This window comes from Hydrocarboniphaga effusa AP103, from assembly GCF_000271305.1.
Taxonomy (GTDB): domain Bacteria; phylum Pseudomonadota; class Gammaproteobacteria; order Nevskiales; family Nevskiaceae; genus Hydrocarboniphaga; species Hydrocarboniphaga effusa.
This window is the reverse complement of record NZ_AKGD01000001.1, coordinates 1,707,987-1,763,311: the sequence shown is the minus strand read 5'-3', so window position 1 is coordinate 1,763,311 and position 55,325 is coordinate 1,707,987. Positions and strand designations below refer to the sequence as shown.

Here is a 55,325-nt window from a genome sequence, read left to right as displayed (position 1 = left end):
CACGCCGCGCTTGTCTCCGAGCGCCTTGTCGAGCGCCTGGCCGAGCGTGATGCCGACGTCCTCGACCGTGTGGTGCGCATCGATATGCAGATCGCCGACCGCCTTGATGCTCAGGTCGATGAGCCCGTGGCGGGCGACCTGGTCGAGCATGTGGTCGAAGAACGGAACGCCGGTGTCGAGTTCCGAGCGGCCGCTGCCGTCGAGATTGATCGACACCTGGATCTGCGTTTCGCGGGTGTCGCGACTGATGCTGGCGGTGCGGGCTGGCATTCCCAACGGCTGTCCGATGACGAGCGGGTACGAAAAGGGCGCACAGGATACTCCGCGCCGGGCCGACTTCAAATGCCGCTGTTTTTCGTGACCGGCTTCTCGCTTTTGCGCCGGTTCAGGTTTCGAGCCAGAACGTCACCGGGCCGTCGTTGGTCAGGCTCACCTGCATATGAGCCCCGAAGCGCCCGGTGGCGACGACCGGATGCGCCTGTCGGGCGAGGCCGACGAGGTGATCGAATAGCTCGCGCGCGGGGCCTGGCTGGGCTGCCGTGCTGAAGCCCGGGCGCGTGCCCTTGCCGGTGTCGGCCGCGAGCGTGAATTGCGAAACCAGCAGCAGTCCGCCTCCGACGTCCTTGAGCGAGCGGTTCATGCGGCCTTCGCCGTCGGTGAAGACGCGATAGCCGAGCAGGCGCTCGAGCAGGCGGGCGGCGCTCGCTGCGTCGTCGTGGCGCTGTACGCCGACGAGCACCAGCAGGCCGGCCTCGATGGCGCCGGTGACCTCGCCGTCGACGAGGACACGCGCCGAACTCACGCGCTGCAACAGGCCGATCATGTTTCGTGGAACTCCTGAGTACTGATTGGTGGTGTGGGCGCCGATGATGGCGAGCGGCCTCGCGAAGAAAAGGCGAGTGACCAGCGACAACTCGGGAACTGGCACTAGAATGACGGCAATGTCCTCCATTCTGCGCGCCCTTTTCATCCTCCTGGGCCATCTGCCCTTGCCCCTGCTGCACGGGCTCGGCGTGCTGGTCGGACGGCTGGCCTGGTATGTCCCGAACGATCTCAAGCGCGTGACGCTGTTGCACCTGGACTTGTGCCTGGCCGAGCTGCCCGAAGCCGACCGCGAGACCATCGCCAAGACCAGTTTGATCCACATGGCCAAGGCCGTGGCCGAGGCACCGGCGATCTGGTTCGGCCCGAAGGCGCGGCTGCTGTCCTGGCTCGACGACGCCGACGCGCGCCGGCAGCTGCTCGGAATACTGGCCGACAACAAGGGCGCGATCATCCTGTGTCCGCACATCGGCAGCTGGGAACTCGCGGGCATGTTCTGCGCCTCGGTCGGACGCATCACCTCGCTGTACAAGCCGCAGGGCGGCTCGGTCGACCCGGTGATTTTCGAAGGCCGCTCGCGCCTCGGCGCCCAGCTCGTGCCGACCACCGGCGGCGGCGTGAAATCGCTGCTGCAGGCGCTCAAGGCCGGGCAGATGGTCGGCATCCTGCCGGACCAGGATCCGCCCTGGGGTGCCGGGGCCTTCGCCCCGCTGTTCGGACTGCCGGCGCACACGCCCGAACTTGTCACGCGACTGGCTTCACGCACCGGCGCACCGGTGTGGTTCTGCTATGCCGAGCGCCTCGGCCACGGTAGTGGCTACCGCTTCCACATGACGCCGGCCCCGAGCCAGGTCGACGATCCGGTGCGCGGTGTCGCGGCCCTCAATCAGGGCATCGAATCGGTGCTGACCCACCTGCCTGAGCAGTATTGGTGGAGTTACAAGCGCTATCGCCGGCAACCGGCCGGATCCAAGAATCCTTACGAGCGCCTCAAACGCTGATTCCGTCTTTGGTCGAGCGGGCGCTTGCCCGCTTTTGGATGTCACAAGCCCCATTTTGGGCTCATATGTTCTTTGTTGGTGCGCAACGCACCATCTGTTTGCAGCGCGCCTCCGATGGAGGTTTCATTCCATTGGCATATTCCATGCTTTAGAGCATTGCCGCAGGCTTGGGAGCTAGGGGCCTCCGGTGTGTGCCTTCACACCAAAAATCGCAGCTTGTTCAAGGAGTTCAGTCAATGAAATTAATTGCTGCCATCATCAAGCCTTTCAAGCTGGATGAGGTGCGGGAAGCGCTGTCGGAAATCGGCGTCGCCGGCATCACCGTGACCGAAGTCAAGGGTTTCGGCCGCCAGAAGGGTCATACCGAGCTCTATCGCGGAGCGGAGTACGTGGTCGATTTCCTGCCCAAGGTCAAGATCGAAGTCGCGGTTGACGACGACAAGACCGATGCGGCGATCGACGCCATCAGCAAGGCCGCCCACACCGGAAAGATCGGTGACGGCAAGGTCTTCGTCTTTGGTCTCGAGCAGGCGGTGCGCATCCGCACCGGCGAGACCGGCAAAGACGCGCTCTAAACTTCATCATCCAGGGGAGATGTCCAACATGATTCGTAAATTTGTACTGGCCTTGATGCTGGCCGCGTCCTGCGGCTCGGCCACGGTCTGGGCTCAGGACGAAGCACCCGCCGCCGCTACCGAGGCGCCCGCCGCCGAAGCTGCCGCTCCGGCCGAAACGCCTGCCGCCGAGGCCGCCCCGGCTGCCGAAGAGGCCGCTCCGGCCGAAGCCGCCGCTGAAGAAGCCGCTCCGACGCTCGATAGCGGTGATACCGCCTGGATGCTCACCGCGACCGCCATCGTGCTGCTGATGACGATCCCGGGCTTGGCCCTGTTCTACTCGGGCCTGGTGCGTTCCAAGAACGTGCTCTCGGTGATGATGCAGTGCTTCGCCATCTGCTCGGTGATCACGGTGTTGTGGACCGTCTACGGCTACAGCCTGGTGTTCGACACCACCGGCATGGAGAAGGGCGTTATCAACTTCGCCAGCTTCTTCGGTGGTTTCAGCAAGGCCTTCCTGGCCGGCGTCGGCACCGACTCGCTGACGCTGACGATTCCGGAAGCCGTGTTCTTCACCTTCCAGTGCACGTTCGCGATCATCACCCCCGCCCTCATCGTCGGCGCTTTCGCCGAGCGCATGAAGTTCTCGGCGATGCTGGTGTTCATGGTTCTCTGGTTCACCTTCTGCTACGCCCCGATGGCCCACATGGTCTGGAGCGGCGACGGTGGTCTGGCCTGGGATTGGGGCGTGCTCGACTTCGCGGGCGGCACCGTGGTGCACATCAACGCCGGTATCGCCGGTCTGGTGGCTGCCCTGGTGCTCGGCAAGCGCAAGGGCTACGGCACCGTCGCCATGCCGCCGCACAACGTCGGCTATGCACTGGTCGGCGCTTCGCTGCTGTGGGTGGGCTGGTTCGGCTTCAACGCCGGTTCGGCTGTTGCCGCCAACGGCACCGCCGGCATGGCCATGGCCGTGACGCAGATCGCCACCGCCACCGCCGCCGTGGGCTGGATGCTGGTCGAGTGGATCGTCCACAAGAAGCCGTCGGTTCTCGGCATCATCTCGGGCGCCGTCGCCGGTCTGGTCGCCATCACCCCGGCTGCCGGCACCTGCGGTCCGAAGGGCGCGCTGGTCATCGGCCTGGCCGCTGGCGTGATCTGCTTCTTCGCCGCGACCTCGCTCAAGAAGGCGCTCGGCTATGACGACTCGCTCGACGTGTTCGGCGTCCACGGCGTCGGCGGCATCATCGGTGCGATCCTGACCGGTGTGTTCGCGGCTCCGTCGCTCGGTGGCTTCGGCACCGTCGGCACCGCCGAAGGCGTGTCGATCGGCGCTCAGGTTCTGATCCAGATCAAGGGCGTGCTGCTCACGGTGGTCTGGACCGGCATCGGCAGCTTCATCCTGCTCAAGATCGTCGGCATGATCTTCGGCCTGCGCGTCACGCCGGACTCCGAAGAAGAAGGCCTCGACATCACGCAGCACGGTGAGCGCGGCTACATCCTGTAAGCCTCACTTGGATCGGGAGGCTTTCTCGGCTCCCGATTCGAGCGCAGTGAAAATGCAGTAAAAAGGCGTGCGCCGGTGGATGAAAGTCCATCGGCGCATGCCTTTTTGTTATCTGAAACTTCTTATCTGAAATCAGTTCGGGAGTGGGTTCTCATGCCGAATCGCCTGCTGTCGCTTCTTGCGTTGATCCTGTGTCTGGCCTCGGGCCTGTCGTTTGCGCAGGAGCCGGCGAGCAGCCCGTCTCCAGCGGCTGCTGCCGAAGTTCCGGCGGCCGCGGCAACTCCGGCGATCGAAACTCCTGCCGCTCCGGCAACTGCGGTCACCGAGCCTTCGGCCGAAGAAGCGGCCGCCACGGCGCCGACTTTCAACGAAGGCAACATCGCCTGGATGCTCACATCGACGGCCTTCGTGCTGCTGATGTCGCTGCCCGGCCTGGCCTTGTTCTACGGCGGCATGGTGCGCAGCAAGAACATGCTGTCGACGATGACGCAAACCTTCGCGATCTTCTGCCTGATCGGCGTGCTCTGGGTGGTCTACGGCTACTCGGTCGCGTTCAGCGGCACCGACGCTTTCGTCGGCACGCTCGACAAGATGTTCCTCAAGGGCGTGGTCTACGACGCCAATAATTTCTTCGCTGCGACCGGCACGTTCTCGAAAGGCGTGGTGCTGCCCGAACTGCTGTTCGCGGTGTTCCAGATGACCTTCGCCTGCATCACCGTGGCGCTCATCGCCGGTGCCTACGCCGAGCGCATGAAGTTCCCGGCGGTGCTGATCTTCTCGGTGATCTGGTTCACATTCTCGTACCTGCCGATGGCGCACATGGTCTGGTGGTGGCCGGGTCCGGACGCTTATACGAGCCTCGAAAAAGTCGACAGCCTCAACGAAACCGCCGGCTATCTGTGGAAGATGGGCGCGCTCGATTTCGCCGGCGGCACGGTGGTGCACATCAACGCGGGCGTCGCCGGCCTGGTCGCCGCGATCATCCTCGGCAAGCGCCGCGGCTACGGCAAAGTGCAGATGGCTCCGCACAGCCTGGTCATGAGCATGATCGGCGCCTCGCTGCTGTGGTTCGGCTGGTTCGGCTTCAACGCCGGCTCCAATCTCGAGGCCAACGGCTACGCGGTGCTGGCGTTTGCGAACACCGCGTTCGCGACTGCCGCGGCCGGTGTGTCGTGGTTCTTCGCCGAGTGGCTGTTCAAGGGCAAGCCGTCGCTGCTCGGCATCATCTCGGGCGCCATCGCCGGGCTCGTCGGCATCACGCCGGCCTGCGGTTTCGTCGGCGTCAACGGCGCGCTGGTGATCGGCCTGCTCTGCGGCGCGGTCTGTTTCTTCGCGGTCGCCTACATCAAGAAATGGCTCGGCTACGACGACGCGCTCGATGCCTTCGGCGTGCACGCGGTCGGCGGCATCATCGGCGCTGTGCTGACCGGCGTTTACGTCGATCCGGACAAGGGCGGCGTCGGTGTCTACAACAACTGGGTCGAGATGGTGGCGGGCTATTCGTCGTCGCAGATCCTGATCCAGATCAAGGCCGTGCTGGTCGCCATCGTGCTGAGCGCGGTGGTCACCGCGGTCACGCTGCTGCTGCTCAAATTCACCATCGGCATTCGCGTGAGCGAAGAAGCCGAGAGCGAAGGCCTCGACGTCGCCGAGCATGGCGAAAAGGCCTACAACCCCTGAGCTTCGAATTTCGCCCCTCGCGGTCGCCGATGTTGGTAAGCCTTTTGCAGAACCAGTCTCGGATCGCGGTCCGCGCACCCTTCGGTTGCGGATCGCTCATCTCCTAGGGGTGTTGTATTCAGGGCGGGTCCGAAAGACCCGCCCTTCTTTTATTCCCGTCTCGCAGAACGCAGTTCAACCGCCGGCCGACAGCACCACGCGCGGCGGCGTGTCGAGCACCTTGCGCAGCGACCACCAGCCGAGCGCGACCACCAGCAGCGCGCCGCCGACGGCCCCGACTATCCACAGCAGCGGGCTCCAGGTGTACGGCAGCTCGAAGATTTCGCGCGCCAGCACCCAGGCAATGATCTGCGCCGCCGCTGCCGCGACGAGCCCGGCGAGCAGGCCGAGCACCAGGTATTCGGTGACCAGGCCGATCGCGATCGTGCGCCGCGCTGCACCGAGCGTGCGCAGCAGGGCGGTTTCGCGCACCCGTTCGGCGCGCGTGCTCTCGATCGCGGCCAGCAGCACGCAGGCGCCCGCCGCGAGCGCGAACGCGAACAGGAACTGCACGGCCTGCACCACGCGGTCGACGATGCCGCGCACCTGGTTCATGGTCGCCTCGATGTCGAAGGCGGTGACGTTCGGGAAGGCCTTGATCAGGTCGCGCAGCAGCCCGCGCTGGTCCGCGCCGACGTGCACCGCGGTCAGGTACTGCGCCATGCCGGCGGCCGAATCGAGCGTGCCGGGCGGCGTCACGAGGAAGAAGTTCGGCTTGAAGCTCTCCCACTTCACCTCGCGCACGTTGACGACTTCGAGCTCGATCTCGCGGTCCGCGATCGCGAGCGTGAGCTTGTCGCCGATCTTCGCGTGCAGGCGCTCGACCACGTAATCGTCGACCGACAGCCAGGGCTTGCCGGCCGCGGACGCATCCCACCACTGGCCTTCGACCAGGCGATTGTCGTCGCCGAAGCGCTCGGTCCACGACAGGTTGAATTCGCGATTGATCCAGCGCCGCGTTTCGGGATCGTCGAAGGAATCGGCCGTCACCGGCTTGCCGTTGAACGCGGTCAGGCGTCCGCGCGCCATCGGCCAGAGCTCGATGCCCGGATAGCCGCGCCCGGCGAAAAACTGCTTGAGCGGCTCGACCTGCTCGGGCTGGATGTTGATCAGGAACTGGTTCGGCGCATCGGCCGGCACGCGGTTGCGCCAGGCCTCGAGCAGATCGCGCTGGACCACCGCGAGCAGCAGCAGCGACAGCAGCGCGGCGCCCAGCGCGACCACCTGGCCGACGCTCGCGCCGCGCCGGCGCGCGACGTTGCCGAGGCCGAAGCGCAGCGCCGTGCGGCCGGCGCGCCTCAAGGGCGTGAGCGCCCACACCAGGCCCCAGGCCATCGCCCCGAGCACGAGCGCGGTGCCGACCGCGCCGCCGAGCACCGAAACCGCGAGCTTGGTATCGCCGGCCTGCCACCACAGCAGGCCGATCGCGCTCGCCAGCGCGAGCAGGCCGACGACGAGGCTGCGGTCTTCGCCCAGATTGCGCTGGAACACGCGCACCGGCGGAACGCTGCGCGCACGCAGCACCGGCGGCAGCGCAAAGCCCAGCAGCAGCACCAGTTCGAGCGCCCAGGCCGTCAGCAGCGGCGCGATCGCGGGCGCCGGCAGCGGCGTGTCGACGAGCGCGGCGAGCAAGCCGGCGAGCACGGCCTGGCCCGCGAAGCCGATCATCGCGCCGACCAGGCCCGCGATCGCGCCGAGCAGGAACAACTGCGAAACCAGCACCGCGCCGACATAGGCCGAGCTCGCGCCCAGGCATTTGAGCAGCGCGACTTCATCGCGCTGGCGCTGGCCATGCTGGCGCGCCGACAGCGCGACCGCCGCGGCCGACAGCAGAATCGCAGCGAGCACCGCGATGTCGAGAAACTGGCCCGCGGCGCCGAGCGCGCGACCCACTTCGGGCCGCGCCTGGTCCGGGCGCATGAAGCGCACGCCTTGCGGCAGTTCGAGCTTCTCGGCCGCGTCGAGCTGCGCGGCTTCGCCGGCGAGCAGCACCGCGTTCTGCGTGCGGCTGCCGACGCCGACGAGCTGCGTCGCAGGCAGTGCCTGCGCATTGATCAGCGCGCGCGGCGCCAGATCGGTGAAGCCGGCCCCGCGATCGGGCTCGTACTCGATCACGCCGGTGACGCGGAAGGTCGATTCGCCGAGTTGCAGGCTCGCGCCGGGCTGCAATTGCAGCGTCTGCCAGGCGCGCGCATCGACCCAGACTTCATCGAGGCCCGGAACCTCGCGCGTCTCGTGCGCGGGCGCGAACGGCTGCGCGGCGATGCGCAGGGCACCGCGCAACGGATAGCCCGGCTCGGCCGCCTTCACCGCGACCAGCAGCGTGTCGTCGCCGGACAGGATCACGGACTGCAATTCGGTGATGCGCGCGGTGCGCAGGCCGAGCGCGCGCAGTTCGTCGAGCGTGGAATCGGGCAATGCGCTGCGGCTGCTGATGATCGCGTCGGCGCCGATCGCGTCGCCGCTCTGCTGCGTCACCGCGCGACGCACGCGATCGCTGAACAGCCCGACCGCCGATGCCGACGCCACCGAGACCACGAGCGCCAGCGTGAGGATCAGCAGCTCGCCGCTGCGCCAGCCGCGTCGCAGACGCCGCGCCGAGAAGCGCAGCGCTGCGAGCCAGCCGGCGTTGGCGGAAGTCGAAGCGCTCATTCGACGAGCCGCCCGTGGCTCAAGGTGAGCTGGCGATCGCAGCGCGCCGCGAGCGCGCGGTCATGCGTGACGAGCACGAGCGTGGTGCCCGAAACGCGATTGAGCTCGAACAGCTGCTGGACGATGCGCTCGCCGGTGTCGTGGTCGAGATTGCCGGTCGGCTCGTCCGCGAACAGGATGCGCGGCTCGCTGCAGTAGGCGCGGGCGATGGCGACGCGCTGCTGCTCGCCGCCCGACAGCTGATACGGATAGTGATTCAGGCGCGCCGACAGGCCGACGCGATCGAGCGCCGCCTTGGCGCGATCGCCCGCATCGGGCAGGCCGGCGAGTTCGGCCGGCAGCATCACGTTTTCGATCGCGGTGAAGCCGCCGAGCAGCTGGAACGACTGGAACACGAAGCCGACGCGCCCGGCACGCAAGGCGGCGCGCGCGTCCTCGTCGAGGCCCGACAGCGACTGGCCGTCGAGCCTGATCTCGCCGTGCGTCGGCAGGTCGAGCCCGGCGAGCAGGGACAGCAGCGTGGTCTTGCCCGAGCCGCTGCTGCCGACGATGGCGACGCTCTGGCCTTCAGCGATGCGCAAGTCCACCGCCTCCAGTATCGTCAGCTCGGTCTGCCCGCTGCGCACGCGCTTGCTCACGTCGACCGCTTCCACCACCGCCCGCCCGGACCCTTTCATGCCCGCCTGGTCTCGCGCCGTCTCCGCTGTAGGTTCCAGCTTAGGTTCCAGCTCCCGTTTGCTCATCCTGATCCTTGCCGTGTGGTGTGGTGCTGCGTTCGCTGCGCTGCCGATGCGGGCCGTCGCCGCCGAAAAGACGCCGGCGAATCAGCCGACGATCCTGGTGCTCGGCGACAGCCTGTCCGCCGGTTACGGGCTCGATGCTCAAGTGGGTTGGGTCAGCTTGCTGCAAAGCAAGCTCAAGGCCGAAGGGTTTCCGCACAGGGTCGCCAACGCGAGCATCTCCGGAGATACCACTTCGGGCGGCCTGGCCCGACTGCCTGCGGCCTTGGACCGGAACCAGCCGCAGATCGTTCTGATCGAGCTCGGCGGCAACGACGGCCTGCGCGGCCTGCCGCTCAAGGCCATGCGCGAGAACCTCTCGACGCTCGTCGACAAGGCGCGCGCGGGCGGGGCGCAGGTGCTGTTGTTCGAAATCATGATTCCGCCGAACTACGGTGCCGCCTACACCAAGGGCTTCTCCGACAGCTTCAAGCAGGTGGCCGAGGCCAAGCAGGTGCCGCTCGTGCCGTTCTTCCTGCTCCCGCTGGTCGGCAAGGACGGGGCCTTCCAGGACGACGGCATCCATCCGTCGGCGGCCTCGCAGCCGCTCATGCTCGAAGCGGTCTGGCCCCGCCTCGAGCCGCTGCTGAAAACCTTGAATCCGTAAGTTTTCATCGGGTCCAGGCGCGCCGCTGCATCCTCTGGACGCGGCGCCGCGTAGACAGCAGGACGGATCGCGAGGCGATCCGTCGTTGTGGTTTGTGAGTCACAATGAAAATAATATACGACACAAAATCACATGAAGATCGCAGTCATCGGCAGTGGAATCTCCGGACTCGGTGCGGCGCACTATCTGTCCCGGCGGCACGAGGTGTCGCTGTTCGAGGCCAGCGCCCGCATCGGCGGGCACACCAACACCGTCGAGGTCGATGACGGCCGCGGCGGCAAGCTGGCCATCGATACCGGCTTCATCGTCTGCAACCCGGTCAACTACCCGAACTTCTATCCGTTTCTCGACGAACTCGGCGTCGCGCGTCAGGACACCGACATGTCGCTCGGCGTCAGCGTCGACAACGGGCGCGTCGAATGGGCCGGCGACGAAAACCTGGCCAAGATCTTCGCCCAGCCCTCGCTGATGTTCTCGCCCGAGCACATCCGCATGCTGCTCGCGGTGCTGCGCTTCAACAAGGAAGTGAAGCAGCTCATCACCGAGGACCGGCTGCCCGACATCACGCTCGGCGAGTTCCTCGAGCGCGGCCACTACCCGATGAGCCTGCGCGTGCGCTACGTCGCCGCGATGGCCGGGCCGATCTGGAGCACTTCGACGCGCGGTGTGATGGCGTTTCCGTTTCCGTTCTTCGCGCGCTTCTTCGACAGCCACGGCCTGCTCAACGTCTACGAACGCCCGCAATGGCAGACGATCATGGGCGGCTCGCGCGTCTACGTCGACAAGCTGATTGCGGGCTTTCGCGGCCAGCTGCGCGCGAATACGCCGGTGCAGGCGCTGGAGCGCGATCACGAGGGTGTGAGCGTCTTCACCGCCGGCGGCGAGACCCGTTTCGACGCGGTCATCTGCGCGACGCACGGCGACCAGTCGCTGCGCCTGCTGCGCGATGCCGACGACGACGAACGCGATGTCCTGCGGTGCATCCGCTACGCCGACAACCACGCCTGGCTGCACACCGATGCCTCGCTGATGCCGCGTCGTCGCCTGGCTTGGTCGGCCTGGAACGCCTTGCTCGCGCGCGATACGCTCAGCGACGAGCCCATCGGCGTGAGCTACTGGATGAACCGGTTGCAGAACCTGCCCGGCCGCACGCCCTACATCGTCTCGCTGAATCCGCCGCACGAGCCGCGCGCGGCCACCGTGCTGTACCACGCGCGTTACGAACATCCGCTCTACGACACGCAGACCGTCGCCGCGCAGCAGCGCCTGCCGGCGATCCAGGGTCGTCGCCGCACCTGGTGGGCGGGCGCCTGGACGCGCTACGGCTTCCACGAAGACGGTTTCACGTCGGGCTTGCGCGCCGTCGCCGGCATCGATCGCGACTGCCTGCCGGGCTGGGCGCGCCTGTGAGTCCGCCCGTGCATGGCGAAGCTGCGGGCTGCCTGTATTCCGCGCAGCTCATGCACCGGCGCCGCGTCGCGCCGATCTATCGCTTCACGTATCGGCTGTTCTACCTGCTCGTCGACGTCGACCGCATCGACGAACTCGCAGCGGAACTGCGCGGCTTTTCGCGCAACCGATTCAATCTGCTCGCGCTGCACGACGCCGACTACGGTGATCGCAAGCGCGGGGTGTCCTTGCGCGGCTGGGCCGAGCGCCATCTCGCGCAGGCCGGGATCGATCTGCAAGGCGGGCGCGTTCGCCTGCTGACCTTGCCGCGCCTGCTCGGCTTCGCGTTCAACCCGATCAATCTCTGGTATTGCGAGCACGCGGGCGGCGAGCTGCGCGCGGTGATCGCCGAGGTCAACAACACCTTCGGCGAGACGCACGCCTACCTGCTGCCGGTTGCATCCGTGGCCGACGCGGCCGCGTATTCGTTGCGGCAGGGCAAGGACAAGTGCTTCCACGTGTCGCCGTTCTTCGATCTGGCCGGGCGCTACGAGTTCGAGATCGACGAACCGGCCGAGCGCTTGCGCGTGGTGATCCACGAGTCGCGCGAGGGCACGCCGATCCTCGATGCGACGTTGTCGGGTTCGCGCATCGCGCTGAGCGATCGCAATTTGCTGCTGCAAGTGCTGCGCATGCCGTGGATGACGCTCAAAGTCGTGGCGGGCATCCATTGGCAGGCACTCAAGATCTGGCTACGCGGCGGCCGCTATCACCGCAAGCCGCCGCCACCTTCCGCGGAGATGACGTGAACGAAAACGAAGCGACCGAAGAGCTGAGCCTGAGCCTGCCCAAGAAAGCGCGTTCGCTTGCGATCAGCCTGCGCGTACTGCTGTACATGCTGCGTGGCCTGCGCATCGGCAGCCTCGACGTGCGCCTGCCCAACGGCGAGCAGCGCTCGTTTCGCGGCAGCGAGCCGGGGCCGCACGGGCAGCTCGTCATCCACGATGCGGCGCTCGTCAGGCACGTGCTGCAAGGCGGCGAAGTGGGCTTCGGCGACGCCTATCTGGCCGGCTGCTGGGATTCGCCCGACCTGACGCGTTTGCTGATGGTGCTCTATCGCAACGAGCCGTATTACAAGGGCCCGTTCGAGTTCAACGCGCTCGGCCGTCTGTACGGCTGGATCCAGCACCAGCGGCGCGCGAACACCAGGCGTGGGTCCAAGGCCAACATCGAATATCACTACGATCTCGGCAACGCGTTCTACGAACTCTGGCTCGACGAGACGATGGCGTATTCGAGTGCGGTGTTCGAGTCGCCCGAGCAAAGTTTGCGTGACGCTTCGCTCAACAAATTCCGCCTGATGGCCGAGCGACTGCAGCTCGAACGCGGGCATCATCTGCTCGAAATCGGTTCGGGCTGGGGCGGCTTCGCGATCTATGCGGCCCAGCATTACGGCTGCACGGTGCATTCGATCACCTTATCGAACGAGCAGCTCGCCGAAGCGCAGCGCCGCGCGCAGGCGGCCGGCGTGGCCGATCGCGTGCGCTTCGAGATTCGCGACTATCGCGACGTGCATGAGCAATACGATCGAGTGGTTTCGATCGAAATGTACGAGGCAGTCGGCGAACGCTACTGGCCGGGCTATTTCAAGGCCATCGAGCAGGCGCTCAAGCCGGGCGGTCGCGCGGCGATCCAGGGCATCACCATCGATGAAGCGATCTTCGATCAATACCGAAACAAGCGCGATTTCATCCAGAAATACATCTTCCCGGGCGGCATGCTGTGCACGCCGACGCTGTTCCAGCAGCTCGCGAGCCGCGCCGGGCTGGTGCCCGAGAACACGCGCTTCCATGCGCTCGATTACGCCGAGACGCTTGCGCACTGGCATCGCAACGTACTCGCGGTGCGTGAGCAGGTGGTGCAGCAGTTCGACGAGCGCTTCCTGCGCATGTGGCGCTATTACCTGGCGTACTGCGAATGCGGTTTTCGCACCGGCAGCTGCGATCTGATGCAGATCGATCTCGTGAAGCCGCGCTGACGTGCAGGCCAGGGTTGAGCCCGAAGTCCCGCGCACGAACCTGTGGCGACGCGCCCAGGCGCTCGTGCTCGCCCAGCTGCGACAGGGCGCCACGCCGCACAGGCTCGCGCTGTCGGTCGCCATCGCCTCGGCGCTGGCCTTGTTCCCCGTGCTCGGCACGACGACCGTGCTGTGCCTGGCCCTCGGGTCGGCGCTCAAGCTCAATCACCCGCTCATGCAGTTCGTGAACTACCTGCTCTCGGGCTTGCAGCTGCTGGCGTTGGTTCCGCTGCTCAAGGCCGGCGAATGGCTCGGTGCTCCGCATCTGAGCCTGTCGCTGCCCGAACTGCAGGCGCGTTTCAGCGAGGCGCCGTGGGCGAGCCTGCGCGAATTCGGCGTCATCGCGCTCGGCGGCATCGGCGCCTGGGCGGTGGCGGCCCCGCTCTGGGCGCTGCTCGTCTATGCGCTGCTGCGGCCCTTGCTGGAGCGCGGGGCGAACCGGCGCGCGACCGACGGCTGAGCCCTCGCGATCCGGTACGGCGCTAAGCTTGCGGCGATCCCCATCCTTCATTCGGAGCGCCCATGTCCGCCTATCCCGTCGCCACCCAGGACACCTTGCTCGCCGCCCTCGGCATCGAGCTGACCGAGACCACGCCGCAGCGCGTCGCCGGCCGCATGCCGGTCGACCGCCGCACGCACCAGCCGTTCGGGCTGCTGCACGGCGGCGCCTCGGTGGCCCTGGCCGAGACGCTGGCCTCGCTTGCCGGCCAGCTCAACGTCGGCGAGGGCGAGATGGTGGTCGGGCTCGAAATCAACGCCAACCACCTGCGCGGCGTGCGCTCGGGCCACGTGATCGGGGTCGCCACGCCGGTGCACGTCGGCCGCCGCACCCAGGTCTGGGCCATCGACATCCGCGACGAGGCTGGCAAGCCGGTCTGCATCTCGCGCTGCACTTTGGCCGTCGTTCCGGCCGGTTGAGCTCAAATAAATCGCCCGAAGCCTGTTCGTGCCAGCAATTTCCTACAGAGAAGCATGATGACTGGAGGATAAGATGCTGGTAAGCAATGATTAAGTAATTTTTCTGTCCATTGCTTTCGGTTTTCAGGGTTCGGCTTTGCGGCCGATTCAGTTTTTTGGGGGACGGTTCCGCTGCGCGGGGCCGAAAATCGGGCCGCGCTGGGGCGGGCCGAGACACTTGGGGAATGCGATGAAGGGAATCAAAGGGTGGGTGGGCGCCTGCATGGCGCTTGTATTGACGGCTTGCGGAAGCGGTAGCGTCCAAAGCCCGGCATTCACGCCCGAGCTTCAATCTCTGCAGGTCACGCCGACGAGCTTCACGCTGGCGACCGGCGAAGATCGGCAGCTGACCGCGACTGCCACCTTCTCCACGCCGCCCGGCAGCAGCAGCCCGACGTCCGTCGAGGACGTGACCAAAAAGGTCAACTGGTCCAGCAGCGCGGCCGACGTCGCCACCGTCACCGGTGAGGGCCTGGTCGCCGGAGTCGGGGCGGGCACCGCCACGATCAGCGCCAGCTTCCATGGCAAGACCGCCACGTCGACGGTGAACGGTCTCGGCGTCGTGCTGCGCCAAGTGGTCATCACGCCGCAGACCGGCGTGACGACGCCGAACGGCAGCGTGAGCTATGCGGCGCAGGGAATCTTCAGCGACAGCCCGACCCCGCGCGCGCTGCCCGCCGACCGGACGATCACCTGGGCCATCGACAGCCTCGGCACGCTCAGCAACTCCACCGGTACCCCGGTCACGGTCACCGCCGGTACGGAGGAGGGTATCGCCACGCTGACCGCGACGGTGGATATCGGCACCGAAGGCAGCCCGCAGAACGTGACCGGCACCGCCCGGTTCGTCGTTGGCCAGGTTTCGGCCCTGAAAGTCGATCCGGCTACCCTCAGTCGCCCGGTCGGCGTCGGGGCTTCCTTCACCGCCATCGCCTCGTTCCGCACGCCCAGCGGCGGCACCGCGATCCCGGATCAGGCCGTTCCCGCCGTCTGGACCGCGACGCTGGTCGATGGCACCACCGATCCGACCGTCGACAGCAGCTGCAGCACCGGCATCTCCAGCTGCACCGTTACCGGGAAATCGGCCGGCAAGGTCAAGGTCACGGCCTCGTATCTGACGTTCAGCGCCGACGCCAACCTCGACGTCACCGAGGCGATTCTGAGCAGCATTGCGGTCAAGTCGCTCGATCCGAGCGTGCCGATCAGCGCAACGCGCGTCGCCAAGATCCCGTTGGGCGCCGGTCCGAGCTTCGCTGTCGACTACACCTACACCGACGGCATCACCGGCGGCGCGCGCAGCGATGCCGACAAGGTCAACTGGTCGATCCCTGCCTCCAGCACCATCATTTCGCTCGCGGTGGATAGCGGGACCAACCAGGCTCAGGTGGTTTCCAGCGCCAAGGGCACTTCGTCACTGACCGCCACCACCGGCAACGTCTGCGCCGATCCCGAAGATCCGGCCGTGCGCAAGTCTTGCACCGACACCATCAGCATCGAGGTGACGGATGCTGCCGTGCAGTCGCTGCTGGCGCTGCGCCCGAGCAAGGCCTACGTGGCCCTGAATCGCCAGAAGCAGTTCATTCCGGTCGGCAAGTTCAGCGACGGCACCGCAGCGGATCTGCCGGTCACCAGTGTGAGCTGGAGTTCGGATGACGAGACCATCGCCTCGGTGGTGAAGACCGGGGCCAGTGCCGGCACCGCCACCGCGCTGCAGGCGCCGGTCGCGGGTTCGCCGCTGCCGGCCACCAAGATCAAGGCCAGCCTCAACGGCTCGACAGCCGAGGCGGACTTTGTCGTCACCAACGGCGGCTGCTCGATCCCGGTGCGCGAGGCCGATGGGGCGACCATCCAGGAAACCGAGCCGCTCGGCGTTTGCCTGCTCTGCGGTGTCAACAACGGGCTCAACGTCATTAACGACACGGATGCGGATTTCGGCCAGATCAATGTCGGTGTGGGCCTGCTGAATACCTACCGCGGCTTCGACATCAAACTGGGTAGCCAGGGCGGCGCCGCCGGTTCCAAGCCGGGCTTCATCGTCAGCGCCCCGGCGGGCCCGCTGGTGCTCGCCAATGTCCTTGCGCAGCTCGAAGTCAGCACGCTGAGCGACGGCAACGTGAAGGAGAGCAGCGCCGAGGGTATCGGCCTGCGTGTCGACCTGCTCGGCATTACGCTGATCGGCGGCAAGCGGTACGAACAGGCCCTGGTGGCGATGGATACCTCCGAGAGCTTCGACGGCCTGCGCCTGCGTCTGCGTTCCGGAACCGCCACTGCGCTGCAGACCATTAACGTGTTCGACGCCTGCGCGGACAGCGAGCCGTCCGGTTCGGAGCTGGTCGGCATCGACAGCATCGTTACCGAGCCGGAACTGCCGGGCAAGCAGCTGCAGGTCGGCAGCCCGGTCACCTTCATCGCACGGGATCTCACCGGCCAGGCGATCTACGCCGACGCGGTCACCTGGACCAGCAGCAACCACAGCGTACTGGCCGACCCGGCCGTCGGCGGCGGAGGCGGCGCCTCCGGCAAGGCTCTGGCCGCAGGCACCACGGTCATCACCGCCACGCTGAAGGACCAGTCGCAGTGCCTGGGCAAATGCTCGGCCAGCTACACGTTGACCGTCGTGCAGAACTATTGCTCAGCGCCGCTGACGCCGGAGAACGCGAAGGTCGATTCCGGCGCGTTTGGCCTCTGCCTGCTCTGCAGTGTCACCGACAGGAACAATGTCATCGACAGCTCGCCGGGTGCTTCGCCGGCGAAGATGAACGTCAATCTCGCGGTGCTCGGCGGCACCTCGCTCAGCGTCAGCTCGAAGGACGGTTCGGCGTACACCCCGGGTCAGCCCGTCGGCTTCCTGATCGGTGATCCGACTACGGCACTCAGTGTTGATCTGCTGTCGCAGTACGAGATCCGCACGCTGCGCAACGGCGCGGTCCAGGAAAGCTGGACGCAGGCCGGACTGCTGGATCTCGAATTGCTCGGCCTGAACGTCGACCTGACGCCGGATACCCGGCTGTTCCGCAGTGCGCAGCCGACCACCAAGGCCTTCGATACGGTGGAACTGCGCGTGAGCTCGCTGGCCGGCGTCACCTACTCGGTGCCGGTCTACTCGGCCTGCCCGGCGACGAATCCGGAGCCCGCGGCGCCGTAAGCCGGTAACGGCAACAAGAAGGGCGGCCTCCGGGCCGCCTTTTTTTGTGCACGGCCGTCGGTGTGACCCGCCCGGAGGCAGAATCGGCCTCACCGCCGAGGCACGAGCGTTACCCGACGCTCGGTTCCGCTGGCCAAAGCAGGTAGAATTCCGCGCCCGAGGACGACGGCTGGACGAGATTGCAGCCCCTTGGGCCACCTGATTCCAGGTTGAAGGCTCCGATTCGTGAGCCGTAGCTGCTCGTTGTTCCGCCCGCTCTTTTCAACGAAGGAAGGTTTTTCTCTCATGAAGAAGCCCGTCAAGGTCGCCATCACCGGCGCCGCCGGCCAGATCGCCTACTCCCTCATCTTCCGCGTCGCGTCCGGCTCCATGCTCGGCCCCGACCAGCCGGTGATCCTGCAGCTGCTCGACATTCCGGATTCGCTCGAAAAGCTCAAGGGCACCGTCATGGAAATCGACGACTGCGCTTTCCCGCTGGTGTCCGGCGTGGTCGCCACCGCCGATGCCAACGAAGCCTTCGACGGCACCGATTACGCTTTGCTGGTCGGCGCGCGTCCGCGCGGCCCGGGCATGGAGCGCAAGGACCTGCTCTCGGCCAACGGCGCGATCTTCGTTCCGCAAGGCAAGGCGCTGTCGGACAACGCCAGCCGCGACGTCAAGGTGCTGGTGGTCGGCAACCCGGCCAACACCAACGCGCTGATCGCCGCGTCGGCCGCCAAGAAGCTCGACCCGAAGCAGTTCACCGCCATGGTCCGCCTCGACCACAACCGCGCCATCAGCCAGCTGGCCACCAAGACCGGCACCTCCGGCAACGACATCGACAAGGTCATCATCTGGGGCAACCACTCGGCCACCCAGTACCCGGACATCAGCCACACCACCATCGGCGGCAAGCCGGCCAAGAGCCTGGTGTCGCAGGAATGGATCGAGAAGGACTTCATTCCGGTCGTGCAGCAGCGCGGTGCCGCCATCATCAAGGCGCGTGGCCTGTCGTCGGCCGCTTCGGCCGCCTCGGCCGCGGTCGACCACATGCGCGACTGGGCGCTCGGCACCGATGGCAAGTGGGTGTCGATGGGCATTCCGTCCGACGGCAGCTACGGCATCGCCCCGGGTGTGGTCTACGGCTACCCGGTCACCTGCAAGAACGGCCAGTACGAGATCGTGCAGGGCTTGTCGGTCGACGAGTTCAGCCGCGCCCGCATGACCGTCACCGAAACCGAGCTGCGTGAAGAGCGCGCCGCGATCGAAGACCTGCTCAAGTAAGCCATTCCGCTTGCTGCCGCGACCTTTACCGGTCGCGGGCTGTATCGAAACCCCGCCGGATCGTTCCGGCGGGGTTTTTCGTTTCGAAAAGTTCGACTCGGGGTGCCCCGACGCCTAGACAAACCATACCGATGGCCGCGGATTCGTCCGGCTCGTGAAGTTTTGTCTACAGGCGGCAACGCGGTGATCGAGCACCATGAGCTCACACCGAATCCACTTCGCGAGTCACTCGCCATGAAACTGCAGCCTCTTCGCGGTGCCGCCCTGATCGTCCTGGGTCTGCTGGGCTTGTCCGCGGGCCTCGATGTTTCGGCCTACGAGTACCCTGCGGACGAGAAAGGCAAAGTCGCCAGCGGCAGCGCGCAGTTCCAACCCTGGGACAATCAGGGACAGCTGCCGGAAGGTGATTCGAGGCTGGCCGAGCTGCGCGGAATCAACGCCCAGATCGCCGATCGCAGCGCTCGCCTCGAAGCCACGGCCTTCAATCTCAAGATGATGGAGGCGCAGATCCGGGACAAGGCCCGCCTCGCGAGCCTGCATACCGACTACCAGTCGCAGCTCGAGAGCTACCAGCGCTGGCTCGAATCGGCCGAGCGCCGTCGTCAGGCCATTCTCGGCCAGGCCGATCCGCAGGGCATGCTGGTGTCGCCCTCGTTCAAGGCGATCAACGCGAACTACGCCAGCGCCCGGTGAAAAACGCATGAAGCGCCAGCCCCCGCATCGGCGGGGGCTTTTTCATGGAGGCGGGACGGTGCGTGGATAATGGCCGGCCTTTCAACGCCTCAGCGTCCGAGCGCCATGCCCCAGCCCTCCGCCGAATCGCGCTATGCGCGCCTGCTCACGATCGCCGGTTCCGACAGCGGTGGCGGCGCGGGTATCCAGGCCGATCTCAAGACCTTCGCCGCGCTCGGCTGCTACGGCATGAGCGCGATCACCGCGCTGACCGCACAGAACACCACCGGCGTGCGCGCGATCCACGCGACGCCACCCGAGTTCCTGAGCCAGCAGATCGACGCGGTCGTCGAGGACATCGGTGTCGACGCGGTGAAGATCGGCATGCTGCATTCGCCCGAGATCGTGCGCACGGTCGCCGGGGCGATCGTGCGTCACCGGTTGCCGAACGTGGTGTTCGACCCGGTGATGGTCGCGACGAGTGGTGCGCGGCTCATCGACGAGCCGGCGGTCGAAGTGCTGGTGAAGGAACTGTTTCCGCGCACGAGCCTGGTGACGCCGAATCTCGACGAGGCCGCCCTGCTCGTCGGCTTCGCGATCCACGACGACATCACGCTGCAGCGCGCGGCCGAGCGCCTGATCGCACGCGGAGCGCGCGCGGTACTGCTCAAGGGCGGTCACCTGCCCGGCGAGGACGTGGTCGACCTGCTGCTGACCGCCGACGGTAGCCGCCAGATCTGGCGGGCCTCGCGCATCCACAGCCGCAACCTGCACGGCACCGGCTGCACGTTGTCTTCGGCGATCGCCGCGCAGCTGGCGCTCGGCGACGATCTGGTCGCAGCGGTCGGCGCGGCGCGCGACTACGTGCGCAAGGCCATCGAATCGGGCGCAGCCGTGCGCACGGGGCGCGGTCACGGGCCGCTCGACCATGGCTTCGCCCCCAGGCCGATGCGCAAGCTGCCCGCTCAGGGCTGAAGCACCGAAATCTGCGCGTTCACCACGGCCGCGTAAAATGCGCGCTGGCTTTCGAATCGAGCGCGCCCACATGCCCGCCTGCGTGGTTTATCGCTGCAGCAAGCAGCAGGAGATGTATCTGTACCTGCGCGCCGGGCTCGCGCCCGAGACGCTGCCCGAGCCCTTGTTGGTACGCACGGGCCGGCTCACCGAGGTCATGCGGATCGAGCTGAGCCCTCAGCGCAGGCTCGCACGCGTCGACGTCAACCGCGTCATCGAGCAGCTCGCCGGGCCGGGCTTTTACCTGCAGATGCCGCCCAACGGACAAATCCAGGTCCAGCTCAACGAAGGCGAGTATTGAGTGGATATCTTTCACCTGATCCCCGGCCAGTCGCCGCGCAGGCTCGATCGGGTCGACGAGCTGCCTGAAGAAGGTCTGCTGTGGATCGATTTCATCCGCAGCGATCATCAGGACTGGCCGGCGATCGTGCAGCCGCTCGTCGACGCCGAGATCGACGTCGAACACATTTCCGACAGTCTCAACGGCCGCCATCCGCCGTTCTTCGACGGCACCGGCGACTACGACATGCTGATCTTCGAAGGCCTGGGGCCCAGCGACGATCCGTTTCCGCTCGATACGCGCGTCGGCGCGATGTTCCTGTTCGATCGCCTGCTCGTGAGCGTGCGCGAGGCCGATGCGCCGAGCTATACGCAGGTGCAGCAGCGGCTCGCCAACGGCCGCCTCAAGTGCCCGCCGACGCCGGTGCTGCTCGCGCAGTTCATTCTCGACGCGATGGTCGATCGCTACCTCAAGGTGCGCGAGGTGCTCGATACGCGGCTCACCGCGCTGCAGGACGATCTGCTCGATCCGGCTTCGCCGACCAAGCAATGGCGCCCGCTGCTCGCCGCGCGCCGTGTCGTGCGCCGGCTCGAATCGCTCGGCGACGCGCAGCACGAGGCGCTCGACGCCTGGCGTCGCGGCAGCCGCTTCGACTGGACGCAGGGCGAGGAAGTGCGCTTTCGCGACATTGTCGAGCACGTGGTGCGCGTGACGCATCATGCGGGCAACCTCGAACGCGACGTCGAGTCCGCGATCGATCTGCACTTCGCGGCGATGGGCTATCGCACCAACCGCATCATGAAGCTGCTGACGGTGATCTCGGCGATCTTCTTTCCGCTCAACTTCATCACCAGTCTGTACGGCATGAACTTCGAGTACATGCCCGAGCTGCACTGGCGCCATGGATACTTCCTCGTGCTCGGCCTGCTCGCGAGCACCGCCGCCGTGCTGCTGCTGTGGTTCCGGCAGCGGCGTTTCTTCTAGGGCTTCCGTGTCAGGACGTGAATTGAATGTCGCGCTGTCGCCGCTCGATGCGACGCCTTCGGCACCGCTGCTGGCGCGCGTGTGCTTCGGCGACGCACCGGGCCGAGGCGTGGCCGACGTGCTCGTGCCGTTGCCGCCGTTGTCGGAGCCGCGCTGCGAATGGTGGTTCGCGCAGAACGACGAGCTGCGGCGCTTCGAACGCCATGGCTACGCCTGCGCGGACGACGGCACGCATCTGTTCTTTCGCCGCCTCGACACCGCCGCGAGCGACATCGAAGCCGCCGCCGAGCACGCCTATCGCGATCTGCTCGCCTTGCTCGAAGACAGCGGCTACCGCGAGCTGCTGCGCATCTGGAATTACTTCGACGAGTTGACCGTTGGCGAAGGCGACGACGAGCGCTATCGGCGCTTCTGTCTCGGCCGCCATCGCGCGATCGTCGCGCCGGATTTCGAGCGTCGGCTGCCCGCGGCGACCGTGATCGGAACCACGCGCGCCGGCCTGCACCTGTTCGGTTTCGCGTCGAAGCAGGCCGGCGAGCAGATCGAGAATCCGCGCCAGACCAGCGCGTTTCGCTACCCACGCGAATTCGGGCCGCGATCGCCGAGCTTTTCGCGCGCCACGCGCTACGGCTCGCAGCTGCTCGTCTCGGGCACCGCCGCGATCGTCGGCCATGAGACCCGTCACGCCTACGACGCAGTCGCGCAGGCGCAGGAGATGCTCGCCAACGTCGACGCACTGCTGACCCAGGCCGGTGGCGCGTGGACGCCGAGCCTGCTGAAGCTCTACGTGTTCGATCCGGCCGATGCGCCCGCCGCCAGGGCCGCCGTGCTCGCGCGCTTCGGCGCCGAGGCGCCTCTGCTCGTGCTCAACGGCGAAGTCTGCCGGCGCGGCCTGATGGTCGAGATCGAAGGCCTGTTCGAGCAACGAAGCGAACAGCGCAACGTGCAGCGCATCGGGCAGCGCGCATGAGTCCGCAACGCTACGAGCTCTGGATCGGCCTGCGCTACACGGCCGGGCGCCGACGCAATCGCCTGGTCTCGTTCATTTCGCTGGCCTCGATGCTCGGCATCGCCATCGGCGTCGCCACGCTGATCGCCGTGCTGTCGGTCGTCAATGGCTTCGAGCGCGAGCTGAAATCGCGCGTGCTCGCGATGTCCGCGCATGCGTCGATCTATGCGTTCGAAGGCCATCTCCAGAACTGGCGCCAGCTTGCGGATCAGACGCGAAGCAACGGGGACGTGGTCGCGGTGGCGCCGTTCGTGAGCGGCGAAGTGCTGGTTCGCGCGGGCAACGAAAACCTCGGCGTTCCGGCGTTCCAGGGCGTGCTGCCCGAAGAGGAAACCCAAGTCACCGACATCGCGAAATACATCGTCGATGGCCGTTTCGACGGGCTCGTCGCCGGTGGCTACGGCATCGTCATCGGACATGAGCTCGCCAAGAAGCTCAAGGTCGGAATCGGCGACAAGATCGGCCTGCTGACCTTGCAGACCAAGCCCAACGGTGACTTCCTGCCGCGGCTGCGCCAGTTCGCGGTGGTCGCGATCTTCAATGCCGGGCTTTACGAAGTCGACATGAAGGCCGCCTACATTCATCTTGCCGATGCGCAGGCGCTGTTCGGCGCCGGCGAGGGCGTCACCGGCCTGCATCTCAAGCTCAGCGATCCGCTGCGCGCTCCGAGCATCGCGATGCAAGTGGCCTCGTCGCTGCAAGGTTTGTTCTACGTCGACGACTGGACGCGCTCGCACGACAATTTCTTTCGCGCGATCGCGAGCACCAAGAGCGTGATGTTCATCATCTTCTCGCTGATCGTCGCGGTGGCCGCGTTCAACATCGTGTCGACGCTGGTGATGGTGGTGCACGACAAGCAGGCCGCGATCGCGATCCTGCGCACGCTCGGTTCGACGCCGCGCTCGATCATGCTGATCTTCATGGTGCAGGGCACGCTGATCGGCGCGATCGGCACGCTCGCGGGCGCGGCCGGCGGCATCGCGCTGTCGCTGAGCCTGGAGTCGCTCGCGAGCGCGTTCCAGGCCATCAGCGGGCATCAGCTGATGTCGGCCGAGGTCTACGATCTCGGCGAGCTGCCTTCGGATCTGGCGGCCTGGGACGTGATCCGCATCAGTCTCATGTCGCTGCTGCTCGGGCTTGGATCGACTTTGTATCCGGCCTGGCGCGCGTCGAAAATGCAGCCGGCCGAAGCGCTGCGCTACGAATGATCGAGCCACTGCGCCTGGTCCTCGTGCGGCCCGCGCTCGCCGACGACGCTTGATCACAATCCGAATTCGCAATCGTCTGGACAACATCGCAATGCCCAAAGCCATCCGCATCAACCAAGCCGGCGGTCCCGAAGTCATGCAGTACGTCGACGTGCAGGTCGGCGAACCCGGTGCGGGCGAAGTCCGTATCAAGCATCACGCCGTCGGCCTCAACTACATCGACGTGTATTTTCGCGACGGAACCTACGAGCAGCCGATGCCCGGCAGCATCGGGCTCGAAGCTTCGGGTGTGATCGAGGCCGTTGGCGCGGGTGTCGGCGACTTCAAGGTCGGCGATCGCGTCGCCTACACGGGTCGACCGCTCGGCGCGTATGCGACCGAGCGCCTGGTGCCCGCATCGCTGCTCGTGAAACTGCCCGACTCGATCGAGCACGACACCGCGGCCGCGATGATGCTGCAAGGCCTCACGGTGGACTATCTGTTCAACCGCAGCTTTCCGCTCAAGGGCGGCGAGACGATCCTGTTTCACGCGGCCGCCGGCGGCGTCGGCCTGATCGCCTGCCAATGGGCGCGCGCGCTCGGCGTCACCGTGATCGCCACCGCGAGCACGCAGGACAAGCTCGATCTCGCCAAGGCGCATGGCGCAACGCACCTGATCAACTACCGCAGCGAGAACGTCGTCGAGCGCGTGAAGGAAATCACCGGCGGACGCGGTGTTCCGGTGGTCTACGACGGCGTCGGCGCGGACACTTTCAAGATATCGCTCGACTGCCTCGCCAAGTTCGGCACGCTGGTGTCGTTCGGCAACGCCTCCGGCGTGGTCCCTCCGTTCACGCTCAACGATCTGTCCTCGCGCGGCTCGCTGTACGTGCAGCGTCCGACGCTGTTCCACTACACGGCCGAGCGCGCCTCGCTCGACCAGATGGCCGCGCGCCTGTTCGAGGTCGTCGGCAGCGGCAAGGTCAAGGCCAGCATCGGCCAGCGCTACGCGCTCGCCGACGCGGCGCAGGCGCATCGCGATCTCGAAGCGCGCAAGACCACGGGCTCGACGATTCTGGTTCCCTGACCCGAGTCCGCGATGCTGACGCAGCTGCTTGGCGTCGGGCTCGGCATCGTCGTTGGCCTGGTGTTCGGACTCAGCCGCGACGTTTGCGGCATGAGCTTAGACCCGCGGTTTTGGCGCGCTAAACTCGTCGGCCCATGAAAATTGACGACATCGAAGCCTTCGTGACGGTGGTGCGCTGCCAGTCGATCAGCGCGGCGGCGCAGGTGTTGGAGCTCACGCAGCCGGCGGTCACGCGGCGCATCCAGAACTTCGAGGAAGCGCTCGGTGTGGTGCTGCTCGATCGCAACACCAAACCGCCGCGCCCGACCGCGATGGGCAAGCTCGTCTACGAGCGCTGCCTGCAGGTGATGCGCGAAGTCGAAGGCCTGCGTCACCTGGTCACCAGCGATGCGCAGCCGAGCGGCAGCCTGCGGCTCGGCGTGGTGCAGATGGTCGGCGACATCGCCCTGCTCGATGCGCTGCCCGAGTTGCAGCTCGAATTCCCCGATCTGTCGGTGCAGGTGTCGACGGGCTGGAGCAGCGCGCTGCTCGACCGGCTCAAGGATGGCGAACTCGATGCGGCCATCGCGCTGTTTCCGCCCGGACGCAACTATCCCGAGGAATGGGTCGTGCGCCCGCTCGGCCAGGTACCGCTGCGCGTGGTTGCGCGCAAGGACGATTTTCCGAAGCGCGCGTACCGGCTCGCCGATTGCGCCGATCGCGGCTGGATCCTCAACCCGGACGGCTGCGGCTTTCGAGCCACCTTGCATCGCATGCTGACCGCGCAGGGTTTGGCGATGCGTACCAATCTCGAAATCTTCGGTGCCGAACTACAGCTCGGGCTGGTCGCCGGCGGCATGGGCCTGGGGCTCATGGCCGAGCCGCTGCTCGAACGCAGCGCCTGGCGCGATCAGCTGCGCGCGCTTCCGCTCGGCGATTTCAAGCCCACGCTCGATCTCGTGATGCTGCATCCCAAGCTGATCGGCAAGCTGCAGCGGCCGCTGCAAAGGCTGGCCGATGCGATCGAACCCGCTTTCGCAGTCGTATCTCCCATGCAGGTAAAAACCGGCACCTGACGCCGTGCCCCCAGTGCATTTCTGTTTGGCTAAACATTTATTTAGAAAAGACAAAGCGACATTCGTGATCGGACTGTTGCTTCCGAAACAACATATGGATGGCTAATAAAGGTCTTTCACCTTTATGCGCAGAATGACTAATTTGAGCTCCACGCCATTCGGCGCTTGCATGATGCATCGGAGCTCGACGTGCCCACGCCAATCGATCGCAACCGGCAGACCACCGTCGCCGACGAGGCCCAGCGAGCCGTTCGCGCGCGCGGGCTGACGCGTCGCTTCGGCACGCGAGCCGTTCTCGACGGCCTGGATCTCGACGTCGCGCCGGGCGAATTCGTTGCCCTGCTCGGACGCAGCGGCTCGGGCAAGACCACCCTGCTGCGCGCGCTCGGCCGCCTCGATCGCATCAGCGAAGGTCATCTCGAAACGCCAGCCGCTGTTGCGACGGTGTTCCAGGAGCCGCGCCTGCTGCCGTGGAAGCGCGCCTGGCAGAACATCGCGCTGGGCTTGCGGGCGCCCGATGCACGCCGGCGTGCGCTCGACGCTCTGAATGAAGTGGGTCTCGCCGAACACGCGCAAGCCTGGCCTGCGACGCTCTCGGGCGGACAGGCGCAGCGCGTTTCGCTCGCACGTGCGCTGGTGCGCGATCCGAAGTTGCTGCTGCTCGACGAGCCCTTCGGCGCGCTCGATGCGCTTACGCGCATGAGCATGCACAAGCTCGTGCAGAAGCTCTGGCGCACGCATCGTCTGGCGGTGTTGCTCGTCACGCACGATGTCGACGAGGCCGCACTGCTCGCCGATCGCGTGCTGGTGTTGTCGCAGGGCCGCATCGAGCACGAAGAACGCATCGTGCTGCCGGCGGTTCGCTCGGTCGATCAGCCGGAGTTTCGTGCGCTGCGTCGTCGCCTGCTCACGAGTCTGGGCGTCGAAGTCGCCGACGAAGCCATCGCCGCTGCGCCTGCGCGCCTGGCGCCCGGAGCCCTGCGATGAGCGCGCGTCTGCTCGATTCGCGCCTGCTGAGCCCGATCGCTGTGCTTGTGCTGTGGGAACTCGGATCGCGACTGGGCTTGATTCCAACCTTGATCATGCCGGCACCGTCCGCGCTCGTCGGCACCTTCGGTGATCTGCTGTTCTCGGGCCGCCTGATCGAGCATCTGCTCGTCTCGCTGCATCGCGCCGGCCTCGGGCTGCTGATCGGCGTGTCGTTCGGCACCGTGCTCGCGCTGATCGCGGGGCTTTCGCGCCGCGGTGAGGCGGCCACCGATCCGCTCATGCAGGTGCTGCGCGCGCTGCCGTTTCTCGGCGTGATTCCATTGTTCATCCTGTGGTTCGGCATCGGCGAGCTGACCAAGGTCGCGCTGATCGCGCTCGCGACGAAGACGCCGATCTACCTGACGCTCTACGGCGGCATCCGCGGCGTCGACGCCAAGCTCGTCGAAGCCTCGGAAACGCTCGGCCTCAATCGGCTCGAACTGATCTGGCACGTGATCCTGCCCGGCGCGCTGCCGTCGTTCTTCGTCGGCCTGCGCTATGCGCTCGGCATTTCGCTGCTCGCACTCGTCGCGGTCGAGCAGATCAACGCCAATTCGGGCATCGGCTATCTGATCAACGAAGCGCGCGACTTCATGAAGACCGACGTGATCATGGTCTGTCTGCTGATCTACAGCGTGCTCGGCCTGCTCACCGACGCCTTCGTGCGACTGCTCGAACGTCATGCGCTGGCCTGGCGCCCGCTGATGCCTTCGCTGCGCGCCGCCTGATCGTCGTCTGATCGTCGTCTGATCTCTCAGCTTCTTTCGCCGCATCACACATTCGCTGCATCCAACCATCATCGCATTCATCAGGAGCCTTCCATGTCGTATGCACTTTCCCTGCAAGCCCACGTGCCTCATGAAGGCCAGCTCAAGGTCACCCGCCTGCAGCCGACCTTCGGTGCCGAAGTCGAAGGCCTCGACCTGCGCGAGCCGCTGACGCCCGAGCTGCGCGACGAAGTGCGCGCGCTGATCGTCCAGCACAAGGTCATCTTCCTGCGCGATCAGCACATCACGCGCGAACAGCAGCTCGCGTTCGCGACGCAGTTCGGCCCGCCGGTGATCCACCCGCTGCAGAAGCTCAAGGAAACGCAGCGCAAGGAAGACCTGCCGCAGGGCATGCACACCATCGTGCCGCCGACGGCCGAATACGGCCACATTCCGAAGCGCCGCACCTGGCATTCGGACGGCAGCTGGACGTATCCGGTGGCTTTCGCCTCGTTCCTGCGCGGCGTCGAGGTGCCGGAAGTCGGCGGCGACACGATCTGGGCCGACGCCGGCGCGATCTATCGCGGCCTGCCGGATCGTCTGAAGGCCAAGCTCGAAGGCCTCTACGTGACCCACGAATACAAGGAGCTCGCGCTGTCGGGCATCTCGCATCCGATCGTCGCGCATCCAGCCGTGATCAATCACTCCGAGACCGGCGAAGACCTGCTCTACGTCGATTTCATCATGCATCCGTGGATCGTCGGCTGGGATCGCGCCGACAGCGAAGCCCTGCTCAGCGAAATCTACGAAGAAGTGCTGCGCCCCGAATACCACCTGCGCCTCAAGTGGAAGAAGGGCACGCTGGCGATCTGGGACAACCGCTCCACCTTGCACACCGCGATCCACGACTACGGCGATTATCCGCGCCGTGTCGAGCGCGTCGTCGTCGGCAGCAACGACGTTCCGTCGCGCGACCCGAGCAAGCGCTTCGTGCTGCCGGCGTAAGTGCTGAAAACCCCTCTCCCTGCGGGAGAGGGGCAGGGGTGAGGGACTCTCCGGCACGGGCCAGTCTTGCTCTTGCTGCGAGGCCCTCATCCGCCCCTTCGGGGCACCTTCTCCCGGAGGGAGAAGGGAAAAGCCATTCACTCAATCAAAGGTCGTCGCCAGCGGCCTTCCGCCCCCGCTTTGCCTGCGCTCGCCACCCGACATCGAGACGCGACGCCTCTACCTTCCCAGGATTCTCAATGTCGATTTCGAAATTCACCGCCGCAACGACGGTTCGAGGACGCCGTTCGGCGATCTCGTTCGCGATTGCTTCGCTGTTCGGCTCCGTCAGCGCGGCCAGTTTCGCGCAGGAAGCCAACCCCGGCTCGTTGCCGCTGCAAGTCGCCGCGGCCGATGACGTCGCCAACATCGAAACCATCGTCGTCACCGGCACGCGCGGCAATGCGCGAACGGTCGCCGACAGCCCGGTGCCGATCGACGTGATCGGCGGCGAGCAGCTCGAAAAGCTCGGCGGCAGCAGCGGCGCGCTCAAGGACGCGCTCGAACAGCTCGCGCCGTCCTTCGTCACCAACACGCGCGGCAACGCGACCTGGGGCACGGTGTCCAAGCCCGCGGGGCTGCGCGGGCTCTCGGGTGCGCACGTGCTCGTGCTCGTCAACGGCAAGCGCCGCCACAACAGTGCGCTGCCGACGATGGCGGCTGACAGCCAGGCGATCAACGCCAACCCGGTCGATCTCGATTTCATTCCGGTATCGGCGATCGATCACATCGAAATCCTGCGCGATGGTGCGGCTGCGCAGTACGGCTCGGACGCGATCGCGGGCGTCATCAACGTGATCCTCAAGAGCAACAGCAGTGGCGGCTCGGTGAGCACCACGCTCGGCCAGCGCTACAAATTCCAGGACCGCCAGGACGGCGAAACCGTGCTCGCCACCGGCAACTACGGTTTCAAGTTCGGCGACACCGGCTACTTCAATCTGGCGGCCGATGCGCGCAAGCAGAACTGGACGCTGCGCGTGAACCCGGCCACCGAAGCCTTCTACTATCCGCTCGAAGACGGCTCGCCCGATCCGCGCGAAGCCGAAGTCGACAAGCGCAAGTTCCGCGGCGGCACGCCGAAGATCAAGTCGTTCAACCTGAGCTTCAACGCGGCGCTGCCGCTCGACAACGGCATCACGCCGTATGTCTTCGGTTCGTTCGGACGCCGTGACGGCGAGCTCGGCCAGAGCTATCGCCGCGCGACCACGGCCAACGTGATTCCAGAGCTGCTGACCGATGTCGTGCTGACGCCGACCACCTATCTCAACGAGCTCGACTACCAGCTCGCCAGCGGCGTCAAAGGCCAGGTCAGCGAGTGGAACTGGGATCTCAGCACCACCTACGGCCGCAACCGCGTCGATCTCTACGAGAAGAACTCGGTGAATGCGTCATTGGGGCCGGATTCGCCGAGCAACTTCGCCACCTTCACGCCGATCTTCGATCAGCTCACGACGAATCTCGATTTCACGCGCGGCTTCGACATCGGCTGGTCTTCACCGTTGCAGGTGTCGTTCGGCTTCGAGCACCGCTACGAGAGCTTCCAGACCATCGTGCGTGATCCGCTTTCGTATGCGAACGGCGGCTACGTGTTCCCCGGTGGTCCGCTCGCAGGCCAGCCCGCCGCGATCGGTGCGCAGGCCGCGGTGCTGGTGCTGCCCGAAGACGCGGCCGATCTCGATCGCCAGAACGTCGCGACTTACGTCGACCTCGGTCTGAACCTGACGTCGAAGTGGTACGCCGCCGTCGCGGGTCGTTACGAGAATTACAACGACAGCGCCGGCGATACCTGGAGCGGCAAGCTCACCTCGCGCTACGACTTCGCTCCGGGCATCGCCTTGCGCGGCACCGTGAGCAATGGCTTTCGTGCGCCCTCGCTGTCGCAGACCGGTTTCGCGAGCGGCTCGCAAGGCCCGTTCATCGTCAACGGCCAGATCGCCGGCGTGACCACGTCGCGCAACGCGCGTCCGGATTCGGCGCTCGGCCAGGCGCTCGGCGCCACCGAACTCAAGCCCGAAAAGTCGCTCAACACGAGCATCGGCCTGAGCCTGCAGCTGCTCAAGGACTTGAGCATCGACATCGACGCGTACCATATCCTGCTCGATGATCGCATCGCGCGCACGACCACGCTGCGCGGAAGCGGCATCTCGCAGATTCTCAGCGACAACGGGCTCGATCCGAACCAGGCGGTGTCGTACAACACCAATGCGATCGACACCAGGACGCGCGGCGTCGACGTGGTGGCGAGCTACCTGCAGCGCTTCGGCGCGTCGGGTTGGGGAACGCTGCGCTACAACCTCGGCTTCAACTACAACAAGACCACGATCGAGAACATCAAGGACACGCCGGAGCAGCTCGCCGATCTCGGCCTGAGCTTGTTCGATCGCGTCGCGCAGAGCTATCTGACCGTCGCGCTGCCGAGAACCAAGACGCTGGTCGGGCTCGATTGGCAGATCGCCGACTTCGACGTGAACCTGCGTGGCACGCGCTACGGCGCGGTCTCGCAGCTCACCGACAACCCGGCGAGCGATCAGCACTACGGCGCCAAGTGGCTCGCCGACCTCGACGTCGCCTATGCGATCACGCCGTCGTTCACGGTCGCGGTCGGTGCGAACAATCTGTTCGACACCTATCCGGATCGCAGCACGATCGCCGACGTGATCGGCTCGCAGCGCTACGCCACCAATAGTCCGTTCGGTGCGACGGGTGGCTTCTATTACGCTCGCGCCGTCTGGTATCTGGAGTGAATCCGTCTGGAGAATCGCGCATGAACGCTACTCGCACTCTCGCCCTGCTGCTGTCTGCGCTGCTGCTCGCGGCCTGCGGAAAGTCTGGAGATCGGGCCGGCGATGCCGGGTCTTCCGCAGGCAAGACATCCATCGTGTTCGGCGAGCAGCGCAACACGCGGCCGATCGCCGAGGCGGCGGGCACGCTCGAGGACGCACCCTACGATTTCAAGTTCGCCACGTTCGCGACGCCGTCGACCGAATTCGAAGCGTTCCGCTCGGGCGCGCTCGACCTCGCGTCGTCGAACGACATCACCGTTCTCAATGCGGCGCAGAGCGGGCTCAAGCTCAAGATCGTCGCTGAAATATCGGGCTCGTTCCTGCAGAAGAGCGTGGGCGTGATCGTGCAGGGAAACTCGCCGGTCAAGAGCATCGGCGAGCTCAAGGGCAAGAAGATCGTCGTCTCGACGGCGCGTGGCGGCAGCGGCGACAACCTGCTGTACGGCGCGCTCAAGGAAGCCGGTCTGACGCAGGGCGACGTGAGCATCAGCTACGCGCCGTTCAACGATGCGCTGACCGCGTTTCGCTCGGGCGATATCGAAATACTCGTCACCAACGATCCGTACCTGATCCTCGCCGAGCAGGCCAGCGGCCGCGTGCTGCGCAACGGCCAGGGCATCAACTCGGGCCTCGGTTTGATCGCGGCGAGCGAAGCCTCGCTCGCCGATCCGGCCAAGCGCGCGGCGATCCAGGACGTGCTCAAGCGACTCACGCAAGTCGGCGAATGGGTGCAGCAGCATCCGGACGAATACGCCGCGTTTCTCGTCAAGGACACCGGCATCGAACTGTCGCTCGCCAAGCTGCTCGTCGCGCGCGGGTCGGCCACGGTCGGGCCGATCTCCGAGACCACCATCACCACCGAGCAGAAAGTGGCGGACCAGCTCGTCGAGCGCTCGCTGTGGAGTCGGCCGACGGATGTGCGCGCCTATTTCGACGCATCGGTTTATCCCGCCGCAACCGAAAACGCATCGATCACTCAATCGTCCGCCGAGGGACACTCGCCATGAGTCTGACGCTTTACTACAGCCCGACTTCGCCGTTCGCACGCAAGGTTCGCATCGCCGCCATCGAGCTCGGCTTGAACAACGAGCTCGAACTGATCGCGCTGAATCCGTTCGAGGCTGGAGCAGATTATTGGGCGGTGAATCCGCTGTCGAAGATTCCATCGCTGGTCACGCGCGACGGCTTCGTGTTGCCCGACAGCCGTTTGATCCTCGATTACCTGCGCACGCTCGGCGATGCGCTGGAAGCCGATGGCGCGAACGACTGGGCCAATCGCAAGCGCCAGCAGCTCGCCGACGGCGTGATCGATGCGGCGGTCAGCGCCAATCTCGAACAGCGTCGCGAAGCTCAGCTCATCTCGAAGCACTGGTTCGAGCGCCAGCTCGCCGCCGTGCGTCGCGCGCTCGCGTTTCTCGAAGCCGAAGCCGGGCAGCTGCGTACGAGTGGGCGGATCACGGTGGCCGAAATCAGCGTCGCGAGCGCGCTCGGTTATCTCGACCTTCGGCTGTCGAACAGCCTCGACTGGCGAAGCGAATCCGTGCAGCTCGCGAGCTGGTTCGCGACGATCTCGCAGCGCCCGGCGGTGCGTGATACGGTGCCGCCCGTATGAGCCCACTGATCACTGCGACCGAGCTTTCAACGCTGCTCGACGATCCGAAGCTGCTTCTCGTCGATTGCCGCTTCGATCTCGCCAAACCCGATTGGGGTTCGAGCGAGTACGCGCAAGGCCATATCGACGGCGCGATCTACGCGCACCTGAACGACGAGCTGTCGTCGCCGGTCACGTTGCAGACGGGCCGTCATCCGCTGCCGAGCGCCGCCGCGTTCGCCGCGACGCTGCAGCGCTGGGGTCTCGACGAGAACACCAGGGTTGTCGCTTACGATCAGGGCAACGGCGCGTTCGCGGCCCGGCTCTGGTGGTTGCTGCGCGCGATCGGGCACGAGACGGTGCAGGTGCTCGATGGTGGTCTCGCAGCCTGGAAGGCCGTGGGCCTGCCGCTGACGACGGCGACGCGCGAGCGCAAGGCGAGTTCGCTGCCGGTGCGCGAATTCCGCGACTGGCTCGGCACCGAGCAGGTCGAGCAGGCGCTCGCTGCGCGCACGATCACGCTCGTCGATGCGCGCAGCCCCGAGCGCTTTCTCGGCCAGCAGGAGCCGATCGATCCGGTCGCAGGCCACGTGCCCGGTGCGCTCAATCATCCGCTGACCGACAACCTGCAGGCCGACGGCCGCTTCCTTCCGGCCGAGGCGCTGCGCGAGCGCTGGCTGCGCACGCTGGCCGGGCGATCACCGCAGACGCTCGTCTCGATGTGCGGCTCGGGCATCACGGCCTGCCACAACTTGCTGGCGCTCGAAGTCGCGGGCTTGCCGGGCGGGCGTTTGTACGCGGGCTCGTGGAGCGAGTGGATACGGGATCCGAAGCGGCCGGCCGCGACGCAGGCGCTATAGCTGTCCTTCCCGCGAAGGCGGGAATCCAGTCTTTCGCGGGCATGACGGTCGCAGGAGCAGAGGGGAGGTTGGCGCGTAGCGCGTACCCGCCATTCACTCAATGCCGCACCAGCGCCAGCACCACCTCGATGACGATCAGCATCACGATCGCGAATTCCATCAACGCGCCGCGCGCGCCCGATGATTCGTCGTACAGCGCCGTATAGGTGTCGCGAATGATCGACAGCTTGCGATCGACCGCGGCGCTCACGCTGGGCACGCGAAACAGCTCGAGCGCCGCGCTGTAGATGCGCGCGAGGTAGACGTCCTCGGTGACCTGCAGCGCGTTGTCGACTTTCTCGGTCAGCTCGGTGACTTCGGCGACGAGCGTGTACAGCCTGCGCGCCAGCTTGGCGAAGCGTCGCGGCGCGACGATGCCGAGACTGTTGCGCGTCTGGTCGACCAGATCGTTCATGCGCGGCAGCTCGTCGTCGAGCAGCTCGTCGTAATAGCGCAGCTCGAGCAGCTGCGCGTTCGCCACTTCGATGACGTCGGCGACGTCGGAATCGCCGCTCGGCTCGTAGATGAAGGCGCGATCCCAGGTCAGCACCACGAGATCGTCCTCGTAGTACGAAAAGCGCTTGCGCAGCAGATCGCGCCTCGCGCCGTCGGACAGTGCGCGCCGCTCCCCCGACAGCAAGGGCACCAGATCGACGCGCGCCTGCAGGGCTTCGGCGCTCAGCGGCTCGGCGAGGCGGTGTACGATGCCGAGCAGATAATCTTCCTGGATCGAATCCTGCAGCGTCGCTTCGCTCGGCTTGATCAGTGCGGGCGCGAGCGTACCGCGCACGCGGTCGAGCAGATCGCTCCAGATCAGCGTCGTCGACGCGGGCCCGACCGCCGCCTGCACGGATTCGAGCCGATCGGCGAACGCGCTCCAGCGCAGCTCGTCGGCCTCGATGCGCAACGCGAACGCGACGACGCCGAAATCGTAGACGCGCGCCGACACCTGCGCGGTGACGCTGCCGCCGGCGAGTTGCAGCGGCAGCGGATCGAGCGCCAGCATCACCGGTGGCACGTCGAAGGCGATGGCTTTGGCCGGCGAGGCGTTGAGACGCGAGCGCCGCGTGCCGCTCTGCGTGCGTGCGGCCCAGGCCGCCTCGGCTGCTGCGAGGTCGATGGCGTAGGCGATGTCGAACAGGCGCAAGGCCACGATGGCGCCGGCTTCCACGATCACTTCGGCAGTCATGTCGGTCGGGTCGCTCATGCAGCGCTCCGCGGCGGGTTCAGGCGCAGATGCTAACGACTCGGCGATGTCACTGCGTAGACAGGCGGCCCGGTCTGTGCGGATTGGAGCAGCGGCGCTGGTGAAATTCCAGCACTGCGGGAGGTGCGATCCCGTTCAGCCGGCTCGCTCGCTCGCGGCGCTATCATCACGTCCGGTCGATCGCTGCCCGGCACGCCCCGTGCAGGTTGGTCCACCTTCCGACCACTGTTCCCGTCCGCAAGGATTGCGCTTTCGATGCCGGATTCTTTCGCCGCCACGCCGCTGACCGCCGAGCCGATGTGGGATCTGATGCGCCGTCGTTTCGCGCAGCCCGAGCCCGAGCCCGACGCGGTGTGGCCGGAGCCGGCCGATGCGCAGGCCGCGCAACTGCTCGATCTGTATCGGCCGATGCTGCGCACGCCTTACGCGGTCGCCCAGCTCGGCCAGAGCCTCGACGGCTACATCGCCACCGACAGCGGCGATTCCAACTACGTGACCGGCGAATACGACCGCACCCACTTGCATCGCGTGCGTGCGCTCTGCGATGCGGTGATCGTCGGCGCCGAAACGGTGATCGCGGACGACCCGCAGCTGACCGTTCGCCATGTCTGCGGCCGTCATCCGCTGCGCGTGATCCTCGATCCGCGCGGGCGGGTTCCGCTGGAGCGCAAGGTGTTTCTCGACGGCGCCGCGCCGACCTTGCTGCTGACGGGCTGGCAGGTTCCGCATCGAACCGCTCCGGGCCTCGCACATGAGCGACTCGACGAAAGCGAGTTCGCTCCGCAGGCCTTGCTGCGGCGTCTGCATGCGCGGGGAGCGCGTCGCGTGCTCGTCGAAGGCGGAGGCGTGACGGTCTCGCGGTTTCTCGCGGCCGAGGCGCTCGATCGGCTGTTCGTGACGGTCGCTCCGCTGATCCTCGGCGAAGGCCGTCGCGGCCTGCAGCTGCCGCCCGTTCAGCGCATGGCGCAGGCGCTGCGCCCGAGCGTGCGGCGCTTCGATTTCGAAGAGGACGTGCTGTTCGACATCCAGCTGCGCAGGGCCTGAGCGGCCGCGTTTCGGCGCTCCGAAGCCTGCAATCGCGGCGACGAGCCCGTCGCAGCCGAAAAGCTCAGCGAGCCGCCGAGCGCAGGCGCAGCAGCGCCAGTAAACCCGGCAGGCTGCCGATCAGCGTGAGCACGCCGTAGCTGATCGACGCGGCGACGCCCTGCGCGGCATCGAGCCCGGCGATCGACCACGACAAGGCCGCCGCGCTTTCGCGCAAGCCCCAGCCCGCGAAGCCGAACGGCAAGGCCATCGCGAGCAAGGCATTGAGCAGCAGCGGAGCGAGCACGATCGCAGGTGCCTGTGCGCCCGCTGCGCGCGCCGCGAGCAGGAACAGCAGCACGATGCTCGCGAGCAACAGCCACGAAATCGCCAGTTGCAGCGCGAGCACGCGCGCAGGCCACCAGGCTCGGCGCAGGTCGGCAGCGGTGTCGCGCAGCCACGGCCAACGGCGGGCGTAGCGGCGCAGCGCATAGACCAGCACCGCCACGATCAGCACCAGCGCTCCGACCGCGAGCGCCAGCCGGGACGAAGCCCACCGCGGCTGCAGCGTCCAGGCGAACGCGGTGGCGAGCACCAGCGCGAGCTGGCCCATGCCGCGCTCGAACACCACGGCGCGGATCGCGGCCCCGCGTGTCTCGACGCGATTGGCATGTCGCCAGGCGCGCGCGACATCGCCGAGCACGCCGCCCGGCAGCAGTTGGTTGATCGCGCTCGCCGCATAGCATTCGGTGAAGGCCAGCGCGTACGGCAGCCGCAGGCCGAGCTTCGATGCGGTGAGGCGCCAACGCCAGGCCGCCAATGCGATCTGCACCGCCGTGAGCAGCAGCGCGAGCGCGATCAGCGAGGCCGGCAGCGTGCGCAACGCGTCGAGCACTTGCCGGGCATCGACGAAGGCGAAGACCAGCGCCAGCGCGGCGAGGCTCGCGAGCAGGCGCAGCGCCGCTTTCATCGTGGGCTCATGCGGCGAAGCGGCATAGCGCGGCGGCGAGGCGCCGGCCGGCTTCGGCCCAGTCGCCCAGCGGCGCGCGTGCCGCGGCTTGTGCGAGCGCTGCGCGCGCCTGGGTGTCGATCAGCAAGTGTTGCAGCGCGTTGGCGAGCGGCTCGATCTGGCCGGGCTCGACGAGCATCGCCGCGCCTGGCGGCAAGGTGTGTTCGATGCCGCCGCTGCGCGTGCTGACGATCGCCAGGCCGCGCACCGCCGCTTCGGTCAGCACCATGCCGTAGGTTTCGAGCCGCGACGCCAGCACGAAGATATCCGCGCCCGCGTATTCGGCATCGACGGCCTGCGTGTCGAGCGCGCCGGTGAAGCGGATGCGCTCTTGCAGGCCGAGCCGGGCGATGCGCGTGCGCAGCCGCGTGGTGAAATCCGGATCGGCATCGAGCGGGCCGACGCAGCGCAGGCGCCACGGCAGATCGCGCAGGCGAGCGAGCGCTTCGATGAGCAGGTCGTGGCCTTTTTGCGCGCTCACCGCGGCGACGCAGAGCAGCGTCGGCGTCGCATCGCGGCTGCCGGTCGCCCGTGATGCGGGGTCGACGCCCGGCGTGACGATGGTGATGCGGGCCGCATCGACGCCGTAGTCCGAAAGGCGCGCCGCGCTGTAGCGACTCGTGACGACGATGCCGGCAGTGGCAGACAGCGCGCGGCGTTCACGCTCGAAATACAGCTCGCGCTGGGCCTCGCCCAGATCGACCGCGTCGGCGAGCGGCAGGTGCACGAGCATGACGAGCCGCAGGCGCTGAGCCTGCGCGGCGACGATCTCGGGCAGCGCGGAACCCGCGAGCCCGTCGATCAGCACGAGCGCCGCATCGGCGCAGGCGGCGAGCGCATTCGTCAGGCTGGCGCGCGCGAGCGCATCGGCTTGCGGAAACGCGCCGTCGAGTTCGGTGATCGCGACGCTCCAGCCCAGCTCGCGCAGCTCGCTCGCGATGCGCCGGTCGTAGCGCGAGCCTCCGCTGGGCCGGTCGATCGACCCCGGAACGAGCAGGTGCAGCCTGCGCATCGGCCAGCGCCTCCTCTAGAGATCGCGCAGCGCGGCCTCGTAACCGGCGGCGGCGACGTGCGATTCGTTGAGCGTCACGCCGAGCTGCGCGAGACCGCGCGCGGTCTCGCCGATCTCGCCGGCCCGGATCGCATCGACGATGCGATCGAACACGTACCGGGCGAGATATTCGGTGGTGGTGTTGACGCCCTTGAACTGCGGTTCGTCGTCGAGGTTGCGATAGTCGATCGCGCGCAGCACGGCCGAGACCGCGCGGCTCGCGAGCCCGATGTCGACCACCAGGCCGTCGGCATCGAGCTCGGGCCGCTTGAAGACCACGTCGATCACGTAGGTGGCCCCATGCAGTTTCTGCGCGGGACCGAACACCTCGCCGCGAAAGCTGTGGGCGATCATCACGTGGTCTCGAACGGTGATGCTGTACATCGCTGAACTCCTGAGATCTGGCGGGCGGATGCCGGCCCGGCATGATCCCCATCGAAGGATTGCTTATCAATATCCCCTGCAAGGTATATTCATAGAATATCCTCTATAGGGTATCGATTGACAATATACCCTTGCGGGGATATATCTGTTTTATCCCCTGGAGGAGATAGGCATGGACTACGTCGCAAGAACGCCCGAGCAGCTCGGGCAGATTCTGAAAAGTTGTCGTGCCGAGCAAAAACTCAGCCAGCAGGCGGCCGGGGCCAAGGTCGGGCTCAAGCAGGGCACGATTTCCGTCCTCGAATCCGACGCCTCGCGATCGAGTGTCGCAACGCTCTACAAGTTGCTGTCGGCATTGCAGCTCGAGCTGGTGCTGCGGGATCGCAATGGCGAGACGACGCCGGTTGCCCAGCGGCTGGAGTGGTAGCCGATGGCGCGGCCGTCGGCACAGCGCTCGCTCGCCATCTGGATGAATGGCGAGCTCGTCGGGCGCTGGATCGTCCGGCCGGGCAAGCCGGATGAATTCGTCTACGCGAGCGAGTGGCTGACTGCCGAAGCCGCTCGCCCTCTCTCGCTGTCGATGCCGCTGCGGCCCACGCCGCATCAGGGAATCAAGGTTGCGGCGTACTTCGACAATCTTCTGCCGGACAACCGCCGTGTGCGCGAACGCCTGCAGCAGCGCTTCGGTGCGCGCTCCTCGGCGAGCTTCGACTTGTTGGCCGAGATCGGTCGCGACTGCGTCGGCGCGATCCAGATCTTGCCGATCGACGCGCCCCGGCCGAATGTGCGGGCGATCGATAGCGAGCCGATCGGCGAAAGCCAGATCGAGGCTTTGCTCAAAGGCCTGCTCACGACGCCGATCGGACGTGCCGATCAGGGCGACGACTTTCGCATCTCGCTCGCCGGTGCGCAGGAGAAGACCGCACTGCTCGATCTCGGCAGCGGCTGGCGAAAACCGCACGGCGCCACGCCGAGCACGCACATCCTGAAGCTGCCCATCGGTTCGGGTGGTGGCGGAATCGATCTGACGACCTCGGTCGAAAACGAGTGGCTTTGTGCCGAGCTGCTGAAGCTTTACGGCATGGCGGTGGCCGAATGCCGGATGGATCGCTTCGGCGCTCAGAAGGCGCTCGTGGTGAAGCGTTTCGATCGCAGGCTTGCAGCAGACGGAAGCTGGATTCTTCGCTTGCCGCAGGAGGATTGCTGCCAGGTTTTCGGCGTCCCCAGTGACCACAAGTATGAATCCGACGGTGGCCCCGGTATCGCAACCATCATGGACATGTTGCTCGGTTCATCGCGGCCGGAGCAGGATCGCTACGATTTCCTGAAAGCGCAAATGCTGTTCTGGATGCTGTGTGCGACCGATGGTCACGCGAAGAACTTCAGTGTCCAGATCGAGGCGGGCGGCCGGTATCGATTGGCGCCGCTGTACGACGTGCTGTCGGTGTTCCCCGTGTTGGGCAATGGCAGCGGACAGCTCTCCCCGAACAAGGCCAGGATGGCGATGGCCGTGCAGGGCAAGAACCGCCACTACTTGTGGCAGTCGATACAGCCTCGGCATTCGATACAGCCTCGGCATTGGGAAGACACCGCGAGGCGTTGCGGAATGGCCGCGGCCTATCCCGCTCTGCGTGATGAACTGATCGAGAAAACGGCCGCCGTGATCGATCGGGTATCGAACCTCGTTCCTCGCGATTTTCCGGGCGCTGTGTTCGAGCCGATCCTGGCCGGACTCCAGCGCTCGCGAGACCAGCTCGCCGCGTCAGTCGCTCAGTCGTAGCGCTCAGTCGTAGCGCACGCGCCGGCACAGTGCGCCGTCGGGCCGGTCGGCGAGTTGCGCGAGCGTCTGCGGCAGCTCGTCGAAGCGGCATTCGCCATCGATCAGCGCATCGAAGCGATCGTCGCGCAGCAGATCGAGCGCAAGAGCGAGCCGGCGCTTGTGCGGCCAGCGTGCGCGACGCGCCGGTGCCACCTGGCCGACCTGGCTCGCACGGATCGACAACCGCCGCGAATGGAAGGCTTCGCCGAGCGGCAGCGCGATGCGCCGATCGCCGAACCAGGACATTTCGATGATCTCGGCTTCGAGCCCGGCGAGGCGCAAGGCGAGCTCGAGCCCGGCTTCCGATGCGCTCGCGTGGAAGACCAGATCGGCTTCGGCGCTGGCCTCGCCGGGCAGCCGGAAATGCAGGCCCAGCCGCGCCGCGAGCGCGGCGCGTCGCGGATCGATGTCGATCAGCTCGACGCGCGTTCCGGGCAGCTGCGAGGCCAGCAGGGCGACGGCGGTTCCGGTCACGCCGGCACCGATCACCGCGATGCGATCGCCGACGCGCGGGCCCGCGTCCCACAGCGTGTTGACGGCGGTTTCGACGTTGGCCGCGAGCACCGCGCGAGATTCCGGAACGCCATCGGGCAGCGGTACCACTGCGCTCGCGGGCACCACGTAGGCGGTCTGGTGCGGATACAGGCAGAACACGCTGCGGCCGAGCAAGTCGCCCGGCCCCTGCTCGACGACGCCGACATTCATGTAGCCGTACTTGACGGGCCCCGGAAACTCGCCGGACTGATGCGGCGCGCGCATCAGGGCATACTGGCTCGGCGGCACCTGACCCTTGAACACCAGGCTCTCGCTGCCGCGGCTGATGCCGCTGTAGCGCGTGCGCACGCGCACTTCGTCGCGGCTCGCGGGCAGCAGGCTTTCCTCACGGATTTCGCCGCGGCCCGGTGCGGCTAGCCAGAATGCGCGTTCGCTGCGAGTCGACATGAAGCAAAACGTCCGGTCGGATCGATGAGAAACCCTAGCCTACGCAATCCCGCCCTGCGTTGCCGCGCGCGCAGGCGCGCCGCATGAACGCGCCGGACATGCAGCCGAATGGGCAGCGCCTGCGCGTCGCCGTCGAACTGCTCGCCGGCCTGCTGCTGCTCGCGGCGATGGCGTTGGCGCTCCAGCATTGGACGGATTGGCCGCTGCGTTCAGTGTTCGCGGCGTTCGCGGTGCTCGCGCTGGTTTCGCTGCTGCTGCTGCTGCACTGGCATCCGCCGCAGACGATCCGCGGGCTCGGCCATGCCAATCGCGTGACCTTGCTGCGCGCGACGCTGGTCGCACTGGTGGCCGGCAGCGTCGCCGCGCCGCAGTGGCTGCCCCTGCATGCGCTGCTCTGTTGCGCACTCGCGCTCGCGGCGCTCGCGCTCGATGGACTCGACGGCGCGGTGGCCCGGCGCACGCGCAGCGATACCGCGTTCGGCGCGAGCTTCGACATGGAGCTCGACGCCTTCTTCATCCTGGTGCTGAGCTTCGCCTGCTGGATCGGCGGACGCGCCGGTGCCTGGGTGCTCGCGATCGGCTTCATGCGCTACGCCATGCTCGTGGCCGCGCAGCTGTCGCCGAGGCTGCGCGGCAAGGTGCCGCCGAGCTTCTTCGCCAGGCTCGTCTGCGTGCTGCAGATCGCTGCACTGGTGATCGCGCTGCTGCCGTGGACGCCGCTCGCGCTGGCTTCCGCGCTGCTGGCGATCGCCCTCGCGCTACTGACGGTCTCGTTCGGCCGCGACGTGGTCTGGCTGCTCGGGCGGCAGCAGGCGCCGACGCTCACGTGAGCGGCTGAAGCTGTCGGCCAGCCAGCTGCGAAAGTCCGACAGCTGCGGCGCCTGCCCGCGCTCGGGCGGCAGATTGCCGGCGCTGAAACCCGCATCGACGAAGCGCTGCACGAGCGCTGCATCGCCGCTGATCACGTGCATCGGCACCGCGTGCCGCGGGCCGCCGGTGATGAGCGGCGCGGCCGGGTGATCGCCGAGCACGATCAGCAGCGTGCGCTCGTCGACGTATCGTTGCGCGTAGGCGCCGATCACCGCGAGCGAGTAGCGCAGCGCGCGCGCGTAGTGTTCGCGCACGCGATCGGAATCGCGCCAGAGCTGCTCGGGCGTCTCGTCCGCGTCGGCCCATTCGGCGAACAGGCTGCCGTCGCCGATGCGATCCCAATCGGTGATCACCGGCAGCACCGGCGTCCACGGCGCATGGCTGCTGATCAGCGCGACGTCGATGTAATGCGGGGCCTGCGCGTTGCCGCGCTGCGTGCGCTGCAGGTGATCCCAGGTGTACTGGTCGGGCATCGTGATCCAGTTCAGCGCCGGGCCGCGGTAGCCGCTCGCGGCCGCATCGACGATGCGCTGATAGCCGAAAGCCGGAGCTTCTGGCCACGCGAGTGTATTGGCCGGCCGCACCGCGATGCTCGCGTGGCCCGCGCGAGCGAAATCGCGCGGCAGCATGCCGGGCGCGCCGCGACTCGTGATGAGGCTGTAGCGCAGCGGGCTGTCGATCCACTGGCCGCTCAGCAGCGTGGTTTGCGCGAGCCAGGATTGTCCGCCCTGCACGGGCGAGACGAAGCGCGCACTCGCGCTGCTGAGCCCGGCTTCGGCGAAGCGCGCGGCCCAGTCGCCGAGTTCGCTGCGGATCAGCGGAGCGTAGCGCGGATCGTCGAGCACATCGGCGCCGTAGGACTCGACGAAGGCGACGATCACGTCGACGCCGGCCAGATCGGAGAACAGATCCGCATCGGCGATGTCGGCGAGCGGATCGATGTCCAGCGTGCGGGCGAACGTCCGCAGTTCGTGCAGCATGGCGCTCGCGCGCTGCGTTTGCGTCACGGCCGCGGCGGCGAGCGGCGCCGTGCGCGGAAAGCCCGGCGCGGCGATCAGCAGCAGCGCCAACGAGCCCGCGGCCGCGATGCGCTTGCGCTGCGGAGGCAGTGACGTCGAGCTTCGCAACAGCAAGGCCAGCGCGACGACGACACCGATCAGCGCGAGCGCGATGCCGAGCTCGATCGCCAGCGCCCAGGCGCCGAGGTTGCGCGTGAGCAGCCCATGCGCAGGCGCGAGCAGGCGCCAGTCCATGACGAGATTGAACGGCCTCGACAGCGCGGCGCGCACGCCCGCATCGGCCAGCGCGCAGATCAGCAGCAGCGTGCTCAGCGCGGCGAGCGGCCAGGCCAGCGGGCGGGCGAATCGCGCCGGCAGGCTCGCCAGCACGGCGCCGAGCCACAGCAGCTCGACCGCGATCCACGGACGATCGGGCAGGCCGGGCAGCCACCAGAAGGCGGCGCTCGGCAGCAGCAACAGCAGCAGACTGCGGAGCAGCATCGGGTCACGCCGGCCGGAAAATCAGGCTTCGGGCTTGTGCTCGCGCGCCTCGCGATGCAGGTCGAGCAGGTGATGGCCGAGCACCGCGTTCGCCTGGATGTCGAGCACCAGCGCCATGAACACGCTCGCATCGTCGGTGTTGACGAGCACGTGCTGGTAGAGCCCGTCCGGGTGCTCCCAGACGTAGGTGATCGTCACCTCGTCGCCGCAATCGCGGCCCTCGAAATCCTCGGGCGCGATGCTCTCGAAATACGGCCAGAAATCGATCGGCGGCTCCGCGTCCAGGTCGAGACGGCGCATCGGCGGGCGGGAGGTGGCTTTGAATTCGGCTTTCGAGAGCTTCATGTGAGGACGCGGGTGGAGATGACGAAGGCGGCGCTATGTTGCAGCAAGCTCACGCGACTCGCTCAGGCGTTTCGGTACATCGCCGATGGCGAGGTCGGGCACTTCGGACTTTAGGGCGCCTGCGAACAGGCGAATCACCCCGGACGCGGCCGACGCAGCGGGAGCTCGGTATCGAAACGTTCAGCCGAACAGCAGCGCACGATGCGCCGCAACGCCGGCCTGTGTGCCGTCGCCCACGGCGAGGGCGACGCTGCCGGCTGCGCGCGCCGCGTCGCCGCAGGCGAACACGCCCGGAACGCTCGTTTCCTTCATCGCATCGGTGCGAATGAAAGCGCCCATCGGCCCTTCTTCAAAGGCGCAGCCGAGCTGTTCGGCGAGCGGACTCGCCATGCGGATCTGCGACGCGGTGAACAAGCCGGCGAAATCGAGACGCCGGCCGTCGACGAACTCGATCGTTGCAGCATCGGTGAGACGTGCGATCTTCGTGCGCTCAACGCTGACGCCGCGCTTGGCAAGTTCTGCGCTTTGTTCGGCATCAGGCTCGAACTTGCCGTTGAGCAGGAACGTCACCTGTCCCCAATCGGGCAGCATGAGTGCCTGATGCAGCGAGTTCGGGCCGGTGGCGATGACGCCGATAGAGCCCTGGTTCAATTCATAGCCATGGCAGTACGGACAGTGGAATACGCTGCGGCCCCAGCGTTCGGCGAGGCCTTCGACCGGCGGTAGCTCGTCGATCACACCGGTTGCGAGCACGATTTTTCTTGCGCGCACCATGCTGCCGTCTTCGACCGTGGCGACGAATTCGCCCGCGTTCGCATGCGCTTTGCGAACCTGTGCGGCGAGCCACTGCGCGTTCGGATAGGCGAGCAGCTGCGCGCGTGCGTCGGCGACGATCTGCGACGGATCTCGACCGTCCTGGCCGAGAAAGCCATGGGAAGTCGAAACGAAGCGATTGCGCCGAACGCCAGCGTCGATCACGAGCAGCTTCTGCCGTGCGCGCGCAAGTTGCAGCGCGGCCGCAAGGCCCGCATAGCTTCCGCCGATGACGAGCGCGTCGTAGCGCGCTTGCGGTTCAATGTCCATGAATGCGGCTCCGCTTGGGGTGCGCCTCGAAGCGTCGGTTGAAATCGGCCGACAGTTCGGCGAGCGAGATAGTGGACAGCTTGGCGATGAGCAGTGACTGCGCCTGCTCGAATGCGGAGTCCAGGGCTTCGTTGACTGCGAGTTCCACCAGGCATTCGGGTCGCGCGGTGCGATTGCCCATGGCGAATACGTCGGGTGCGCCGACGGCGTCGTAGACGTCGCGCAGCGTCACTTTCGCAAGATCGCAGCTGACCGCCCAGCCTCCGCCATGCCCCTTGTTCGAGCTTACATAGCCGAGCTTGCGCAGGCGCCCAAGCTCGCGCCGCACGACAGCGGCATTGCTATGCAGATAGCCCGCGAGTTCTTCGGAGGTGAGCGCTCGCTCGCTGTGTGCGAGGTGCAACAGCAAATGCAGAACCGACGAAAGGCGGCTGTCTCGTTTCATGTATCAAATGATGCTACATGAGATTCCGGCTGTCCAGGCGCCTCTGGATGGATCAGGATCGATGCATGCGGATGGCGACGATCTGGAGTTGGGCGGTCGGTATAGTGTGGGCAATCCCCCGCATGTCCATCGATCAGGAGTTTTTGTGCCCCGTCTGCAGTTGGAGTTGCCCGAGCGTTTCGCCTTTTTTTACGGATGTCGCCGTTTACGTTGGGCACATCAACATCGCACGCCATGTCGACAATGCGCTGATGCTGAGCCTGGTTGCCGAGGCGCGCAGCCGCTACTTCGCGTCGCTCGGCTACGACGAGGACGCGGTCGAGGGCCTGGCGACGACGATCACCGACGTGCTCTGGCTCTACAAGGCCGAGGCGTTTCATGGTGACGTGCTGAGCGTCGAGATGGTCGCGGACGACTACAACAAGTACGGCTTCGATCTGCTCTATCGCATGACGCGAAAATCCGACGGCCGTGAAATCGGACGCGGCAAGCACGGCATCGTCTTCATCGATCTGCAGCAGCGCAAGGTTGCGCGGGTGCCGCCGCAGTTTCGCGTCAAGGCCGACGCGCTGGGCAACTAAGCGCTGCGTACGCGCTGCACCGCGTCGAGCCAGCCCGCGTAGAGCTGTTCGACCGAGCCGGACGAGCGCCTGGGCCTGAAGTGCGCCTCGGATTTCCACAGCGCGGCGATCTCGTCGAGCGATTGATAAACACCCGCGCCGAGTCCGGCGAGAAACGCCGCGCCGAGCGCGGTGGTTTCGACGGTCTGCGGGCGCACCACGTCGATCTGCAGGATGTCGGCGAGAAACTGCGTGAGCCAGTCGTTGACGACCATGCCGCCGTCGACGCGCAGCTCCTTCGGCGCGCAGGCGTCGCCGGCCATCGCCAGCATGAGATCGCGCGTCTGGTAGCAGGTCGATTCGAGCGCGGCGCGCACGATGTGGGCGATGCCCGAATCGCGCGTGAGCCCGAAGATCGCGCCGCGCGCTTCGGGGTCCCAGTACGGTGCGCCGAGGCCGGTGAACGCGGGGACGAGATAGACGCCGTCGGTGTCTTCGATCGAACGCGCCAGCGCCTCGGTTTCGCCGGCCGCCTTGACCAGGCGCATCGCATCGCGCAGCCATTGCACGGCCGCGCCGGCGACGAAGATCGCGCCTTCGAGCGCATACGTGGCTTCGCCGTTGAGCCGATACGCGACGGTCGACAGCAGCCGGTTCTTCGAGCGCGTGAACTCGCGTCCGGTGTTGAGCACCATGAAGCAGCCGGTGCCGTAGGTGCTCTTGATCATGCCGGGCTCGAAGCAGGCCTGGCCGACCGTGGCGGCCTGCTGATCGCCCGCGATGCCACGAATCGGAATCGCCGCGCCGAACAGCTCGGGCAGGGTGCGGCCGTAATCGTCGGCGCTGTCGAGCACCTCGGGCAGCAGGCTCTTCGGCACGCGGAAGAAGTCGAGCAGCTCGTCGTCCCATTGCTGCTTGCGGATATCGAACAGCGCCGTGCGCGAGGCATTGGTCGCATCGGTGACGTGGCGCTTGCCGCCGAGCAGGTTCCACAGCAGCCAGCAGTCGATCGTGCCGAAGGCGAGCTCGCCGCGCTGCGCGGCCTCGCGCGCGCCGCTGACGTTGTCGAGCAGCCAGGCGATCTTGGTCGCCGAGAAATACGGATCGATGATGAGCCCGGTCCTTTCGTTGAGCCAGTCGCCGCGGTCCGCATGCTTGCGGCAGAACTCGGCGGTGCGGCGGTCCTGCCAGACGATCGCGGGCGCGATCGGCCTGCCGCTCTTGCGGTCCCAGATCAGCGTGGTTTCGCGCTGGTTGGTGATGCCCAGCGCGGCGATCTTCGCGGCCGCGATGCCGCTTTTCTCGATCGCCTCGCGCACGCAGGCGACGGTGTCGTCCCAGATGCGCAGCGCGTCGTGCTCGACCCAGCCGGGCTTCGGAAACGATTGCGGCAGTTCGCGGCTCGCGCTCGACAGCTTGGCGCCCGCGCGATCGAACACGATCGCGCGCGAGCTCGTGGTGCCCTGGTCGATGGCGAGCAAATGAGCTTGCTGGCTGCTCTGCGGCATGAATCCTCCGGCCTGCGATTGGTGTTGTTCGTTGTGGGCTTTGCCTGCGCCTTCTCGCCGCTGCCTCGACGCGGGCCGGCGGGCATGGAACACTCGGCCCTGCGAGGAGCAGTGTCTACCCTACAGAATCCTGCGGCCAGCGGACTGAACGCTGGATAAGCCGGATCGGATCAGGCTCGAATGAGATCGATCGAACTTCAATTGCCCGTGAGCAAAAGCGCGGTGGCCTTTACGCGCGGCTGGATTCCGGATGAGCCCGTGCGCGGCGCCGTGCAGATCGTGCATGGCATGGCCGAGCACGGCGGCCGTTACGAAGTGCTCGCGCATGCGCTCGTCGAGGCGGGCTACGCGGTCTATGCGCAGGACTTGCCGGCGCATGGCCGCACGGCGCGTGCGCGTGACGAACTCGGCCAGTTCCCGGGCGGCTACGGCTGGAGGCTCGCGCTGCAATCGATTCGCTGCCTGCAGCGCGAGCTCGGCGACTGGCATCCGGGCGTGCCGCTGTTCCTCTACGGACACAGCATGGGCTCGTTCCTGCTGCAGGATTATCTGAGCCGGCACGCGCACGACCTGGCCGGCGCGGTGATCTCCGCGAGTACGGCCGACACCGGACCGATGCGCGCGATCGGCGTGCTGATCCTCAAGCTGGAGGCGATGCGTGCCGGGCTCGACGAGCCGAGCGCGATCGCCGATCTGCTGACCTTCCGCAGCTACAACCGGCGCTTCAAGCCGACGCGCACGGCCTTCGACTGGCTGTCGACCGACGCGGCCGAGGTGGATCGCTACATCGCCGATCCGCATTGCGGCTTCCGCTGCTCCACGGGCACCTGGATCGAGCTGCTCGAAGCCATCGGGCGGCTCGACGATCGCCGGGCCGCACGTGTTCCGTCACGGTTGCCGCTGCTGCTCACCGCCGGCGAGGACGATCCAGTCAGCAACGGCGCCAAAGGCCCGAAGCTGCTCGCCGAACGCTATCGCAAGGCAGGCTTGACCGATGTCACTGTGAAGACCTATCCGGGCGCCCGCCACGAGCCGCTCAACGACCACTGTCGCGAGGCGGTGATTCGCGACGTGGTGGAGTGGATGCAGGCGAGAACGCCGGCGGCCTAGGCGAGCGCCAGCGCCTTGCGCGTCGCCTCGAGGGTCGCCGCGCAGGCGCGCGCGGCTTCGGTTCCCTTGACGACGAAGTGCTCGCCGAAATAGCGGCGATGTTCTTCGTGCTCGTGGAAGTGATGCGGCGTCAGCACGGCCGAGAGCATCGGCACTTCGAGGTCGAGCTGGTTGCGCATGAGTCCGTCGATGACGGCCTGGGCGACGAAGTCGTGGCGATAGATGCCGCCGTCGACGACCAGGCCGGCCGCGACGATCGCCGCGTAACGCCCGCTTTTGGCGAGCAGGCGCGTCTGCAGCGGCAGCTCGTAGGCGCCCGGGACTTCGTAGTAGTCGATCTGATCGGCCGCAAAGCCGAGGCGCTGCAGCTCCGCGCCGAAGCCGTCGCGGCAGCGATCGACGATCTCGCGATGCCAGCAGGCCTGCACGAAGGCCACGCGCGGCAGCTCGGCGCGATCGGCGGCAATGGGGAAGAGAGGTTTCAAGGCTTGATTCATCGGCGCTCCAAGTGGCAGTGAATGGGGGCGCGAACGAATCGGGCAGCCGCAGGGCGGCCGCTCAACAGCTGCTCTCGTAACCGGACTCTACCGTCGGCTTCGGAATCGCACCGAATCTGCTGTCCTCGCTGCTGTGGCAGCGAGCGCCCGCGGGCTCGTGCGCTTTCGCGCCATCACCGCCGGTGGGGAATTCCACCCCGCCCCGAGATTCCGCGACATCGACCTCGGGCGAGGCCGGCGACGCGGGGGCGCAAGCTTGCTCGAAGCCTGCCGTGGCCCGCAAGCGCGGCTCGGACACGGCTGCCGGCCGAGGCTCTTATAATCACGGCCCTTTCGCGTCCCTTCGCTGTCCTCCCAACAGGAAGTCCGTCTTGAGCCAGTCCGCTTTCCCCCGCATCCGCCCGCGCCGCCTGCGCCGCGCCGAGTTCATCCGCTCGATGGTCCGCGAGACCTCGCTGCACGCCTCGCAGCTGATCCAGCCGCTGTTCGTCGCCGAAGGCGCGCAGAAGGGCGCGGTGTCGTCGATGCCCGGCGTGGTTCGCCGCGACATTCCGGAGATCGTCGAAGAATGCAAGCAGCTGGTCGCGCTCGGCATCGGCTGCGTGGCGCTGTTTCCGGTGCTGGCGCCGGAGCTCAAGACCGAGGACGGCGAGCAGGCGCTCAACCCCGATGGCCTGGTGGTGCGCACGATCAAGGCGGTCAAGGCCGCGTGCCCCGATCTCGGCGTGATGGTCGACATCGCGCTCGATCCGTACACCAGCCACGGCCACGACGGCCTGATCGACGCGAGCGGCTACGTCACCAACGACCTGACGCTCGAAGTGCTGCGCAAGCAGGCGCTGCTGTACGCGCGCGCCGGTGCCGACATCGTCTCGCCGTCCGACATGATGGACGGCCGCGTCGGCCAGATTCGCGAAGTGCTCGAACGCGACAGCCAGCACAACACGGTGATTCTGTCGTACGCGGCCAAGTACGCCTCGAGCTTCTACGGCCCGTTCCGCGATGCGGTCGGCAGCGCGGCGAATCTCGGCCGTGGCGACAAGAAGACCTACCAGATGGACCCGGCCAACACCGACGAGGCGCTGCGCGAAGTGGAGCTCGACATCGGCGAGGGCGCGGACATCGTGATGGTCAAGCCGGGCCTGCCGTATCTCGACATCATTCGTCGCGTGAAAGACCGCTTCGAAGTGCCGGTGGCCGCGTACCAGGTCAGCGGCGAATACGCGATGCTGCGCGCCGCGATCGACAAGGGCTGGCTCGACGAGAAGAAGGCGCTGCTCGAAGCGCTGCTGTGCTTTCGTCGCGCGGGCGCGGACATCGTCCTCACTTACTACGCGAAACAAGCGGCGCAATGGTTGGCCGAGTGATGCGGGCGTAAGCCTCGCTTCAAACGTCGCATTCGCAACATTTCTTCGTTACAGACTAAAGACTTCGCAAGCCCATGAGCGTCGCCCGCTTCGCAGTAATCGGCCAGCCTGTCTCGCACTCCAAGTCGCCGCGCATCCACGCGCAGTTCGCCCAGGATTGCGGTGTCGAGCTGCAATACCAGGCCATCGAGATCGAGCCCAGGCAACTCGCCGATCGCCTGCGTGAATTGCACGCGCAAGGCTACGCCGGACTCAACGTGACCTTGCCGCACAAGGCGGCGGTTGCGGCGCTTTGCGAAAGCGTGAGCGAGCGTGCGCAACTCGCGGGCGCAGTGAATTGCCTGATTCGCACCGATACCGGCTGGCGCGGCGACAACACCGACGGCGAAGGCCTGTTGCGCGATCTCGCGCGCCTGGGGATCGAGATCAACGGTCAGCGCGTGCTGATACTCGGCGCCGGTGGGGCGGCGCGCGGCATCATCGGGCCGTTGCTCGAAGCCGGCCCCAAACTGCTCGTGGTGTCGAACCGCAATCCGTGGAAGCCCGAAGATCTGGCCGAACGGTTCAAGGCTGTCGGTCCGCTGGTCCCGCGCACGCATCTGGCGCTCAAGGGCGACGCCTTCGACGTCGTCATCAACGCAACGTCGGCCGGTCATTCCGGTGACATGCCGCGACTTCCGCCGGGCCTGCTCGCAGCGGGCGCCAAGTGCTACGACCTGAGCTACGGCATCGCCAGCGAGCCGTTCGCGAACTGGGCGCGCAAGCAATCGGCGGCGGTCGTCGAAGACGGTCTCGGCATGCTCGTCGAGCAGGCCGCAAGCTCGTTCGAACTGTGGCTCGGCCAGCGCCCGCAAACCGCTCCGGTGCTGGCGGGCCTGCGCTGATCCGGGCGTCGGCAGTGCTGTGCGGAATGTCTGAAATCACGCGTAAGGCATTCATTCAGTGGAAAGTTTTTCACCGGGAAAGTTCAGCAGCGAGTCATTGCCCGAGTTCAATCTAGCCTCCAGTTGAGCGGGCCGAGTGGATGTCCTCTCTCCCGAGCCAACGAGCCAACTTCAAGGAGGATGTCATGCTGAGCTATGCCGTTGTCTTTCTGATCATTGCCCTCATCGCAGGCGGCCTGGGCTTCTTCGGTATCGCCGGCACCGCTGCCTGGATCGCCAAGGTTCTGTTCCTGGTCTTCCTGGTGCTGTTCGTGGTGTCGCTGGTCACCGGCCGCCGCTCCGCGACATAGCACCGGTTCGAGTCGACGCCCGGTTGATCCGGCGCGTCGACTCACCGCTGCCCACCCGAATTTCCGCTGGCGCGGGCAAGAGGCCCGCTTGCCACAACAAGTTCCCAATAGCGCAAGGAGTGCGTAATGAAACTTCAAACCCTCGAACTCAAACGCAAGACCCTCATCGCCCTGGGTGTCGCCGCGACGCTCGGCATGACGGCCGGCATGACCGCCTGCAAGCGCCCCGACGGCCAGATGTCGGATTCCGCCGCCGCCGACGCGCCCAAGGAAAGCGCCTCGCTCGGCGCGGCGCTCGATGACACCGGCATCACGGCCAAGGTCAAGGAAAACCTGTCCAACGATGCGCGTACCGAGAGCGCGAAAATCGACGTCGAGACAAACAACGGTGTCGTCACGCTGAGCGGCCAGGCCGACTCGGCGAAGGCCAAGGATGCGGCCGAGGAACTCGCCCGCAACGTCGCCGAAGTGAAGGGCATCGACAACCGGATTTCGGCTCCGTCGGCCATCGACGACATGAGCGCCAAGGCCGATAGCGCGGCGAGCAACGCCGGCGAAGCGGTCTCCGACGCGATGATCACCACCAAGGTGAAGGCCAGCTTCGCGGCCGACGATCAGGTCAAGGCCACCGCCATCAAGGTCGACACCGACGACGGCGTGGTGAAGCTCGACGGCAAGGTGGCGTCGGACACCGCGCGTGAGCGTGCGATCACCATCGCCAAGGGCATCAACGGCGTGAAGAGTGTCGACGACGACAAGCTGAAGGTTGGCTCGAGCTCGTAAGAGCCGAGCGGCAGATTCGATATGACCCGGCCGGTCAATGACGGTCGGCCGGGTTCGCCGCAAGGTGCGGCAGCGGTCGTCGAGGCGGTGAAGCCGTTTCGATGAAACGAAATATCAGTTTGTTATCGATGCGGCCTACGCGAATCCGGTTGATAGCCGTCGCCTGAGCCGTATCGATAAGACCGCCTTCCTGCTGTAGAAATAGGAGTCTTCTCATGGACAAGAACGTCATCGAAGGTAAGGCCAAGCAGGCCATGGGCGCCGCCAAGCAGAAGGTCGGCGAAGTCACCGGCAATCGTGAGATGGAAGCCAAGGGCGCCGCCAAGCGCGCCGAGGGCAAGGTGCAGGAAGGGGTCGGCAAGGCCAAGGACGCGGTTCGCGACGGCGTGCGCAACCTCAAGCACTAAGCGGCTGGGCAAGCGAGGCCGCATCCGTATCGGTTGCGGCCTTTTTGCGGCGCGCTGCCCGGCATTCATCGAAACAATGCCGTTGTCGACGCGAGCGCATGCGACGTGCAAACTTCGGCTCATCTCACCGTAGGGCGATTCGGAGTTTGGAGATGAGCGCAGGAATGATTCGGTCGACATTGCAAGCCGCAACGCTGGCGCTGGCCGCTCTGGCCTTGCCCGCGATGGCGCAGGACGATTCGCCGATTCAGGGTTTCGAAGCCCGCTCGCCCCGGGTCGAGGTAGTGCAGGATTTCACTCCGTTCAAAATGAGCGAAGCCGATCTGGCGATCACGCGCGAGGTCATCGCCGTGCTCGAGGCCGATCCGCTGCTCAAGGGCAATATCCGCGTGTCGACGCTCAACGGCGTGGTGATGCTGGCCGGCACGGTCAAGAGCGTGCCCATGATCTATCGCGCGGTGGAGCTGTCGCGCAAGATTTCGAACGTGCACCAGGTCGAAACCAACGAACTCTGGCGGGGCTGATCAGGAAGCTGCGTTCGGCGTCTCACGCAGGCGGTGTTCGACATGCTCAAGTGCCACTGGATAGCCAGGCAATGACGGTACCATTGGCCGAATGAGAGGCCGCTTTTATGTCCTGGGCTGCATCCCCCTCGTGCTCGTGGCGGCTACGGCCCTGGCCGAGGTGCGCGTGGTCGTCGAGGGAATCGATGGCGACGAACTCGCCAACGTCGAAACCCGCCTGACGATCCGTCAGCAGCGCGAGCGCAAGGATCTCGACGACACCCTGGTCGAGCGCCTCAACGCACAGGCCAAGCGCGACATCGAAACCGCGCTGCAGCCCTATGGCTATTACAGCCCGACCATCGAATCCGAGCTCACCGGCAAGGCGCCGAACTGGACCGCGCGCTACAGGATCGACGCGGGGGAGGCGACGCGCATCGGCGAGGTCGATGTGCAGCTGCTCGGTGAGGGCAAGGACAACGCGGGCTTCAAGGACGCGCTGCGCCGCATCGAGCGGCGGCTGAAGCCCGAGGAGCGGCTCAGGCACGCCGACTACGAAGACGCCAAGAAGCAGCTGGCCGATGCGGCCTACGCCTCCGGCTTTCTCGACGCGCACTGGGAGAAGAGCGAGCTGCGCGTGAACCCCGAAGCGCGCCAGGCCAACGTGGTGCTGCACATGCAGACCGGTCCGCGCTATCTGCTCGGCAAGATCACGCTCGAACAGCAGGGGCTCGACCCCGAATTCATCGAGCGCTACATCGTGCTCAAGGAAGGCGATGTCTTCGACCCGCAGGAGCTGCTCGACCAGCAGTTCGCGCTCGGCGACCTCGGTTACTTCCAATCGGTCGAAATCGAGCCCAAGCGCGCCGAGGCCGATGCCGAGCATCACGTGCCGGTGATCATCCACACCACGCCGCGCAACAAGCATCGCTACGAAGCCGGCGTCGGCTACGGCACCGACACCGGCGCACGGCTCTCGCTCGGCACCGAGTGGCGGCGCATCAACAAGTACGGGCACAACCTCGACGCCGACATGCGGCTGTCGCAGATCAAGAACGCCATCGGCGCCAATTATCGAATTCCGCTCGGTGCCGAGCCCGGCGAAAACATCTCGCTGAGCGCCACTACCGAAGCGCAGCAGCTCGAGAGCGGCGACACCTCCAAGTACACCATTGGCGCGAGCCTCAACCGCAGCCCGGGCGACTGGCATCGGCGGCTTTACGTCGAATTCATTCACGAAGAATCGGAGCTCGGCACGACGACGACGGAGGTGCCCAACCCCGAGGATCCGGCCGGGCCGCCGATCGTCACGGTCACCAAAAACAAAGTGACGGCCGACCTGCTGACGCCCGGCGTCTCGTTCACGCGCACCGAACTCGACGATCCGATCAACGCACGCCAGGGCTGGTATCTGTTCACCGACGTGCACGGTGCCAAGGAAAACCTGCTGTCGAATGCGAGCTTCATCCGCACCTATGGCCTGCTGCGCGGCGTCTATTCGTTCGACTGGCGCACGCGCGTGCTCGGGCGCGTCGAGCTCGGCGCCAACTTCCATGACGATTTCTCGGCCCTGCCGGCCTCGCAGCGCTTCTTCGCCGGTGGCGACCAGAGCGTGCGCGGCTACGACTACCAGGCCATCGGCACCAGGAACGACGATGGCGACGTCATCGGCGGTCAATATCTGACGACGGCCAGCATCGAGCTCGAGCGGCGCATCAAGGGCAGCTGGGGCGCGGCGGTGTTCGTCGATGGCGGCGGGGCCGACGAAACCTTTCCGGTGAAGATGTATTACGGCGCCGGCCTGGGCCTGCGCTATCGCGCCCCGGTCGGCACCTTCAGCGTCGACCTCGCGCATCCGCTGACCGG

At 66.5% G+C, this 55,325-nt stretch carries 56 protein-coding genes and 1 riboswitch (2 of these 57 cut by a window edge); of the genes, 41 read left to right on the top strand and 15 right to left on the bottom strand.

Annotation, left to right across the window (positions count from 1 at the left end; translation table 11 throughout):
- Both hisB and dtd read right to left on the bottom strand, forming a co-directional pair.
- A protein-coding gene (hisB, locus tag WQQ_RS07720; RefSeq protein ID WP_007184580.1) for an imidazoleglycerol-phosphate dehydratase HisB crosses the window boundary here: on the bottom strand, positions 1-270 show its 5' portion. Its footprint begins 324 nt before the window's first position; only the first 270 of its 594 coding nucleotides appear in the window; the start codon lies at positions 268-270; the stop codon falls past the left edge of the window.
- Positions 271-385: 115 nt separating this feature from the next.
- A complete protein-coding gene (gene dtd, locus WQQ_RS07715; protein ID WP_007184579.1) occupies positions 386-823 on the bottom strand; it encodes a D-aminoacyl-tRNA deacylase in 438 nt (145 codons plus the stop codon).
- A gap of 118 nt (positions 824-941) precedes the next feature.
- On the opposite strand from dtd, the gene WQQ_RS07710 reads away from it, so the two are divergent.
- From WQQ_RS07710 to WQQ_RS07695, 4 genes are all read left to right on the top strand, one after another.
- Positions 942-1,823 (top strand): lysophospholipid acyltransferase family protein, encoded by an 882-nt coding sequence (locus WQQ_RS07710; protein WP_007184578.1) that lies wholly within the window; start codon positions 942-944, stop codon positions 1,821-1,823.
- 236 nt (positions 1,824-2,059) lie between these two features.
- Positions 2,060-2,398 carry a P-II family nitrogen regulator gene (gene glnK / locus WQQ_RS07705; protein WP_007184577.1) on the top strand — a complete coding sequence of 113 codons (339 nt, stop codon included), beginning with the start codon at positions 2,060-2,062 and terminating at the stop codon, positions 2,396-2,398.
- Positions 2,399-2,426: 28 nt separating this feature from the next.
- Positions 2,427-3,884 (top strand): ammonium transporter, encoded by a 1,458-nt coding sequence (locus WQQ_RS07700; protein WP_007184576.1) that lies wholly within the window; start codon positions 2,427-2,429, stop codon positions 3,882-3,884.
- 153 nt (positions 3,885-4,037) lie between these two features.
- The gene (locus tag WQQ_RS07695; protein ID WP_007184575.1) at positions 4,038-5,564 is read left to right on the top strand and encodes an ammonium transporter; all 1,527 of its coding nucleotides are present in this window, start codon (positions 4,038-4,040) and stop codon (positions 5,562-5,564) included.
- Positions 5,565-5,738: 174 nt separating this feature from the next.
- Here the strand turns inward: WQQ_RS07695 and WQQ_RS07690 are convergent, their stop codons facing one another.
- The gene (locus WQQ_RS07690) at positions 5,739-8,255 is read right to left on the bottom strand and encodes an ABC transporter permease (protein ID WP_007184574.1); all 2,517 of its coding nucleotides are present in this window, start codon (positions 8,253-8,255) and stop codon (positions 5,739-5,741) included.
- On the bottom strand, positions 8,252-8,932 hold the full coding sequence (locus WQQ_RS07685) for an ABC transporter ATP-binding protein (protein WP_040453194.1): 681 nt from the start codon (positions 8,930-8,932) through the stop codon (positions 8,252-8,254). The genes WQQ_RS07690 and WQQ_RS07685 overlap by 4 nt, the downstream gene beginning before the upstream one ends.
- Positions 8,933-9,044: 112 nt before the next feature.
- On the opposite strand from WQQ_RS07685, the gene WQQ_RS07680 reads away from it, so the two are divergent.
- From WQQ_RS07680 to WQQ_RS07570, 24 genes are all read left to right on the top strand, one after another.
- Complete coding sequence (locus tag WQQ_RS07680; protein ID WP_040453192.1) at positions 9,045-9,641, top strand: arylesterase; 597 nt, start codon at positions 9,045-9,047, stop codon at positions 9,639-9,641.
- A 132-nt stretch (positions 9,642-9,773) separates the two neighbouring features.
- On the top strand, positions 9,774-11,051 hold the full coding sequence (locus WQQ_RS07675; RefSeq protein WP_007184571.1) for an NAD(P)/FAD-dependent oxidoreductase: 1,278 nt from the start codon (positions 9,774-9,776) through the stop codon (positions 11,049-11,051).
- Positions 11,048-11,839, top strand: a complete 792-nt coding sequence (locus WQQ_RS07670; RefSeq protein ID WP_237715025.1) for a DUF1365 domain-containing protein — start codon at positions 11,048-11,050, stop codon at positions 11,837-11,839. Before WQQ_RS07675 ends, WQQ_RS07670 begins: the two co-directional genes overlap by 4 nt.
- Positions 11,836-13,068, top strand: coding sequence for an SAM-dependent methyltransferase (locus WQQ_RS07665; RefSeq protein ID WP_007184569.1), 1,233 nt, complete (start codon positions 11,836-11,838; stop codon positions 13,066-13,068). The genes WQQ_RS07670 and WQQ_RS07665 overlap by 4 nt, the downstream gene beginning before the upstream one ends.
- A 1-nt stretch (position 13,069) precedes the next feature.
- Complete coding sequence (locus WQQ_RS07660; RefSeq protein WP_007184568.1) at positions 13,070-13,567, top strand: DUF2062 domain-containing protein; 498 nt, start codon at positions 13,070-13,072, stop codon at positions 13,565-13,567.
- Positions 13,568-13,629: 62 nt separating this feature from the next.
- Positions 13,630-14,025, top strand: coding sequence for a hotdog fold thioesterase (locus WQQ_RS07655; protein WP_007184567.1), 396 nt, complete (start codon positions 13,630-13,632; stop codon positions 14,023-14,025).
- A 229-nt stretch (positions 14,026-14,254) separates the two neighbouring features.
- On the top strand, positions 14,255-17,209 hold the full coding sequence (locus WQQ_RS07650) for an Ig-like domain-containing protein (protein ID WP_007184566.1): 2,955 nt from the start codon (positions 14,255-14,257) through the stop codon (positions 17,207-17,209).
- Between the two features lie 285 nt (positions 17,210-17,494).
- Positions 17,495-18,472, top strand: a complete 978-nt coding sequence (locus tag WQQ_RS07645; RefSeq protein WP_007184565.1) for a malate dehydrogenase — start codon at positions 17,495-17,497, stop codon at positions 18,470-18,472.
- A 234-nt stretch (positions 18,473-18,706) separates the two neighbouring features.
- Entirely contained in the window at positions 18,707-19,165 is a 459-nt protein-coding gene (locus WQQ_RS07640; protein ID WP_040453188.1) for a hypothetical protein, read from the top strand.
- Between the two features lie 105 nt (positions 19,166-19,270).
- Positions 19,271-20,119, top strand: a complete 849-nt coding sequence (gene thiD, locus WQQ_RS07635) for a bifunctional hydroxymethylpyrimidine kinase/phosphomethylpyrimidine kinase (RefSeq protein ID WP_007184563.1) — start codon at positions 19,271-19,273, stop codon at positions 20,117-20,119.
- A 70-nt stretch (positions 20,120-20,189) separates the two neighbouring features.
- A complete protein-coding gene (locus WQQ_RS07630) occupies positions 20,190-20,459 on the top strand; it encodes a YcgL domain-containing protein (RefSeq protein WP_007184562.1) in 270 nt (89 codons plus the stop codon).
- On the top strand, positions 20,460-21,422 hold the full coding sequence (locus WQQ_RS07625) for a magnesium transporter CorA family protein (RefSeq protein ID WP_007184561.1): 963 nt from the start codon (positions 20,460-20,462) through the stop codon (positions 21,420-21,422).
- A 22-nt stretch (positions 21,423-21,444) separates the two neighbouring features.
- Positions 21,445-22,392 carry a chorismate transformation FkbO/Hyg5 family protein gene (locus WQQ_RS07620; protein ID WP_007184560.1) on the top strand — a complete coding sequence of 316 codons (948 nt, stop codon included), beginning with the start codon at positions 21,445-21,447 and terminating at the stop codon, positions 22,390-22,392.
- On the top strand, positions 22,389-23,639 hold the full coding sequence (locus tag WQQ_RS07615) for a lipoprotein-releasing ABC transporter permease subunit (RefSeq protein ID WP_007184559.1): 1,251 nt from the start codon (positions 22,389-22,391) through the stop codon (positions 23,637-23,639). Before WQQ_RS07620 ends, WQQ_RS07615 begins: the two co-directional genes overlap by 4 nt.
- Positions 23,640-23,730: 91 nt before the next feature.
- The gene (locus WQQ_RS07610; RefSeq protein WP_007184558.1) at positions 23,731-24,705 is read left to right on the top strand and encodes a quinone oxidoreductase family protein; all 975 of its coding nucleotides are present in this window, start codon (positions 23,731-23,733) and stop codon (positions 24,703-24,705) included.
- A 12-nt stretch (positions 24,706-24,717) separates the two neighbouring features.
- Positions 24,718-24,843, top strand: coding sequence for a hypothetical protein (locus WQQ_RS25070; protein ID WP_007184557.1), 126 nt, complete (start codon positions 24,718-24,720; stop codon positions 24,841-24,843).
- Positions 24,840-25,760 (top strand): LysR family transcriptional regulator, encoded by a 921-nt coding sequence (locus WQQ_RS07605; RefSeq protein ID WP_007184556.1) that lies wholly within the window; start codon positions 24,840-24,842, stop codon positions 25,758-25,760. The genes WQQ_RS25070 and WQQ_RS07605 overlap by 4 nt, the downstream gene beginning before the upstream one ends.
- A 189-nt stretch (positions 25,761-25,949) precedes the next feature.
- The gene (locus WQQ_RS07600) at positions 25,950-26,747 is read left to right on the top strand and encodes an ABC transporter ATP-binding protein (RefSeq protein ID WP_040453709.1); all 798 of its coding nucleotides are present in this window, start codon (positions 25,950-25,952) and stop codon (positions 26,745-26,747) included.
- A complete protein-coding gene (locus WQQ_RS07595) occupies positions 26,744-27,517 on the top strand; it encodes an ABC transporter permease (protein ID WP_007184554.1) in 774 nt (257 codons plus the stop codon). Before WQQ_RS07600 ends, WQQ_RS07595 begins: the two co-directional genes overlap by 4 nt.
- A gap of 93 nt (positions 27,518-27,610) precedes the next feature.
- A complete protein-coding gene (locus WQQ_RS07590; protein WP_007184553.1) occupies positions 27,611-28,501 on the top strand; it encodes a TauD/TfdA dioxygenase family protein in 891 nt (296 codons plus the stop codon).
- A 239-nt stretch (positions 28,502-28,740) separates the two neighbouring features.
- Positions 28,741-31,284 (top strand): TonB-dependent receptor plug domain-containing protein, encoded by a 2,544-nt coding sequence (locus tag WQQ_RS07585; protein ID WP_007184552.1) that lies wholly within the window; start codon positions 28,741-28,743, stop codon positions 31,282-31,284.
- A 20-nt stretch (positions 31,285-31,304) separates the two neighbouring features.
- Entirely contained in the window at positions 31,305-32,330 is a 1,026-nt protein-coding gene (locus tag WQQ_RS07580) for an ABC transporter substrate-binding protein (RefSeq protein ID WP_007184551.1), read from the top strand.
- Positions 32,327-32,935, top strand: a complete 609-nt coding sequence (locus WQQ_RS07575; protein ID WP_007184550.1) for a glutathione S-transferase N-terminal domain-containing protein — start codon at positions 32,327-32,329, stop codon at positions 32,933-32,935. Before WQQ_RS07580 ends, WQQ_RS07575 begins: the two co-directional genes overlap by 4 nt.
- Positions 32,932-33,774 (top strand): sulfurtransferase, encoded by an 843-nt coding sequence (locus tag WQQ_RS07570; protein WP_007184549.1) that lies wholly within the window; start codon positions 32,932-32,934, stop codon positions 33,772-33,774. The genes WQQ_RS07575 and WQQ_RS07570 overlap by 4 nt, the downstream gene beginning before the upstream one ends.
- A 97-nt stretch (positions 33,775-33,871) precedes the next feature.
- On the opposite strand, the gene WQQ_RS07565 is transcribed toward WQQ_RS07570, so the two are convergent.
- Positions 33,872-35,020, bottom strand: a complete 1,149-nt coding sequence (locus tag WQQ_RS07565; RefSeq protein ID WP_007184548.1) for a hypothetical protein — start codon at positions 35,018-35,020, stop codon at positions 33,872-33,874.
- A gap of 255 nt (positions 35,021-35,275) precedes the next feature.
- Here WQQ_RS07565 and WQQ_RS07560 point away from each other — a divergent pair, with 255 nt between their 5' ends.
- On the top strand, positions 35,276-36,064 hold the full coding sequence (locus WQQ_RS07560; protein WP_007184547.1) for a RibD family protein: 789 nt from the start codon (positions 35,276-35,278) through the stop codon (positions 36,062-36,064).
- Positions 36,065-36,128: 64 nt separating this feature from the next.
- Here WQQ_RS07560 and WQQ_RS07555 read toward each other — a convergent pair whose 3' ends face one another.
- From WQQ_RS07555 to WQQ_RS07545, 3 genes are read right to left on the bottom strand one after another with little or no spacing between them, the layout of a single operon-like run.
- Positions 36,129-37,013: a lysylphosphatidylglycerol synthase transmembrane domain-containing protein gene (locus WQQ_RS07555; protein ID WP_007184546.1), complete on the bottom strand. Its 885-nt coding sequence runs from the start codon at positions 37,011-37,013 to the stop codon at positions 36,129-36,131.
- Positions 37,014-37,020: 7 nt separating this feature from the next.
- The gene (locus WQQ_RS07550; RefSeq protein WP_007184545.1) at positions 37,021-38,064 is read right to left on the bottom strand and encodes a glycosyltransferase family 4 protein; all 1,044 of its coding nucleotides are present in this window, start codon (positions 38,062-38,064) and stop codon (positions 37,021-37,023) included.
- A gap of 15 nt (positions 38,065-38,079) precedes the next feature.
- Positions 38,080-38,487, bottom strand: a complete 408-nt coding sequence (locus tag WQQ_RS07545; protein WP_007184544.1) for a 6-pyruvoyl trahydropterin synthase family protein — start codon at positions 38,485-38,487, stop codon at positions 38,080-38,082.
- 172 nt (positions 38,488-38,659) lie between these two features.
- On the opposite strand from WQQ_RS07545, the gene WQQ_RS07540 reads away from it, so the two are divergent.
- Together WQQ_RS07540 and WQQ_RS07535 are read left to right on the top strand one after the other, a co-directional pair.
- Positions 38,660-38,914, top strand: coding sequence for a helix-turn-helix domain-containing protein (locus WQQ_RS07540; RefSeq protein WP_007184543.1), 255 nt, complete (start codon positions 38,660-38,662; stop codon positions 38,912-38,914).
- Between the two features lie 3 nt (positions 38,915-38,917).
- The gene (locus tag WQQ_RS07535) at positions 38,918-40,267 is read left to right on the top strand and encodes a type II toxin-antitoxin system HipA family toxin (RefSeq protein WP_007184542.1); all 1,350 of its coding nucleotides are present in this window, start codon (positions 38,918-38,920) and stop codon (positions 40,265-40,267) included.
- A 3-nt stretch (positions 40,268-40,270) separates the two neighbouring features.
- Here WQQ_RS07535 and WQQ_RS07530 read toward each other — a convergent pair whose 3' ends face one another.
- Positions 40,271-41,248: a zinc-dependent alcohol dehydrogenase gene (locus WQQ_RS07530; protein ID WP_007184541.1), complete on the bottom strand. Its 978-nt coding sequence runs from the start codon at positions 41,246-41,248 to the stop codon at positions 40,271-40,273.
- An 83-nt stretch (positions 41,249-41,331) separates the two neighbouring features.
- Here WQQ_RS07530 and WQQ_RS07525 point away from each other — a divergent pair, with 83 nt between their 5' ends.
- Entirely contained in the window at positions 41,332-42,078 is a 747-nt protein-coding gene (locus WQQ_RS07525) for a CDP-alcohol phosphatidyltransferase family protein (RefSeq protein ID WP_040453700.1), read from the top strand.
- Here WQQ_RS07525 and WQQ_RS07520 read toward each other — a convergent pair.
- The 4 genes from WQQ_RS07520 to WQQ_RS07505 all read right to left on the bottom strand — a co-directional run bounded on the left by WQQ_RS07520 (position 42,007) and on the right by WQQ_RS07505 (position 45,490).
- Positions 42,007-43,617: an alkaline phosphatase family protein gene (locus tag WQQ_RS07520; protein WP_007184539.1), complete on the bottom strand. Its 1,611-nt coding sequence runs from the start codon at positions 43,615-43,617 to the stop codon at positions 42,007-42,009. The genes WQQ_RS07525 and WQQ_RS07520 overlap by 72 nt on opposite strands.
- A 21-nt stretch (positions 43,618-43,638) precedes the next feature.
- Positions 43,639-43,962: a hypothetical protein gene (locus WQQ_RS07515; RefSeq protein ID WP_007184538.1), complete on the bottom strand. Its 324-nt coding sequence runs from the start codon at positions 43,960-43,962 to the stop codon at positions 43,639-43,641.
- Positions 43,963-44,142: 180 nt separating this feature from the next.
- Positions 44,143-45,045, bottom strand: a complete 903-nt coding sequence (locus tag WQQ_RS07510) for an NAD(P)/FAD-dependent oxidoreductase (RefSeq protein ID WP_007184536.1) — start codon at positions 45,043-45,045, stop codon at positions 44,143-44,145.
- Positions 45,035-45,490, bottom strand: coding sequence for an Rrf2 family transcriptional regulator (locus WQQ_RS07505; RefSeq protein WP_007184535.1), 456 nt, complete (start codon positions 45,488-45,490; stop codon positions 45,035-45,037). Before WQQ_RS07505 ends, WQQ_RS07510 begins: the two co-directional genes overlap by 11 nt.
- 122 nt (positions 45,491-45,612) lie before the next feature.
- Here WQQ_RS07505 and WQQ_RS07500 point away from each other — a divergent pair, with 122 nt between their 5' ends.
- A complete protein-coding gene (locus WQQ_RS07500; protein WP_157534546.1) occupies positions 45,613-46,071 on the top strand; it encodes an acyl-CoA thioesterase in 459 nt (152 codons plus the stop codon).
- Here the strand turns inward: WQQ_RS07500 and glpK are convergent.
- Positions 46,068-47,558, bottom strand: coding sequence for a glycerol kinase GlpK (glpK, locus tag WQQ_RS07495; RefSeq protein WP_007184531.1), 1,491 nt, complete (start codon positions 47,556-47,558; stop codon positions 46,068-46,070). The genes WQQ_RS07500 and glpK overlap by 4 nt on opposite strands.
- A gap of 180 nt (positions 47,559-47,738) precedes the next feature.
- On the opposite strand from glpK, the gene WQQ_RS07490 reads away from it, so the two are divergent.
- Positions 47,739-48,668, top strand: coding sequence for an alpha/beta fold hydrolase (locus WQQ_RS07490; protein ID WP_007184530.1), 930 nt, complete (start codon positions 47,739-47,741; stop codon positions 48,666-48,668).
- Here WQQ_RS07490 and WQQ_RS07485 read toward each other — a convergent pair.
- The gene (locus WQQ_RS07485; RefSeq protein WP_007184529.1) at positions 48,665-49,165 is read right to left on the bottom strand and encodes a 6,7-dimethyl-8-ribityllumazine synthase; all 501 of its coding nucleotides are present in this window, start codon (positions 49,163-49,165) and stop codon (positions 48,665-48,667) included. The two genes, WQQ_RS07490 and WQQ_RS07485, sit on opposite strands and share 4 nt — an antisense overlap.
- Positions 49,166-49,229: 64 nt before the next feature.
- Positions 49,230-49,379: riboswitch (FMN riboswitch) on the bottom strand.
- A gap of 157 nt (positions 49,380-49,536) precedes the next feature.
- Here WQQ_RS07485 and hemB point away from each other — a divergent pair.
- From hemB to WQQ_RS07450, 7 genes are all read left to right on the top strand, one after another.
- The gene (gene hemB / locus WQQ_RS07480; RefSeq protein WP_007184527.1) at positions 49,537-50,532 is read left to right on the top strand and encodes a porphobilinogen synthase; all 996 of its coding nucleotides are present in this window, start codon (positions 49,537-49,539) and stop codon (positions 50,530-50,532) included.
- Positions 50,533-50,606: 74 nt separating this feature from the next.
- Positions 50,607-51,416: a shikimate dehydrogenase gene (aroE, locus tag WQQ_RS07475; protein WP_007184526.1), complete on the top strand. Its 810-nt coding sequence runs from the start codon at positions 50,607-50,609 to the stop codon at positions 51,414-51,416.
- 185 nt (positions 51,417-51,601) lie between these two features.
- The gene (locus WQQ_RS23630) at positions 51,602-51,766 is read left to right on the top strand and encodes a DUF1328 domain-containing protein (RefSeq protein ID WP_007184525.1); all 165 of its coding nucleotides are present in this window, start codon (positions 51,602-51,604) and stop codon (positions 51,764-51,766) included.
- Between the two features lie 126 nt (positions 51,767-51,892).
- Positions 51,893-52,549, top strand: coding sequence for a BON domain-containing protein (locus WQQ_RS07465; RefSeq protein ID WP_007184524.1), 657 nt, complete (start codon positions 51,893-51,895; stop codon positions 52,547-52,549).
- A 215-nt stretch (positions 52,550-52,764) separates the two neighbouring features.
- A complete protein-coding gene (locus WQQ_RS07460; RefSeq protein WP_007184523.1) occupies positions 52,765-52,956 on the top strand; it encodes a CsbD family protein in 192 nt (63 codons plus the stop codon).
- Between the two features lie 152 nt (positions 52,957-53,108).
- Positions 53,109-53,480, top strand: a complete 372-nt coding sequence (locus tag WQQ_RS07455) for a BON domain-containing protein (protein WP_157534545.1) — start codon at positions 53,109-53,111, stop codon at positions 53,478-53,480.
- A gap of 91 nt (positions 53,481-53,571) precedes the next feature.
- Positions 53,572-55,325: the 5' portion of an autotransporter assembly complex protein TamA gene (locus tag WQQ_RS07450; RefSeq protein ID WP_083844453.1), read on the top strand. 61 nt of this gene lie beyond the right edge of the window; 1,754 of the gene's 1,815 nt are visible here — the first part of the coding sequence; its start codon is at positions 53,572-53,574; its stop codon lies beyond the right edge, outside the window.

Coding starts and splice junctions, on each gene's coding strand:
- dtd (WP_007184579.1), bottom strand. CDS start 823: ATGATCGGCCTGTTGCAGCGCGTGAGTTCGGCGCGTGTCCTCGTCGAC.
- WQQ_RS07710 (WP_007184578.1), top strand. CDS start 942: ATGTCCTCCATTCTGCGCGCCCTTTTCATCCTCCTGGGCCATCTGCCC.
- glnK (WP_007184577.1), top strand. CDS start 2,060: ATGAAATTAATTGCTGCCATCATCAAGCCTTTCAAGCTGGATGAGGTG.
- WQQ_RS07700 (WP_007184576.1), top strand. CDS start 2,427: ATGATTCGTAAATTTGTACTGGCCTTGATGCTGGCCGCGTCCTGCGGC.
- WQQ_RS07695 (WP_007184575.1), top strand. CDS start 4,038: ATGCCGAATCGCCTGCTGTCGCTTCTTGCGTTGATCCTGTGTCTGGCC.
- WQQ_RS07690 (WP_007184574.1), bottom strand. CDS start 8,255: ATGAGCGCTTCGACTTCCGCCAACGCCGGCTGGCTCGCAGCGCTGCGC.
- WQQ_RS07685 (WP_040453194.1), bottom strand. CDS start 8,932: ATGAAAGGGTCCGGGCGGGCGGTGGTGGAAGCGGTCGACGTGAGCAAG.
- WQQ_RS07680 (WP_040453192.1), top strand. CDS start 9,045: ATGCGGGCCGTCGCCGCCGAAAAGACGCCGGCGAATCAGCCGACGATC.
- WQQ_RS07675 (WP_007184571.1), top strand. CDS start 9,774: ATGAAGATCGCAGTCATCGGCAGTGGAATCTCCGGACTCGGTGCGGCG.
- WQQ_RS07655 (WP_007184567.1), top strand. CDS start 13,630: ATGTCCGCCTATCCCGTCGCCACCCAGGACACCTTGCTCGCCGCCCTC.
- WQQ_RS07650 (WP_007184566.1), top strand. CDS start 14,255: ATGAAGGGAATCAAAGGGTGGGTGGGCGCCTGCATGGCGCTTGTATTG.
- WQQ_RS07645 (WP_007184565.1), top strand. CDS start 17,495: ATGAAGAAGCCCGTCAAGGTCGCCATCACCGGCGCCGCCGGCCAGATC.
- WQQ_RS07640 (WP_040453188.1), top strand. CDS start 18,707: ATGAAACTGCAGCCTCTTCGCGGTGCCGCCCTGATCGTCCTGGGTCTG.
- thiD (WP_007184563.1), top strand. CDS start 19,271: ATGCCCCAGCCCTCCGCCGAATCGCGCTATGCGCGCCTGCTCACGATC.
- WQQ_RS07630 (WP_007184562.1), top strand. CDS start 20,190: ATGCCCGCCTGCGTGGTTTATCGCTGCAGCAAGCAGCAGGAGATGTAT.
- WQQ_RS07615 (WP_007184559.1), top strand. CDS start 22,389: ATGAGTCCGCAACGCTACGAGCTCTGGATCGGCCTGCGCTACACGGCC.
- WQQ_RS07610 (WP_007184558.1), top strand. CDS start 23,731: ATGCCCAAAGCCATCCGCATCAACCAAGCCGGCGGTCCCGAAGTCATG.
- WQQ_RS25070 (WP_007184557.1), top strand. CDS start 24,718: ATGCTGACGCAGCTGCTTGGCGTCGGGCTCGGCATCGTCGTTGGCCTG.
- WQQ_RS07605 (WP_007184556.1), top strand. CDS start 24,840: ATGAAAATTGACGACATCGAAGCCTTCGTGACGGTGGTGCGCTGCCAG.
- WQQ_RS07595 (WP_007184554.1), top strand. CDS start 26,744: ATGAGCGCGCGTCTGCTCGATTCGCGCCTGCTGAGCCCGATCGCTGTG.
- WQQ_RS07590 (WP_007184553.1), top strand. CDS start 27,611: ATGTCGTATGCACTTTCCCTGCAAGCCCACGTGCCTCATGAAGGCCAG.
- WQQ_RS07585 (WP_007184552.1), top strand. CDS start 28,741: ATGTCGATTTCGAAATTCACCGCCGCAACGACGGTTCGAGGACGCCGT.
- WQQ_RS07580 (WP_007184551.1), top strand. CDS start 31,305: ATGAACGCTACTCGCACTCTCGCCCTGCTGCTGTCTGCGCTGCTGCTC.
- WQQ_RS07575 (WP_007184550.1), top strand. CDS start 32,327: ATGAGTCTGACGCTTTACTACAGCCCGACTTCGCCGTTCGCACGCAAG.
- WQQ_RS07570 (WP_007184549.1), top strand. CDS start 32,932: ATGAGCCCACTGATCACTGCGACCGAGCTTTCAACGCTGCTCGACGAT.
- WQQ_RS07565 (WP_007184548.1), bottom strand. CDS start 35,020: ATGAGCGACCCGACCGACATGACTGCCGAAGTGATCGTGGAAGCCGGC.
- WQQ_RS07560 (WP_007184547.1), top strand. CDS start 35,276: ATGCCGGATTCTTTCGCCGCCACGCCGCTGACCGCCGAGCCGATGTGG.
- WQQ_RS07555 (WP_007184546.1), bottom strand. CDS start 37,013: ATGAAAGCGGCGCTGCGCCTGCTCGCGAGCCTCGCCGCGCTGGCGCTG.
- WQQ_RS07550 (WP_007184545.1), bottom strand. CDS start 38,064: ATGCGCAGGCTGCACCTGCTCGTTCCGGGGTCGATCGACCGGCCCAGC.
- WQQ_RS07545 (WP_007184544.1), bottom strand. CDS start 38,487: ATGTACAGCATCACCGTTCGAGACCACGTGATGATCGCCCACAGCTTT.
- WQQ_RS07540 (WP_007184543.1), top strand. CDS start 38,660: ATGGACTACGTCGCAAGAACGCCCGAGCAGCTCGGGCAGATTCTGAAA.
- WQQ_RS07535 (WP_007184542.1), top strand. CDS start 38,918: ATGGCGCGGCCGTCGGCACAGCGCTCGCTCGCCATCTGGATGAATGGC.
- WQQ_RS07530 (WP_007184541.1), bottom strand. CDS start 41,248: ATGTCGACTCGCAGCGAACGCGCATTCTGGCTAGCCGCACCGGGCCGC.
- WQQ_RS07525 (WP_040453700.1), top strand. CDS start 41,332: ATGAACGCGCCGGACATGCAGCCGAATGGGCAGCGCCTGCGCGTCGCC.
- WQQ_RS07520 (WP_007184539.1), bottom strand. CDS start 43,617: ATGCTGCTCCGCAGTCTGCTGCTGTTGCTGCTGCCGAGCGCCGCCTTC.
- WQQ_RS07515 (WP_007184538.1), bottom strand. CDS start 43,962: ATGAAGCTCTCGAAAGCCGAATTCAAAGCCACCTCCCGCCCGCCGATG.
- WQQ_RS07510 (WP_007184536.1), bottom strand. CDS start 45,045: ATGGACATTGAACCGCAAGCGCGCTACGACGCGCTCGTCATCGGCGGA.
- WQQ_RS07505 (WP_007184535.1), bottom strand. CDS start 45,490: ATGAAACGAGACAGCCGCCTTTCGTCGGTTCTGCATTTGCTGTTGCAC.
- WQQ_RS07500 (WP_157534546.1), top strand. CDS start 45,613: ATGTCCATCGATCAGGAGTTTTTGTGCCCCGTCTGCAGTTGGAGTTGC.
- glpK (WP_007184531.1), bottom strand. CDS start 47,558: ATGCCGCAGAGCAGCCAGCAAGCTCATTTGCTCGCCATCGACCAGGGC.
- WQQ_RS07490 (WP_007184530.1), top strand. CDS start 47,739: ATGAGATCGATCGAACTTCAATTGCCCGTGAGCAAAAGCGCGGTGGCC.
- WQQ_RS07485 (WP_007184529.1), bottom strand. CDS start 49,165: ATGAATCAAGCCTTGAAACCTCTCTTCCCCATTGCCGCCGATCGCGCC.
- aroE (WP_007184526.1), top strand. CDS start 50,607: ATGAGCGTCGCCCGCTTCGCAGTAATCGGCCAGCCTGTCTCGCACTCC.
- WQQ_RS23630 (WP_007184525.1), top strand. CDS start 51,602: ATGCTGAGCTATGCCGTTGTCTTTCTGATCATTGCCCTCATCGCAGGC.
- WQQ_RS07465 (WP_007184524.1), top strand. CDS start 51,893: ATGAAACTTCAAACCCTCGAACTCAAACGCAAGACCCTCATCGCCCTG.
- WQQ_RS07460 (WP_007184523.1), top strand. CDS start 52,765: ATGGACAAGAACGTCATCGAAGGTAAGGCCAAGCAGGCCATGGGCGCC.
- WQQ_RS07455 (WP_157534545.1), top strand. CDS start 53,109: ATGAGCGCAGGAATGATTCGGTCGACATTGCAAGCCGCAACGCTGGCG.